General features: G+C 43.4%; 50 protein-coding genes (1 of these 50 cut by a window edge). 19 read left to right on the top strand and 31 right to left on the bottom strand.

Annotated features, from left to right (window positions below; all coding sequences use genetic code 11):
- Positions 1 to 56: 56 nt before the first annotated feature.
- The 8 genes from AAGA51_RS03955 to leuS all read right to left on the bottom strand — a co-directional run bounded on the left by AAGA51_RS03955 (position 57) and on the right by leuS (position 9,062).
- Entirely contained in the window at positions 57 to 845 is a 789-nt protein-coding gene (locus AAGA51_RS03955) for a septal ring lytic transglycosylase RlpA family protein (RefSeq protein ID WP_042486483.1), read from the bottom strand.
- Complete coding sequence (gene rodA / locus AAGA51_RS03960) at positions 845 to 1,966, bottom strand: rod shape-determining protein RodA (protein WP_042486480.1); 1,122 nt, start codon at positions 1,964 to 1,966, stop codon at positions 845 to 847. Before rodA ends, AAGA51_RS03955 begins: the two co-directional genes overlap by 1 nt.
- The gene (gene mrdA, locus AAGA51_RS03965; RefSeq protein WP_042486477.1) at positions 1,966 to 3,849 is read right to left on the bottom strand and encodes a penicillin-binding protein 2; all 1,884 of its coding nucleotides are present in this window, start codon (positions 3,847 to 3,849) and stop codon (positions 1,966 to 1,968) included. The genes rodA and mrdA overlap by 1 nt, the downstream gene beginning before the upstream one ends.
- A gap of 6 nt (positions 3,850 to 3,855) precedes the next feature.
- The gene (gene rlmH, locus AAGA51_RS03970; RefSeq protein WP_042486506.1) at positions 3,856 to 4,326 is read right to left on the bottom strand and encodes a 23S rRNA (pseudouridine(1915)-N(3))-methyltransferase RlmH; all 471 of its coding nucleotides are present in this window, start codon (positions 4,324 to 4,326) and stop codon (positions 3,856 to 3,858) included.
- Between the two features lie 2 nt (positions 4,327 to 4,328).
- Positions 4,329 to 4,646 (bottom strand): ribosome silencing factor, encoded by a 318-nt coding sequence (gene rsfS, locus AAGA51_RS03975; protein WP_042486474.1) that lies wholly within the window; start codon positions 4,644 to 4,646, stop codon positions 4,329 to 4,331.
- Positions 4,647 to 4,712: 66 nt separating this feature from the next.
- Positions 4,713 to 5,738: a DNA polymerase III subunit delta gene (gene holA, locus AAGA51_RS03980; protein ID WP_042486469.1), complete on the bottom strand. Its 1,026-nt coding sequence runs from the start codon at positions 5,736 to 5,738 to the stop codon at positions 4,713 to 4,715.
- 8 nt (positions 5,739 to 5,746) lie between these two features.
- Positions 5,747 to 6,379 carry an LPS assembly lipoprotein LptE gene (gene lptE / locus AAGA51_RS03985; protein WP_042486467.1) on the bottom strand — a complete coding sequence of 211 codons (633 nt, stop codon included), beginning with the start codon at positions 6,377 to 6,379 and terminating at the stop codon, positions 5,747 to 5,749.
- 106 nt (positions 6,380 to 6,485) lie between these two features.
- A complete protein-coding gene (gene leuS, locus AAGA51_RS03990) occupies positions 6,486 to 9,062 on the bottom strand; it encodes a leucine--tRNA ligase (RefSeq protein ID WP_042486465.1) in 2,577 nt (858 codons plus the stop codon).
- 122 nt (positions 9,063 to 9,184) lie between these two features.
- On the opposite strand from leuS, the gene AAGA51_RS03995 reads away from it, so the two are divergent.
- Positions 9,185 to 9,655, top strand: coding sequence for a zinc ribbon-containing protein (locus AAGA51_RS03995; RefSeq protein WP_042486463.1), 471 nt, complete (start codon positions 9,185 to 9,187; stop codon positions 9,653 to 9,655).
- A 59-nt stretch (positions 9,656 to 9,714) separates the two neighbouring features.
- Here the strand turns inward: AAGA51_RS03995 and lnt are convergent, their stop codons facing one another.
- The 5 genes from lnt to miaB form a co-directional block, all read right to left on the bottom strand.
- Positions 9,715 to 11,235 carry an apolipoprotein N-acyltransferase gene (lnt, locus tag AAGA51_RS04000; protein WP_042486461.1) on the bottom strand — a complete coding sequence of 507 codons (1,521 nt, stop codon included), beginning with the start codon at positions 11,233 to 11,235 and terminating at the stop codon, positions 9,715 to 9,717.
- Between the two features lie 44 nt (positions 11,236 to 11,279).
- A complete protein-coding gene (corC, locus tag AAGA51_RS04005) occupies positions 11,280 to 12,179 on the bottom strand; it encodes a CNNM family magnesium/cobalt transport protein CorC (RefSeq protein ID WP_042486459.1) in 900 nt (299 codons plus the stop codon).
- A 73-nt stretch (positions 12,180 to 12,252) separates the two neighbouring features.
- Positions 12,253 to 12,717 (bottom strand): rRNA maturation RNase YbeY, encoded by a 465-nt coding sequence (gene ybeY / locus AAGA51_RS04010; RefSeq protein WP_042486458.1) that lies wholly within the window; start codon positions 12,715 to 12,717, stop codon positions 12,253 to 12,255.
- Positions 12,714 to 13,820 (bottom strand): PhoH family protein, encoded by a 1,107-nt coding sequence (locus AAGA51_RS04015; RefSeq protein ID WP_042486456.1) that lies wholly within the window; start codon positions 13,818 to 13,820, stop codon positions 12,714 to 12,716. The genes ybeY and AAGA51_RS04015 overlap by 4 nt, the downstream gene beginning before the upstream one ends.
- Before the next feature lie 67 nt (positions 13,821 to 13,887).
- Entirely contained in the window at positions 13,888 to 15,312 is a 1,425-nt protein-coding gene (gene miaB, locus AAGA51_RS04020) for a tRNA (N6-isopentenyl adenosine(37)-C2)-methylthiotransferase MiaB (RefSeq protein WP_042486452.1), read from the bottom strand.
- 302 nt (positions 15,313 to 15,614) lie between these two features.
- Here miaB and AAGA51_RS04025 point away from each other — a divergent pair, with 302 nt between their 5' ends.
- Positions 15,615 to 16,766, top strand: a complete 1,152-nt coding sequence (locus tag AAGA51_RS04025) for a 2-octaprenyl-3-methyl-6-methoxy-1,4-benzoquinol hydroxylase (RefSeq protein ID WP_042486449.1) — start codon at positions 15,615 to 15,617, stop codon at positions 16,764 to 16,766.
- A 109-nt stretch (positions 16,767 to 16,875) separates the two neighbouring features.
- On the opposite strand, the gene crr is transcribed toward AAGA51_RS04025, so the two are convergent.
- From crr to cysZ, 5 genes are all read right to left on the bottom strand, one after another.
- Complete coding sequence (crr, locus tag AAGA51_RS04030) at positions 16,876 to 17,385, bottom strand: PTS glucose transporter subunit IIA (protein ID WP_042486447.1); 510 nt, start codon at positions 17,383 to 17,385, stop codon at positions 16,876 to 16,878.
- 105 nt (positions 17,386 to 17,490) lie between these two features.
- Entirely contained in the window at positions 17,491 to 19,215 is a 1,725-nt protein-coding gene (ptsI, locus tag AAGA51_RS04035) for a phosphoenolpyruvate-protein phosphotransferase PtsI (protein WP_042486444.1), read from the bottom strand.
- A gap of 140 nt (positions 19,216 to 19,355) precedes the next feature.
- The gene (locus AAGA51_RS04040; protein WP_042486442.1) at positions 19,356 to 19,613 is read right to left on the bottom strand and encodes an HPr family phosphocarrier protein; all 258 of its coding nucleotides are present in this window, start codon (positions 19,611 to 19,613) and stop codon (positions 19,356 to 19,358) included.
- A gap of 296 nt (positions 19,614 to 19,909) precedes the next feature.
- Positions 19,910 to 20,878: a cysteine synthase A gene (gene cysK / locus AAGA51_RS04045; protein ID WP_042486437.1), complete on the bottom strand. Its 969-nt coding sequence runs from the start codon at positions 20,876 to 20,878 to the stop codon at positions 19,910 to 19,912.
- Positions 20,879 to 21,048: 170 nt separating this feature from the next.
- Positions 21,049 to 21,792, bottom strand: a complete 744-nt coding sequence (cysZ, locus tag AAGA51_RS04050) for a sulfate transporter CysZ (RefSeq protein WP_042486434.1) — start codon at positions 21,790 to 21,792, stop codon at positions 21,049 to 21,051.
- A 238-nt stretch (positions 21,793 to 22,030) separates the two neighbouring features.
- On the opposite strand from cysZ, the gene zipA reads away from it, so the two are divergent.
- The 5 genes from zipA (at position 22,031) to cueR (ending at position 27,804) form a co-directional block, all read left to right on the top strand.
- The gene (gene zipA / locus AAGA51_RS04055) at positions 22,031 to 22,888 is read left to right on the top strand and encodes a cell division protein ZipA (RefSeq protein ID WP_042486431.1); all 858 of its coding nucleotides are present in this window, start codon (positions 22,031 to 22,033) and stop codon (positions 22,886 to 22,888) included.
- A 64-nt stretch (positions 22,889 to 22,952) separates the two neighbouring features.
- Positions 22,953 to 24,962 (top strand): NAD-dependent DNA ligase LigA, encoded by a 2,010-nt coding sequence (gene ligA, locus AAGA51_RS04060; RefSeq protein WP_042486428.1) that lies wholly within the window; start codon positions 22,953 to 22,955, stop codon positions 24,960 to 24,962.
- Between the two features lie 487 nt (positions 24,963 to 25,449).
- Positions 25,450 to 26,454: a chitoporin gene (gene chiP, locus AAGA51_RS04065; protein WP_042486426.1), complete on the top strand. Its 1,005-nt coding sequence runs from the start codon at positions 25,450 to 25,452 to the stop codon at positions 26,452 to 26,454.
- Between the two features lie 76 nt (positions 26,455 to 26,530).
- A complete protein-coding gene (locus AAGA51_RS04070) occupies positions 26,531 to 27,337 on the top strand; it encodes a lipoprotein (RefSeq protein WP_042486423.1) in 807 nt (268 codons plus the stop codon).
- Positions 27,338 to 27,399: 62 nt separating this feature from the next.
- Positions 27,400 to 27,804 (top strand): Cu(I)-responsive transcriptional regulator, encoded by a 405-nt coding sequence (cueR, locus tag AAGA51_RS04075; RefSeq protein WP_042486420.1) that lies wholly within the window; start codon positions 27,400 to 27,402, stop codon positions 27,802 to 27,804.
- A gap of 63 nt (positions 27,805 to 27,867) precedes the next feature.
- Here the strand turns inward: cueR and AAGA51_RS04080 are convergent, their stop codons facing one another.
- From AAGA51_RS04080 to AAGA51_RS04100, 5 genes are all read right to left on the bottom strand, one after another.
- Positions 27,868 to 28,317 carry an NfeD family protein gene (locus AAGA51_RS04080; protein WP_042486418.1) on the bottom strand — a complete coding sequence of 150 codons (450 nt, stop codon included), beginning with the start codon at positions 28,315 to 28,317 and terminating at the stop codon, positions 27,868 to 27,870.
- Positions 28,314 to 29,243, bottom strand: a complete 930-nt coding sequence (locus AAGA51_RS04085) for an SPFH domain-containing protein (protein WP_042486415.1) — start codon at positions 29,241 to 29,243, stop codon at positions 28,314 to 28,316. The genes AAGA51_RS04080 and AAGA51_RS04085 overlap by 4 nt, the downstream gene beginning before the upstream one ends.
- A gap of 159 nt (positions 29,244 to 29,402) precedes the next feature.
- Positions 29,403 to 30,257 (bottom strand): thioredoxin family protein, encoded by an 855-nt coding sequence (locus tag AAGA51_RS04090; protein ID WP_042486412.1) that lies wholly within the window; start codon positions 30,255 to 30,257, stop codon positions 29,403 to 29,405.
- A gap of 341 nt (positions 30,258 to 30,598) precedes the next feature.
- A complete protein-coding gene (locus AAGA51_RS04095) occupies positions 30,599 to 31,426 on the bottom strand; it encodes an SDR family oxidoreductase (RefSeq protein ID WP_042486410.1) in 828 nt (275 codons plus the stop codon).
- An 18-nt stretch (positions 31,427 to 31,444) separates the two neighbouring features.
- Positions 31,445 to 32,359 (bottom strand): TIGR01777 family oxidoreductase, encoded by a 915-nt coding sequence (locus AAGA51_RS04100; protein ID WP_042486406.1) that lies wholly within the window; start codon positions 32,357 to 32,359, stop codon positions 31,445 to 31,447.
- Between the two features lie 205 nt (positions 32,360 to 32,564).
- On the opposite strand from AAGA51_RS04100, the gene AAGA51_RS04105 reads away from it, so the two are divergent.
- The 5 genes from AAGA51_RS04105 to yfcE are packed head-to-tail and all read left to right on the top strand — an operon-like array spanning position 32,565 to position 35,467.
- On the top strand, positions 32,565 to 33,299 hold the full coding sequence (locus AAGA51_RS04105) for a DUF1538 domain-containing protein (protein ID WP_042486403.1): 735 nt from the start codon (positions 32,565 to 32,567) through the stop codon (positions 33,297 to 33,299).
- Entirely contained in the window at positions 33,296 to 34,105 is an 810-nt protein-coding gene (locus AAGA51_RS04110) for a DUF1538 domain-containing protein (RefSeq protein ID WP_042486399.1), read from the top strand. The genes AAGA51_RS04105 and AAGA51_RS04110 overlap by 4 nt, the downstream gene beginning before the upstream one ends.
- Complete coding sequence (locus AAGA51_RS04115; protein WP_042486396.1) at positions 34,095 to 34,445, top strand: P-II family nitrogen regulator; 351 nt, start codon at positions 34,095 to 34,097, stop codon at positions 34,443 to 34,445. Before AAGA51_RS04110 ends, AAGA51_RS04115 begins: the two co-directional genes overlap by 11 nt.
- Positions 34,442 to 34,849 (top strand): CBS domain-containing protein, encoded by a 408-nt coding sequence (locus tag AAGA51_RS04120; protein WP_042486393.1) that lies wholly within the window; start codon positions 34,442 to 34,444, stop codon positions 34,847 to 34,849. Before AAGA51_RS04115 ends, AAGA51_RS04120 begins: the two co-directional genes overlap by 4 nt.
- 45 nt (positions 34,850 to 34,894) lie before the next feature.
- Positions 34,895 to 35,467 (top strand): phosphodiesterase, encoded by a 573-nt coding sequence (gene yfcE / locus AAGA51_RS04125; protein WP_042486391.1) that lies wholly within the window; start codon positions 34,895 to 34,897, stop codon positions 35,465 to 35,467.
- A 41-nt stretch (positions 35,468 to 35,508) separates the two neighbouring features.
- On the opposite strand, the gene AAGA51_RS04130 is transcribed toward yfcE, so the two are convergent.
- The 3 genes from AAGA51_RS04130 to AAGA51_RS04140 are packed head-to-tail and all read right to left on the bottom strand — an operon-like array spanning position 35,509 to position 37,212.
- On the bottom strand, positions 35,509 to 35,787 hold the full coding sequence (locus tag AAGA51_RS04130; protein WP_042486389.1) for a SelT/SelW/SelH family protein: 279 nt from the start codon (positions 35,785 to 35,787) through the stop codon (positions 35,509 to 35,511).
- 7 nt (positions 35,788 to 35,794) lie between these two features.
- A complete protein-coding gene (locus AAGA51_RS04135; RefSeq protein ID WP_042486386.1) occupies positions 35,795 to 36,310 on the bottom strand; it encodes a regulatory protein ToxS in 516 nt (171 codons plus the stop codon).
- Positions 36,307 to 37,212 carry a transcriptional regulator gene (locus tag AAGA51_RS04140; RefSeq protein ID WP_042486383.1) on the bottom strand — a complete coding sequence of 302 codons (906 nt, stop codon included), beginning with the start codon at positions 37,210 to 37,212 and terminating at the stop codon, positions 36,307 to 36,309. Before AAGA51_RS04140 ends, AAGA51_RS04135 begins: the two co-directional genes overlap by 4 nt.
- Before the next feature lie 291 nt (positions 37,213 to 37,503).
- Here AAGA51_RS04140 and htpG point away from each other — a divergent pair, with 291 nt between their 5' ends.
- From htpG to hemH, 3 genes are all read left to right on the top strand, one after another.
- On the top strand, positions 37,504 to 39,408 hold the full coding sequence (gene htpG / locus AAGA51_RS04145) for a molecular chaperone HtpG (RefSeq protein WP_042486382.1): 1,905 nt from the start codon (positions 37,504 to 37,506) through the stop codon (positions 39,406 to 39,408).
- 345 nt (positions 39,409 to 39,753) lie between these two features.
- On the top strand, positions 39,754 to 40,398 hold the full coding sequence (gene adk, locus AAGA51_RS04150) for an adenylate kinase (RefSeq protein WP_042486378.1): 645 nt from the start codon (positions 39,754 to 39,756) through the stop codon (positions 40,396 to 40,398).
- Between the two features lie 203 nt (positions 40,399 to 40,601).
- The gene (gene hemH / locus AAGA51_RS04155) at positions 40,602 to 41,558 is read left to right on the top strand and encodes a ferrochelatase (RefSeq protein ID WP_042486375.1); all 957 of its coding nucleotides are present in this window, start codon (positions 40,602 to 40,604) and stop codon (positions 41,556 to 41,558) included.
- Between the two features lie 64 nt (positions 41,559 to 41,622).
- Here the strand turns inward: hemH and AAGA51_RS04160 are convergent, their stop codons facing one another.
- Entirely contained in the window at positions 41,623 to 43,011 is a 1,389-nt protein-coding gene (locus AAGA51_RS04160; protein WP_042486373.1) for a peptide MFS transporter, read from the bottom strand.
- A 310-nt stretch (positions 43,012 to 43,321) separates the two neighbouring features.
- On the opposite strand from AAGA51_RS04160, the gene rfaH reads away from it, so the two are divergent.
- Positions 43,322 to 43,819, top strand: a complete 498-nt coding sequence (gene rfaH, locus AAGA51_RS04165; RefSeq protein ID WP_042486358.1) for a transcription/translation regulatory transformer protein RfaH — start codon at positions 43,322 to 43,324, stop codon at positions 43,817 to 43,819.
- Positions 43,820 to 43,881: 62 nt separating this feature from the next.
- Here rfaH and asnB read toward each other — a convergent pair whose 3' ends face one another.
- The 4 genes from asnB to nagA all read right to left on the bottom strand — a co-directional run bounded on the left by asnB (position 43,882) and on the right by nagA (position 49,821).
- Positions 43,882 to 45,546, bottom strand: a complete 1,665-nt coding sequence (gene asnB / locus AAGA51_RS04170; protein WP_042486352.1) for an asparagine synthase B — start codon at positions 45,544 to 45,546, stop codon at positions 43,882 to 43,884.
- 233 nt (positions 45,547 to 45,779) lie between these two features.
- Entirely contained in the window at positions 45,780 to 47,366 is a 1,587-nt protein-coding gene (locus tag AAGA51_RS04175) for a cation:proton antiporter family protein (protein WP_042486349.1), read from the bottom strand.
- A 101-nt stretch (positions 47,367 to 47,467) separates the two neighbouring features.
- A complete protein-coding gene (gene nagC, locus AAGA51_RS04180; protein WP_042486345.1) occupies positions 47,468 to 48,682 on the bottom strand; it encodes a DNA-binding transcriptional regulator NagC in 1,215 nt (404 codons plus the stop codon).
- 2 nt (positions 48,683 to 48,684) lie between these two features.
- Positions 48,685 to 49,821: an N-acetylglucosamine-6-phosphate deacetylase gene (nagA, locus tag AAGA51_RS04185; protein WP_042486342.1), complete on the bottom strand. Its 1,137-nt coding sequence runs from the start codon at positions 49,819 to 49,821 to the stop codon at positions 48,685 to 48,687.
- A gap of 481 nt (positions 49,822 to 50,302) precedes the next feature.
- Here nagA and nagE point away from each other — a divergent pair, with 481 nt between their 5' ends.
- From nagE to AAGA51_RS04200, 3 genes are all read left to right on the top strand, one after another.
- The gene (nagE, locus tag AAGA51_RS04190) at positions 50,303 to 51,877 is read left to right on the top strand and encodes an N-acetylglucosamine-specific PTS transporter subunit IIBC (protein ID WP_042486339.1); all 1,575 of its coding nucleotides are present in this window, start codon (positions 50,303 to 50,305) and stop codon (positions 51,875 to 51,877) included.
- Positions 51,878 to 52,115: 238 nt separating this feature from the next.
- Positions 52,116 to 53,786 carry a glutamine--tRNA ligase gene (glnS, locus tag AAGA51_RS04195; protein ID WP_042486336.1) on the top strand — a complete coding sequence of 557 codons (1,671 nt, stop codon included), beginning with the start codon at positions 52,116 to 52,118 and terminating at the stop codon, positions 53,784 to 53,786.
- A 233-nt stretch (positions 53,787 to 54,019) separates the two neighbouring features.
- Positions 54,020 to 57,671 carry the 5' portion of a FimV/HubP family polar landmark protein gene (locus tag AAGA51_RS04200; RefSeq protein WP_042486334.1) on the top strand. The gene runs 755 nt beyond the window's last position, so only the first 3,652 of its 4,407 coding nucleotides appear in the window; its start codon is at positions 54,020 to 54,022; the stop codon falls past the right edge of the window.

Consider the following 57,671-nt stretch of genomic DNA (forward strand, 5'->3'; position numbering starts at 1 on the left):
ATCTTAACAGAAACGACTATTCAAACCAGAGCCGATATGCCTTGGCTCGTCAGTCATTACTGTGCAACTTGGTACTTTTTAATAAATGCGGTTTCGTAACCTAAGGACTTTACACGCTCTAATGTTTCTTGAGTCAGCGTATAGTCAGTAAAAGGGCCTAAAACAGCCCTATGGCTACCATTGCCACTATCGATAAAACTTTGCACCGATAAGCTTTGTCCCAAATTTTGCGATAAAGTTCGAACTCTTTCTTCACTTTGTGAAGAAGCGACTTGAATTATATATCGTGGATCTGATTTTTTAACTTGATTTGTCAGTGGTTTATCTACTTTGATGACTTCTATCGAGACGTTAGCAGTGCCTGTTTTAATTACATCTAACTTGTAAGCCGCCGCATAGCTTAAGTCAATAATTCGGCCAGAATGGAATGGCCCGCGGTCATTGACTCGAACTATGGCTGTTTTATTGTTATCAAGATTCGTCACCTTAACGTAGCTAGGTATTGGCAGTGTTTTATGTGCAGCACTCATTGAGTACATATCATAAATCTCGCCGTTGGACGTAAGGTGTCCATGAAATTTTTTTCCATACCAAGATGCTTGGCCTTGTTCTTTAAAGCCGTCGGTATTTTTAACTATCTGGTATTTTTGACCACGTAATGTGTAGTCCTTATTCCCGCCTCGGCTATATGGCTCATATTGTGGGTGTGCATCTTCAATATGTTCTACCGAAATTGGGGCATTGGGTGCTACATCATCTTTAATATCGTAGCGGCCGCCGGAGCTCGAACAGCCAGCTAAGATCATCAACACTAACAGCGGGAAAAAAAACGCTTTTAATTTCATCAAGTCGCCTTTGAAAATGCTTTTCTGTGAGTGTGAACCGACATTAAGATACCGAAGCCAGCCATTAGGGTAACCATAGATGTCCCGCCATAACTAATCAAAGGAAGAGGAACACCTACCACTGGTAGAATGCCACTTACCATGCCAATATTCACAAACACGTAAACAAAGAAGCTAAGAACAACACTGCCTGCCATCATGCGGCCAAAAGCAGTTTGAGCATTGCTCGCCAAATAGAGACCTCGTCCGATAATAAATAGATATACAGATAGAAGTCCTAAGATGCCAATCATGCCCCATTCTTCGGCGATAACTGCAAAGATAAAGTCAGTATGTCGCTCTGGGAGAAATTCTAGCTGAGATTGCGTGCCGTGCAGCCAACCTTTGCCTGAAATACCACCAGAACCGATAGCAATTTTACTTTGGATAATATGATAACCCGCGCCTAGTGGGTCGGACTCCGGGTTGAACAGTGTTCGTACGCGGACTTTTTGATACTCCCGCATCAGGAAAAACCACAATACAGGGATGAAAGCGCCTACACCCACTGCCGCTGCGATGATAATTTTCCAACTGATACCAGCAAGAAAGATAACGAAGATACCCGATGCTGCAATCAATATTGATGTGCCTAAGTCTGGTTGCTTGGCTATCAAGATGGTAGGGACTAGTACCATCACAATCGAAGCAACCAGTGTTCGAAAACTAGAAGGTAGTGGACGCTTACCTACATAGCGAGCAACCATTAGCGGTACCGCCAGTTTGAGCAGTTCCGATGGCTGGAAACGCACAAATCCCAAGTTTAACCAACGCTGTGCGCCCTTGGAGGACTCACCGAAAAAGAGCACGCCTAAAAGCAAAATAACGCCCGCAAAATAAAGCAGGGGCGCCAGGCTTTCATAAGTTCGTGGCGATATCTGCGCTAGAGCAATCATGACGGTTAATGCCAATACCATGCGCATTGCCTGACGATCCATCATCGCCATACTCTGTCCACTGGCGCTGTACATAACCATGAGCGCAAAAACAAAAACGACTAAAATACCAATCAACAAAGGTAGATCAATGTGGAGTCTTTCAAATAGAGCCCGACTTTGTCCGGTTGAAGGATCCAGTTTCATTATTCTTCGTCCTCTTGAGCACCCATTATGATGTGATCGAATATGTGTCTAACCACTGGTGCACCATTGGTTGAACCACCACCGGCGTTTTCTAAAACGATGGTAACAATTGCTTGGGGATCATCAACTGGAGCGAAACCAGTAAATAGTGCGTGGTCGCGTAAGTGTTCTGCCAGTTCGTCTGCGTTATATTCTTGTCCTTCCGCTAAACCAAATACCTGAGCAGTACCTGATTTACCTGCACTTTTGTATTTTAGATTCTGGAAAGCTCGTCTTGCTGTCCCTTTTTTACCGTGGTTTACCAGATACATACCTTCGATTGCCATTTCCCAGTATTTTTTAGGAACGTCGGTAATTGGCGGGTAGCTGACATATTCTGCCTCTTTCTGACGAGTGAATTCTTCACCGTTATTGATGGTTGAACGGAGTAAATGAGGCGCCCAAACTTCACCATGGTGAACCAATACAGAGGTCGCTTTGGCGATTTGCATTGGTGTCGCCGTCCAGTAGCCTTGGCCGATACCAACAGGGATTGTATCACCCTGATACCACGGCGTGCGATGACGAGACATTTTCCATTCTCTGGTTGGCATGTTCGCTTTACTTTCTTCGTAAATATCGATGCCTGTATAGTCACCAAAACCGAAGCGCATCATCCAGTCAGACAAACGGTCAATGCCCAAATCGTAAGCAATTTGATAGAAGAAGGTATCGACCGACTCTTCAAGTGCTTTGATGATATCGACTCTTCCGTGTCCCCAGCGCAACCAATCTCGGAATGGGCGTGTGGTTGAGTTAGGAATCTTCCAATAACCTGGGTCATTTCGGGTGGTATTGGGTGTAACTACGCCTTCTTTCAGGGCAGAAACCGCAATAAAAGGTTTAACAGTCGAACCTGGAGGATAAATACCTAGAGTTGTTCGGTTAACCAGTGGACGGTTCTTATCGTTCAACAGGCTACTGTATTCTTTACCGGAGATACCATGAACAAAGGCGTTAGGATCGTAGCTAGGGCTTGAGACCATCGCCAGAATGCCGTTGTCTTTTGGATCGAGAACAACCGCCGCTCCACGCCTTCCATCCAGCAGTTTGTGCACGTAAAGTTGTAAGTCGATATCTAGGTTAAGAACAATATCTTTGCCGGGAATTGGCGGAACATATTTGAGCGTGCGGATTATACGGCCACGACTGTTCACTTCAACTTCTTGATAGCCTGCGGTGCCGTGAAGTGTGCTTTCATAATAGCGCTCAATACCCAGTTTGCCGATATCGCGAGTGGCTTGGTAGTTGGCAACTTGTTCGTCTCTTTCAAGGCGCTCGATGTCTTTATCATTGATGCGTGAAACATAACCGATAACGTGAGTCAGCACTTCGCCATAAGGGTAGTAGCGTTTCAAGCTTGCAGTAACGGTAACGCCGGGAAATTTATGTTGTTGTACTGAGAATTTTGCAACCTCAGTTTCTGTTAACTGGGTCAGTAAAGGTACTGAGTTAAAACGACGAGAGTGGCGACGCTCTTTCTCAAACGTCGCTATTTTTTCCGGCGTTATTTCGAGGAATTCTTGCAAGCGAGCGATGGTGCCGTCGATATCTTTCACTTGCTCTGGCGTGATCTCCAAGTTAAACACAGGACGGTTTTCTGCCAATAGGCGTCCGTTTCTGTCGTAGATTAAACCTCGATTTGGTGCGATAGGAACAACTTTAATTCGGTTATCGTTAGAACGAGTTTTATAGTCTTGGTATTGGTTGACCTGAATGTTGTAAAGGTTCGCGATAAGAATACCCATCATGAACACTATGCCAACAAACGAGACCACAGCACGGCTTTTGAAAAGCCGAGCTTCAGCAATGTAATCTCGAAATGGGTTACTCTTACGTAACATTGATGCCTATTCTCGGTGATATGGATGGTTGGCAGTGATACTCCACGCCCGATACAAGCTTTCGGCCATGACGACGCGAACTAACGGATGTGGCAAAGTTAAAGGTGATAAAGACCAGCTTTGTTCAGCCGCCGCTTTACAAGCAGGTGATAACCCTTCTGGACCGCCAATCAAAATGGATACGTCTCGCGCGTCTAGCTTCCAACTTTCTAGCTGGCCAGCAAGTTGCTCTGTATCCCAGCGCTTACCGGGAATATCGAGGGTAACAATTCTGTTGCCTTTTGGCACGGCAGCCAACATTGCTTCGCCTTCTTTTTGCAGTATTCTTGCAATATCAGCGTTTTTACCGCGTTTGCCAGCTGGGATTTCAACTAACTCAAGTGGCATGTCGTGAGGGAAGCGACGGCGATATTCTTGAAAGCCTTCTTCAACCCATTTAGGCATTTTAGTGCCAACGGCAATAAGCTGAATTTTCACCATTAGCTCCAAAGTTTTTCTAGTTGGTACATTTCACGCTGTTCTTCCTGCATGACGTGCACCATGGTTGTCCCCATATCGACAACAACCCATTCACCTTCGTTTTCACCGTCCATACCGAGCGGGTCGAAACCGATTTTCTTCGCTTCACTTGCGACGTGATCAGCAATCGATGAAACGTGACGTTTTGAAGTGCCAGTGCAAATGATCATGTAATCCGTCACACTTGATTTGCCTTGTACGTCTAGGGTGATGATGTCAACGGCTTTCATGTCGTCAACTTTATCTGCAAGAAAGGTATTTAATTCTTCGCGTTGCAAGGGGTATTCCTCTGAAATGGTCTATTGGTACTATTTTTACTATTTAGGCGCGCAGTATAACACTGTTTAAACTGGCAAAGGGATGTTTGCCTGAGGTACGGCGAACTCTACGCTTAATTGATGAAGAAGTGGCCAGCATGGCTGCTCGTATTGAGTTTTAGCCAAGACTTCAATTTGAGCAAGTAATCTAATTAGGTGCTGCAACTTGCTGAGCGATAGTCTTTGCAGAGCCGCTGAATACAATGGGCGTTTATTCTGCCAGACGCGGTGTTTGTCAAAAACAGCACCTATCCCGATGGTGTTAAGTTGCTGTTTCATTTGCAGTAACAGAAACAGTTCCTTTTGCAAGGTACGCATCAAAATGATTGGTTCAATTGCTTCCGCTTCAAGTTGACGCAGAATTCTTTGTGCACGGTTGGCTTTACCTTCAAGCAACGCATCCATCCAATGAAATGGCGTGAAATGGTTATGTCGATCAAGTGACTCCTGAAGGCGAATAAGGGTTAACTGACCATCAGGATAATTGAGGGCCAGTTTTTGTAAGCTTTGCATCAACGCAAATAAATTGCCCTCATGCCATTGCGCCAGCATCTGAACCGCTTCGGCATCAGGGGTTAAACCCAATGTGCGGCAACGAGCCATAACAAACTGTGGTAAGCGAGATAATTCTGGTGTTAAGCAGTTAACCAAACAGCCGTTTGCCATCAGTGCTTTAAACCAAGCCGTGTTTTCTTGAGCTTTGGTCAGTTTATTGCCCATGACAATCAAAACGATATCTGGATTGAGGTAATCAGCAACAGTCGCTAGAGATTTAGACAAAGCGGCATTAAGTCCTGATTCTGCAATCTCCAATACGATAATTTGCCGGCTACTGAATAGGCTCAAGGATTGGCAGCAGTCATAAACTTGCGTCCAATCCAAATTGTTATCGACCGTAAAATGATGCTTTTCTTCAAAGCCTTCACTGAGAGCTTTGTTTTCTATCGCTTTGACCGATTCTTGAGTCAGCAGTGGCTCGCCACCAAAGATAAGATAAACGGGCAATAACGATCTTTGTAACGAATCGGCAAGTTTATCGGCGTAAACTCTCATTGCTTCAATTACTCAGCGGTTGTTTGAGCCGATGGCTCTTGGTGAGTTTCGATAGTGTCAATGAGATACGATTCGTTTGTCGCAGGTACTTTAGCTGGCTCTTCAGCTTCTGAAATTTCATCCATAGTACCAGCCTGAATCGTCGCTTTTAGTCGACCCATTTGGCGAACGATTTGTGTCGCGGCCAGTTTACGCATTTCGCCTTCAATCATGTCGCGCTCAACAGATTTCGCTAAAGCCGTAAGAGGGTTATCTAAGTAACTACGCGTAACACTAGTTGAAAATGTTTTAGTGCCAATATCAGGTACCGTCACTCGGTATGATGCTCTAAAGGTCAGCTCTTTTTCTGCTGCACGTGTGGTTTGATACAGAGAAAGCGTTCGTTCACTTATCCCTTCGCTGATCAAATGAATGTTAGGTACATCATCAGCTGGCTGTACGATTTCAATTTCGTTCATGCGTAATTGACGTGTCACTATGCGAGTAAAGTTACTGTACTGGTCGTAACTGGTAATAGACAGTTTGCTTAGTTCATCTGGCACATCGTAATCACCGCGCAAGTGAAAGCCGCACGCACTCAGTAAGGTCGCAGAGAGGAAAACCAGTGACAATTTCAAGAAAGATGAACATGTAAAACGCATGGGATTATTATTCTCGTTAGATTACTTATGTTAGAACACAAAAGTTTATGTTCTAACATAAGTAAACAGGGCACAAAGCCCTGTTTACAGACAACATAAGTACGAATTAGTTCGCTACGATATTCAGCAGCTTACCAGGAACGTAGATAACTTTACGTACGGTTAAACCTTCAGTAAATTTCACTACGTTTTCGTCATTTAGACCAAGCTCTTCGACTTGCTCTTTAGTCGCATCAGCAGCCACGGTGAGTTTACCGCGCAATTTGCCGTTTACCTGAACAACGATCAGTTTTTCATCTTCCACTAACGCTGCTTCATCGAACGTAGGCCATGATGCACTATCAATCTCTGATTCGCCAAGAGCTGTCCACATTTCAAAACAGATGTGTGGTGCGATAGGGTAAAGCATCAGCGTAATCGCTTTTACTGCTTCGTCCAAAATAGCACGATCTTGTTCTGATTCCTGTGGTGCTTTAGTCAGCTTGTTCATCAGTTCCATGATTGCTGCAATTGCCGTGTTGAACGTTTGGCGACGAGCGATATCGTCCGTTACTTTTGCAATTGTTTTGTGAACATCACGACGAAGTGCTTTTTGGTCTGCACTTAGTGCGCTGGCATTAACAGCTACAGCTGCACCTTTCGATGAGTGCTCGCGAGCCAGTTTCCAAACACGTTTTAGGAAGCGGTTAGCGCCTTCAACGCCAGATTCTTGCCATTCAAGAGTCATGTCTGCTGGAGAAGCAAACATCATGAACAGACGTACTGTATCTGCGCCGTATTTATCAACCATCTCTTGTGGGTCAATACCGTTGTTTTTCGACTTAGACATTTTGATCATGCCTGAGTGTTCAACGCTGCGACCTTGGGTATCTACTGCGGAAGTAATGTTACCTTTACCGTCACGTTCAACCTTCACTTCAGTTGGTGAGATCCACTCTTTTGTGCCTTTCTCATTTGTCAGGTAGAAAGCATCAGCCAGAACCATGCCTTGGCAAAGTAGCTGTTTGAATGGCTCGTCAGAGGTTACATAACCCGCATCACGTAGCAATTTGTGGAAGAAACGAGAGTACAACAGGTGCATACACGCGTGTTCAATACCACCAATGTATTGGTCTACTGGCAGCCAGTAGTTTGCTTTTTCTGGATCTAGGATGTCATCTGCTTGTGGAGAACAGTAACGAGCGTAGTACCAAGAAGACTCCATGAATGTATCGAATGTATCGGTTTCACGTAGTGCTGGCTCGCCGTTGAAAGTGGTTTTTGCCCACTCTTTGTCTGCTTTAATTGGGCTGGTAAGGCCATCCATTGTCACGTCTTCAGGCAGAATCACGGGTAGCTGATCTGCTGGTACTGGATGTACTTGACCATCTTCAGTCGTCACCATTGGAATTGGCGCACCCCAGTAACGCTGACGAGAGACACCCCAGTCACGTAGACGGAAGTTTACGGTTTTAACGCCTTTACCTTCTGCTTCAAGTTTCGCAGCAATAGCGTTAAATGCTTCTTGGAATTCAAGACCGTTAAACTCACCTGAATCGAACAATACACCTTTTTCTGTGTAAGCCGCTTCAGAGATATCTAGATCGCTACCATCAACAGGTTTGATTACAGGAACAATGTCTAGACCGTATTTAGTGGCAAATTCGTAGTCTCGTTGGTCGTGTGCAGGTACTGCCATTACAGCACCTGTGCCGTAATCCATCAGTACGAAGTTTGCTACGTAAATCGGTACTTCACGACCGTTCAATGGATGAATCGCAGTAAGGCCAGTTGCCATACCTTTCTTCTCCATTGTCGCAAGTTCTGCTTCTGCAACTTTGGTGTTTTTACACTCATCAATGAAAGTCGCTAGCGCTGGGTTGCTCGCTGCTGCTTTCGTTGCTAGAGGATGACCAGCTGCGATAGCTACATAAGTTACGCCCATCAGTGTGTCTGGACGAGTGGTGTACACTTCGAGATCTTGAGCTTCATCTTTTACTTCAAACTTAAGCTCAACACCTTCAGAGCGACCGATCCAGTTGCGTTGCATGGTTTTAACCATTTCTGGCCAGCCTTCAAGCTTGTCTAGATCGTCTAGTAGCTCTTGTGCGTACGCAGTGATTTTAATGAACCACTGTGGAATTTCTTTTTGTTCAACTGGAGTATCACAACGCCAGCAACAACCATCTTCTACTTGCTCGTTAGCCAAAACGGTCTGGTCGTTTGGACACCAGTTTACTGAAGATGTTTTTTTGTAAACTAAGCCTTTTTCGTAAAGCTTAGTGAAAAATTCTTGTTCCCAACGGTAGTACTCAGGACGACAAGTTGCGAATTCGCGATTCCAGTCATAGCCAAAACCCAGCAGTTTAAGCTGGTTTTTCATGTACTCGATGTTTTCGTATGTCCAAGGCGCTGGTGCTGTCTTGTTTTTTACTGCAGCATTTTCTGCTGGTAGGCCGAACGCATCCCAACCGATTGGTTGCATAACGTTCTTGCCTTGTAAGCGTTGGAAGCGAGAAACAACATCACCGATAGTGTAGTTACGAACATGACCCATGTGCAGTCGACCACTAGGGTATGGAAACATAGACAGACAGTAGAATTTTTCTTTGTTTGGGTCTTCACTTACAACGAAAGTCTTGTTGTTATCCCAGTGCTGTTGAACTTTTTGTTCAATATCTTGCGGGTTGTATTGCTCTTGCATCGATGATATCCGGTTCTCTTGGAATTTGTGAGTTCAGTTTGAACAGACTCTTATAGATCGACATAGAATACATAAAGGAGCACAGCACAACAATAGCCAATCCGATTTGAAAGAGAGGTCTTATGCCAAAACAAAAATCTGGTTATGAAGCATTACTGAAAGATGTCGTTGAAACTCTCAAGCATAGCCGTGAGGAAGTCAGCCATATTGTCGAAACTTCTGGCAAAATTGTCAGTGCGGCTAATGATCTAACTAAAGATGAATTATCCCTTATTTCTGAATATGTTAAGTCAGATTTAAAAGAGTTCGCTGAAAGTTATGAAGAGAGTAAAAGTGGCCCATTTTACCTGATGATTACCGATTCCATCTGGCAAGGGTTGCTTGATATCACCGACAGAACCAAAGTGGAGTGGGTGGAGCTGTTCCAAGATCTGGATCACCAAGGCTTGTATCATGCTGGAGAGATGATAGGGCTTGGTGTGCTGGTGTGTGAAAGTTGCGGTCACAAGGTGCAATATAACCACCCTTCAGAGATCGTTCCGTGCATTCGTTGTGGGAATAAAGTGTTTGGACGCTTACCACTGAAACCTTAGCGAACCTTGTATCTTGAGGTAATAAAACAAAAGAGCCTTAAGGCTCTTTTGACGTTTAATTAATGACGGTTCTTTCGTTGGAGAATCAAGCCTAAGGCTAATCCGAACAACGCCCACAAGTAAAGCGGCCAGCTACCAAACCTATGGTAAGGTGTTTGTCCTCGAGTTGGGATGACCTCCGCTTTAAGCACACCAGTTTCAAACTGAGGGATCTGCTTTATAATGTTGCCTCGGTAATCGGTCACTGCGGTTACACCATTGTTGGTGGAGCGCACGACAGGTTTGCCCATTTCTAACGCTCTCATTCGAGCGATTTCCATATGTTGCAATGGACCAATGGATTTACCAAACCAAGCGTCGTTAGACAGCGTCAGGATGAAGTCGGTATCTTCATTGACGTTTTCTCGCACTTGCTCGTTGAAAATAATTTCATAGCATAATGCGGAAGCGAACTTAAGACCGTTAACGTTGATGTTTGGTTGAATGTAACTGCCTCGGCTAAACGAAGACATAGGTAAGTTAAAGAAAGGCGCAATCGGTCTTAGAATCTCTTCAAATGGGACAAATTCACCAAACGGAAGCAGGTGGTGTTTGTTATAGCGTCTTGCTGTCTCATATTGATATGCGGTGTTACTGGTTCCGCCGAGAGCTAACACGCTGTTATAGAAGGATTTGTTTTCATCTTGATTAAGAATGCCAAGGATAATGCCGCTGTTATTAGCACGAGCAAGTTCATCAAGACTTTTCAAATAAGAAGGCAGTTCGTATTCAAAAGCGGGAACGGCGGCTTCTGGCCAGATGATAATGTCAGCGTCCCAATTCTCACGGCTAAGATCTGTGTATTTCATTATGGTCGGCCAGCGATGAGAAGGTACCCATTTCAGTGCTTGTTCAATATTGCCTTGAATTAAAGCAACCTTCGTTGAACGATCGGCTTGTGGTGTGACCCAATGCGCAGAGCGCAAACCGTATCCAGTGGCAAAGATAACGGCAGGAATTATCAACAAAGACCAAGACTTATTGATAAACGAATACGCCAAACAGCCAGAGCACACCAAAACAAGTAGTGTCAGAAGCTCTACGCCACCAAGGGGAGCAAAGTTAGCGAGTGGGCTTTCGATTTGACTATAGCCTAACCACAGCCATGGGAAGCCCGTCATAACCCAACCACGTAACCAGTCAAAGATGAGCCAAAGAATCGGTGCGGCAAGCAGTACTCGAGTTCGGCTATTTGTTTGGAAATATCGATTCAGTACCCATCCGAACAAAGCCGAATAGATTGCCAGATAAGCGACTAAGAGCACCATCAAGAAGATGCTGGCGATTTTAGGCATGCCACCAAAGGTATCAATACTGACATGAACCCAGCTAATCCCGGTGGCAAATTGTCCGATTCCCCACAAGTAGCCTATCCACGCGCCTTTCCTTGCAGACTGTTTATGTAGAAGAAGTAACAGCAGAGCCGGACTGATAAAGGCCAGCGGCCAAATTTGATATGGAGCGAAAGACAGGGTAGTGAGAGCGCCAACAAAAGCGGCCGCAAGCGGCCGCATCAGGCGATGAGTAAAGTTATTATTCATCTGCTACTTTTAATAGACTCTTAGTTGGTAAGAGACAAAAAGAATTATTCTTCAGTAATTTCAGGCATCGATTCCAAATCTGGAATGGTGACCTGAAGCTGGATAACCCGACGGCTATCAGCTGCGGTAACTTTAAAGCTGTAATTGCCAATTTCAACCACTTCGCCACGAGTCGGTAAATGACCAAATGCCGTCATCACCATACCGCCGACCGTATCTACTTCGTCATCACTGAATTGTGTTTTGAAAGTATCGTTGAAATCATCAATCGTCGTAAGCGCTTTAACGGCGTAAGTGTGTTTGCTTAGCTTACGAATTTCCAGCTGTTCTTCGTCATCTGTCTCGTCTTCGATTTCGCCGACAATCTCTTCAAGAATGTCTTCGATTGTGACAAGGCCAGAAACGCCGCCGAATTCATCAACAACAATTGCCATGTGGTAGCGTTCCTCACGGAACTCTTTTAGTAGACGGTCTACCCGTTTACTTTCAGGCACGACGACGGCTGGGCGTATCACCTCTTCGATATCGAAGGGAGTACTATTGGAACCTAAATACTTGAGTAAGTCCTTCGCTAGCAGAATACCTTCAACATGGTCTTTATCTTCACTGATCACCGGGTAACGAGAGTGCTGTGCATCGGTGATAAGTGCAATCAACGTATCGAGATCGTCGGTACGTGAAATTGTGACCATTTGAGAGCGAGGGATCATAATATCTCTGACTCGCATCTCTGAAATTTCCATAACACCTTCGAGCATGTCGCGGGTGTCGTGGTCAATTAAGTCATTTACTTCAGAGTCTCGAATCACATCAACCAATTCTTGGCGATCTTTAGGCTCTCCCTGAAACATTTGACCCAGGCGTTCAAAGAAGGACTTTCTACTCGGACCTTCAGACTTTTCTTTTTTGCCTTCGTTAGAAGGGGGCGAATTGTCTTCGTTCATTATTTCTCAAATTATTAACGCTACCAAAGTGTGGTAGCTCACAAATAAATATAAGGCCAATTTGACCTTATATTTACACTTTTTCTGCCAAATAGGGATCTTCAAAACCCAATTTTTGCATCAATTCTGTTTCGAGTGACTCCATCTCTTCGGCTTCGTCATCCTCGATATGGTCATAACCTAACAGATGCAGGCTTCCATGTACAACCATATGCGCCCAATGTGCTAGCAGTGGTTTGTTCTGCTCACTGGCTTCTTGTTCAACCACTTGGCGACATATGACCAAATCACCCAGCAGATCCAGCTCCATCCCCGGAGGTGCTTCGAAGGGGAAGGAGAGAACATTAGTCGGTTTATCTTTACCACGATAATCCATGTTGAGCTGGTGGCTCTCTTCGCTATCGACGATGCGAATAGTCACTTCAGCTTGCTCTTGAAATGGAGTGATAGCCGCTTCTAACCAAGTGGCAAAGTTCGCTTCACTAGGTAAGCCGTTTTCATCTTCAACGGCTAATTGTAAATCGAGTTCAATACTCATTGTTGGTCAGACTCTTTTATGGATGAACTAAGTTCTTCTTTCTGAAGTTCAAGCAGTTTAGACTCACGCTCTTCTCTACGACGTTTTTCGTACTCTTTACGCTCTTTCTGATCTTGTGCTTCCCATTTCTCATAGGCGTTAACAATACGAGCAACAACTGGGTGGCGAACCACATCGTCAGCAATAAAGAAGTTAAAGCTAATTTCTTCTACTTCACTTAATACTTCTACCGCATGACGAAGGCCGGATTTGGCTCCGCGAGGTAAGTCGATCTGGGTAACGTCACCCGTGATCACTGCGCGAGAGTTGAAACCTATACGAGTCAGGAACATTTTCATCTGTTCAACTGTCGTGTTCTGGCTTTCATCAAGAATGATAAATGCATCATTCAGAGTACGGCCGCGCATGTATGCCAGAGGAGCAACTTCAATAACGTTACGTTCGATAAGCTTTTCTACTCGCTCAAAACCAAGCATTTCAAACAGCGCATCGTAAAGAGGGCGTAAATAAGGATCGACTTTCTGGCTTAGATCGCCTGGTAAGAACCCCAATTTTTCGCCAGCTTCAACCGCTGGACGAGTCAGCAGGATACGACGAATCTCTTGACGCTCTAACGCATCAACGGCCGCGGCTACCGCAAGGTAAGTTTTACCAGTACCTGCTGGTCCAATACCAAATGTGATGTCATGAGTGGCCATGTTCATCAGGTACTGCGCTTGGTTTGGTGTGCGAGGTTTGATAACGCCTTTCTTGGTTTTCACAAACACTTCTTTGCCGTGAGTAAACTCTTCAGCGACGTCTGTGTTTTGCTCTAACACGCCGGATTCTTTAATCGCGAGGTGAATTTGTTCCGGTTCAATATCTGGAATTTCACCACGAACAGGCGCGGTATCAACATAAAGAGATTTGATGATATCAAGTGCTGCTGCCGTCGTATGAGGTTTACCCACAATGGTAAAGAACTGGCTGCGATGATTAATTTCAACGCCTAAACGACGTTCTAAATGCTTGATGTTGTCATCGAAAGGACCGCATAAACTGGCAAGTCGGCGGTTATCAGAAGGTTCGAGATTGATCTCTAGGGTAACAATTTTATTGCTCAAATTAGCCTCTCAGTATGGTCATATCAAGGTGTCCGATTTCGACCGGACACCTTATGACTGTTAAAGCTTATGGAGTAAACGTCGCTACTCCTAGCTCATCTTCACGTTTTGTTTTAGCCATCATTTCTGATGGAGAAGTGACAACGCGAAGGTTCATTTCTTTTTCTGTACGAATCAGTTCACCACGAAGTGAGTTCGGGAATACATCAACGATTTTCACGTCAACGAATTGACCGATTAAATCTGGCGAACCTTCAAAGTTTACAACACGGTTGTTTTCTGTACGACCACGAAGTTCCATCAGATTCTTCTTAGAAGTACCTTCAACCAGAATGCGCTGTTCTGTATCCATCATTAAACGAGAATAGCGCATTGCTTGCGAATTGATCTGCTGTTGTAGCTCATATAAGCGATCTTTTTTCTCTTGCTCAGTCAGATCACATGGGTAATCCGCTGCTGGCGTACCCGGACGAGGAGAGAAAATGAAGCTAAAGCTCATATCAAAATCCACTTCGCGAATCAGTTTCATTGTGTCTTGGAAATCTTTATCTGTTTCGCCTGGGAAAGCAACAATGAAGTCAGAACTGATCTGAATATCAGGGCGTGCTTTGCGTAGCTTACGGATAATAGATTTATACTCGATTGCCGTGTGCGGACGCTTCATCATCGTCAGAATGCGGTCACTACCGCTTTGAACTGGCAGGTGAAGGAAGCTCACTAGCTCTGGCGTATCTTCATACACAGCAATGATGTCGTCAGTAAACTCAAGCGGGTGACTTGTTGTAAAGCGAATACGGTCAATACCATCAATGGTAGCCACTAGACGCAGCAGTTCAGCGAAAGAACAGATAGTACCGTCATGCATTGGGCCACGATATGCGTTTACGTTCTGACCTAACAGGTTTACTTCACGTACGCCTTGCTCTGCAAGCTGTGCGATTTCAAATAGCACGTCGTCCATAGGACGGCTAACTTCTTCACCACGAGTGTATGGTACAACGCAGTAAGTACAGTATTTTGAACAGCCTTCCATGATTGATACGAAAGCGGTTGGCCCTTCAGCGCGAGGCTCAGGAAGACGGTCGAATTTTTCGATCTCTGGGAAGGAAATATCCATGACCGGTGCTTTGTCAGTGCGAGACTGTTTAATCATCTCTGGCAAACGATGTAGCGTTTGTGGGCCAAAAATAACGTCTACGAAAGGAGCACGTTCGCGAATGTGGTCACCTTCTTGAGTTGCCACACAACCACCGACGCCGATCACAACGCCTTCTTTTTTGTCTTTCAGCGTTTTCCAACGACCAAGCTGGTGGAAAACTTTCTCTTGTGCTTTTTCACGAATCGAACAGGTATTAAGTAAAAGTACGTCTGCTTCTTCTGGATCTTCAGTCAGCTCATAGCCGTTGGCAGCGTTAAGCAGGTCGGCCATTTTAGATGAATCGTATTCGTTCATCTGGCAACCCCAGGTTTTAATTAGCAGTTTCTTACTCATTTTCACTTTCGCTCGTGTTAATTCTTAAATAAATCTTGAACGTTTTAGAGAGTGTAAACCCTTTGTGTATTCAAAGGTAAACAGGTCTCAGCTCAAATTATAGCCGCCATCTCGGCGGTAAGCCGCGTATTGTACTGCTTTAAAAAGTCACTGACTAGTGATTGGGTGAAATCTCTTAAATCCATTGCTACATCAGGCTTTTTACCCTGTTAACTCTAAGGTTTTGTGACAAAAACGTTCGCAAAAAAAGTGCTGTTCCGTACAATAAGCCACGTTAACGAATAGAGATAATAGTTGGAAAGATGAACGATTTTGACATTGTTGTGATTGGTGGTGGCATGGTGGGGGCAGCAGCAGCGATTGGCTTTGCGAAACAAGGCCGGAAAGTCGCGGTTGTAGAAGGCGCAAAACCGCATGCGTTTGAGCCTTCTCAAGCGATGGACGTTCGTATTTCTGCTATCTCGCAGACTTCCGTTTATTTACTGGATTCACTGGGAGCATGGGAAAGCATTGAGGCCATGCGTGTTTGTCCTTACCGCCGTCTGGAAACTTGGGAACATCCTGAATGTCGAACTCGTTTCTCAGCTCAATCACTAGGCTTAGAACAGCTAGGCTATATGGTTGAAAACCGAGTCATTCAGTTGGGCTTATGGAGCAGTATGGAAGCGTATTCGAACATAACCCTGTTCTGTCCGGATAAGTTATACAATATTCAGTTCGGCGATAGACAATCCATAGAGCTGGATTCGGGAGCTCAATTGGTTTGCGATTGGGTGATTGGTGCGGATGGTGCCAATTCGCAAGTACGTGCCAGTGCCAATATTGGTGTAACGGCTTGGGATTATCGTCAACACTGCATGTTGATTAATGTTGAAACTGAAAAGCCACAACAAGATATTACTTGGCAACAGTTTTCCCCATCAGGCCCTCGCTCATTTCTACCATTGATTGGCAATCAGGGTTCTTTGGTCTGGTATGACTCTCCAAGTCGCATAAAACAGTTAGGCATGATGACAAATGAACAACTGAGACTGGAAATTCTTAACCATTTCCCGCAAGAGTTAGGGGATATTAAGGTTCTACAGAAAGGTTCTTTTCCATTGACGCGTCGTCATGCTCAGACTTACATAAAGAATCATTGTGTCTTGGTGGGCGATTCAGCGCATACCATTAATCCGCTAGCGGGGCAGGGTGTTAACTTGGGTTTCAAGGATGTCGCCACATTACTGGATTGCACTAATACTTTAGAAGAGCTAACGACAGGTGCGTTTCGCAGTTACGAACGCAAAAGAAGACCTGACAATTTATTGATGCAGACGGGAATGGATTTCTTTTATAAGACGTTTAGCAATGACATTCCACCGCTCAAATTTGCTCGCAATGCTGCATTAAAACTGGCGGAACAGGCAGGCCCTGCGAAAGAACAGGTATTACGTTACGCGTTGGGTTTGTAGATGGATCTCAATTCACATTGGTAGGTATTTCAATACCAAACGCAAGATACAAAAAACGCTGCACTAGGCAGCGTTTTATATTCAACGAACTAACTATTTCTCTTTCGAGTTATTTAGTTACGCGAAGAACGGCAGTTTCACCAACAGAAACAGTACCAGAAAGCTTGTTCAGCTCTTTGATTTCGTCCATGTTAGAGATAACAACTGGAGTTAGAGTAGATTTTGCTTTTTCTTCTAGTAGAGCTAGATCGAATTCAATGATAGTGTCGCCCACTTTCACTGATTGACCTTCTTCAGCAATACGTTTGAAGCCTTCGCCTTTAAGTTCTACTGTATCGATACCGAAGTGAACGAATAGTTCAACACCATCATCAGACTCGATAGAGAATGCGTGGTTAGTTTCGAAAATCTTACCAATAGTACCATTTACTGGAGCAACCATTTTGTTGCCAGATGGCTTGATAGCGATACCGTCACCAACGATTTTCTCAGCAAACACGACATCTGGCACATCTTCGATGTTTACGATTTCACCAGAAAGTGGTGCGATGATTTCAATTGCACCAGCGTCAGCGCTGTCATCAGAGACTAGCTTTTTCAGTTTGTCAAACAGACCCATTGTGTCATGCTCCTAACGTTTTAAAATATTCTGTCGAAGTATAGTATACCAATCAAAAACAATAGACGACTACTTTTAGTCGTCTAAATCATTGGTATTCACAGATTATTGTGTTTTTTCAGCGATGAATTTTTCAACGCATGCTTCGATTTCTGCAGCAGTTGGTAGAGAAAGCGCTTCCTCAGCCATTGCTTTAACTTCTGCGAAGTTAGAGTTACGAACAACTTTCTTCACTTTAGGGATAGAAATGCCGCTCATTGAGAACTCATCTAAGCCCATACCTAGTAGAAGAAGTGTTGCGCGTTCATCACCTGCTAGCTCACCACACATACCAGTCCATTTACCTTCTGCATGTGATGCGTCGATAACTTGTTTGATAACAGTTAGTACTGCTGGAGACAGTGGGTTGTATAGGTGAGAAATCATCTCGTTACCACGGTCTACTGCTAGTGTGTACTGAGTCAAATCGTTAGTACCGATAGAGAAGAACGACACTTCTTTCGCTAAGTGGTGCGCAATTGCAGCCGCTGCTGGCGTTTCAACCATTACACCGATTTCGATGCTTTCATCAAATGCGTGACCTTCTTCGCGAAGTTCTGCTTTGTATTCTTCGATGGCTTCTTTAAGAGCACGGATCTCTTCAACAGAGATAATCATCGGGAACATGATACGAAGTTTGCCGTGTGCAGAAGCACGTAGGATGCCGCGTAACTGGTCACGTAGAATTTCACGACGATCCAAGCTGATACGTACTGCACGCCAGCCTAGGAACGGGTTCATCTCTTTTGGTAGATCCATATATGGTAGATCTTTATCACCACCGATATCCATAGTACGGATAATGACAGCTTGACCTTCCATTGCTTCTGCAACTTCTTTGTAAGCTTGGTACTGCTCTTCTTCTGTAGGAAGAGACGTACGATCCATAAATAGGAATTCTGTGCGGTACAGACCAACACCTTCACCACCGTTGCGTAGAATACCGTCACAGTCTTTCACTGTACCGATATTGCCGCATACTTCTACTCGGTGTCCGTCTAGAGTCTCAGCGTGAAGATCTTTAAGTTTCGCTAGCTCTTCTTTTTCATCGATGAAAGCTTGCTGTACCTTTTCTGCTTCAGCTAATTCAGCAGCAGTTGGATTAACAAAAATCTTGTTGTTAATTGCGTCAAGAACCAGCATGTCACCGTTCTTAACTTGTTTAGTAATATCGTTGGTACCTACAATCGCTGGAAGTTCTAGAGAACGAGCCATGATTGAAGTATGAGAAGTACGACCGCCGATATCACATGCGAAACCAAGCACGTAATCAAGGTTGATTTGCGCAGTTTCAGAAGGTGTTAGGTCATTAGCAACTAGGATAACTCGCTCATTGATGTTAGCGAGTGAAACTACATTGATGCCTAGTGCGTTCTTAACAAAACGAGAACCGATATCACGGATATCTGTTGCACGCTCTTTTAGGTATTCGTCGTCTAGAGACTCAAGCGCAGAAGCTTGCTCTTCGATAACAGTGTAAATAGCGTTATCTGCTGACAGCTTATCGTTTTTGATGAGTGCTAAAATTTCTTCTTCTAGCTCTTCATCTTCAAGCAACATGATGTGGCCTTCAAAGATGGCTTCTTTTTCTTCACCAAACGTTTCAAGCGCTTTTTGCTTGATTACTTCTAACTGTGCAGAAGCTTTGTTGCGAGCGTCGTAAAAACGAGCAACTTCAGATTCTACTTGATCGTCAGAAATGGTGTTTGTATTTAGGACAATTTCATCTTCTTGAAGTAGTAGTGCTTTACCGATAGCAATACCTGGAGATGCTAGGATACCTGAAATCATAGCTTTACCTTAAATTGGTCAACTGTAAACGGGAGATAAATGGACGCAGGCGCTAAAGATATTTTTAGCTTATTCTTTGAATAATATCCAACAAAGCCACTTTGGTTGTCCAAAATGGCTTTGAATTGGAATAGACCTGATTAGTGAAGTTGGTCCATTAGTGCTACTAGGTGGTCAACAGCTTTTTGAGCTTGAGGACCTTCTGCAGAGATAGTTACTACAGTGCCTTTAACTAGACCTAGTGTTTGAAGCTTGAATAGGCTCTTAGCACTAGCACTTTTGCCGTTAGAAGTAACAGTGATATCCGCATCGAAAGCTTTAGCTTCTTTAACGAATTGTGCCGCAGGACGAGTGTGAAGACCGTTTTCTGCAGTAATTTCTACTTTCTTCTCGTACATGTGATATACCCCAATAATTTATTTTTTGTAAGTTTATTAACCAGTTTTAGCTTAACCTTAGAAGCGCGTTTCTGCTAGCAGAGTAACGTGCTTTTCGTGTTAGAACTGATACTGATCTAAAATTCGTCAATCGTATTGCCTGTGAGTTGGCGATTACCATTGAACTGGAATTTTTATTGCTTCTTTATTTTGAAGCTAAAAATAAAACAGGGTGATATTACCAAAGGTAGAAATAGGATCAACAAAAAAGCCCCATCAAGGGGCTTTTTTAAATGAAAAATTGATTTAACCACATATTACTGTTGGTTTTCTTTTTCCGTGAAAATGCCAGCAAATAGGGCTGTACTTAGGTAACGTTCACCTGAACTTGGCAGTACGGTTACAATTGTTTTTCCTTCAAATTCAGGAAGTTCAGCCAAACGGTTAGCTGCAACAACTGCTGCACCTGAAGAGATACCTGCAAGGATACCTTCCTCTTCCATTAGGCGGCGAGCCATATCAATTGCTTCGTCAGAAGTTACTGTTTCAACGCGGTCAATTAGGTCTAAATCTAGGTTACCTGGGATAAAACCTGCGCCGATACCTTGAATTTTGTGTGGAGCAGGTTGAATTTCATCACCCGCAAGCGCTTGAGTGATGACTGGAGATTCCGCTGGCTCAACAGCAACAGAGATAATTGCTTTACCTTTTTCACCTTTAATGAAACGGCTTGTACCTGTTAGCGTACCACCAGTACCTACACCTGCAACGAACACATCAACTTGGCCGTCAGTCGCGTCCCAAATTTCAGGGCCTGTGGTTTTTTCATGGATTTGAGGGTTTGCTGGGTTGTTGAATTGTTGTAGAAGCAGATACTTTTCTGGGTTGCTTGCAACAATTTCTTCCGCTTTAGCAATAGCACCTTTCATGCCTTTTGCTGCTTCAGTCAGCTCTAGATTAGCACCTAGTGCTTTAAGTAGTTTACGGCGCTCCAAGCTCATTGACTCAGGCATAGTCAGTGTCAATTTGTAACCGCGAGCAGCAGCAACAAACGCAAGAGCAATACCAGTGTTACCACTTGTTGGTTCTACTAATTCAACGCCAGGCTTAAGTGTACCTTGTTTTTCTGCTTCCCAAATCATGTTTGCACCGATACGGCATTTAACGCTAAAGCTTGGGTTGCGAGATTCAATTTTCGCTAATACTTTTCCTTTGCTGACTTTATTTAGTCGTACTAGAGGAGTGTTGCCAATAGTAAGAGAGTTGTCTTCGTAGATTTTGCTCATTGTTATATTCCTTCATTACGCATGTTTGGGTATCGGTATAACGATACGTTAGCGGATACAAAAAGAGCATATGTGCTCACTTAAAAAGGTAAAAGGATTAAATCGTTATATCTTATAGATAGAAGAGATCTTTCAGCAGTTTACCTAACTTAAGTTATGACATTGCCTTATTAACTTTTGTAATCTTGTTTAAACTCGTTCACCCACATCGCGGTGGCGCCGCAAACAGCGACAGGCATTACGATTAGATTAATAATAGGTATTGTTGTCAGAAAGGCGACCAGAATACCGAAGCCATAAGCTTTGCTTTGTTTTTGTTTCAAACTGTTTCTCATGTCCTGAAAGGACACTTTGTGGTTATCAAACGGGTAGTCGCAGTATTGAATCGCAAGCATCCATGCAGTGAAGATAAACCATGCAAAAGGGCCTATGGTTTGCCCAACAGCAGGAATCAACAGCAGGATGAATAGCCCAAGCGCTTTAGGTAATACATAAAGCAGCTTTCGCCATTCTCGAGCCATAATTCGCGGAACGTCTTTGACGAAATCTAATACTCCATCATCATTCACTTTGTCTCCAATCATTTTCTGTTCTACTTTTTCAGCCAGTAACCCGTTGAACGGTGCGGCAATAAAGTTAGCTAATGTGCTGAAGAAGTATGAAAACGTTGCAAGAATCGTAAGTACTAGCAGTGGCCACAGAATGTAACTTAGCCAAGATAGGAAGCTAGGAATGTGTCCCATCCAACTGTTAATCCATTCATCTAAATGGATGAAAAGATAATATAAGGCTCCGCCTACTAATAATATGTTGGCCAGCAGTGGTAGAATCACGAAACGTCGAATGCCGGGTGATACCGCCAGTTCGAATCCGTAGAAAAAATAACCCAAGCCTGAGCGCTGTTTCAAATGCATAGCTTATTCCATGTCTTATTAAAGTGTCATAAGGATGAGCATTCTATTGTAACCAAGCAAAATCAGAATGAAAGAATGCTAAAAATCTCATTGTTATCTCAACTTATAACATTAAGTTGTTCTAAATCGGGGTAGAGTTTTGGTAGAGTATCTGGATATAAGAAATTTTGCCTCTGGTTGACGTTCTTAGAAAGCGTGAAATTCAGGACATCAAAAATCGAGAAACCGAGAGTTTAAGATGCAGGAATTGCGATTCGTACTCATTATTGTTGGCGCGCTAGCGATAGCCGCTTTGCTATTTCATGGTCTGTGGACCAGTAAGAAAGAAGGGAAATCCAAGTTCGGCGATAAGCCGCTTGGCAAATTAGAGGTTGATCAAGAAGATACAGTACCATCGCGTGCATTTGCTCCGGAAGATGATTACGAGATTATTCGTAAGGATCGTAAAGAGCCTGATTTTGGTTTGTCCGATACTGCGCCTGAAGCTGATCCTTTAATTTCTGATTACGAACCAACCGTTGATGCTACAACTGCTATTAATACTGTTGAAGAAGAGATAGAACTTGAAGTGCCTTCGATGGTTGTTGAGAAATACAACGATGAGGCAGTGACTGATTCAGTAACTGAAGTTAAGCCTGAGGCAACGGATAACAAAGAGCCAAAATCGGATGAAATGGAAGTCATCGTTCTAAATGTCCATTGTGCAGGTAATGACCCCTTTGTGGGTACTAAGCTGTTCGATAGCATGCAACAAAACGGTCTACTCTACGGTGAAATGGATATCTTCCATCGTCATGCCGATATGTCTGGAACGGGCAAAGTGCTGTTTAGCGTCGCAAACATGATGCAACCTGGAACACTAAAGCACGATGACCCAGCGGAGTTTACGACTAAAGGTATTTCATTCTTTATGACTTTGCCTTGTTTCGGAGACCCTGCTCAGAACTTCAAGTTGATGTTGAAAACAGCACAGCAAATAGCAGATGATCTGAGCGGTAACGTACTGGACGATTCTCGTAACATGATGACTCCAGATCGATTAGATGCTTATAGAAAACAAATTCAAGATTTCAAGATCAAAGCTGCTCAGCAGTAAGTGAACAGTTATTATTAAAAGGCTCCAAGTCGGAGCCTTTTTTCATGATTCGAGAGAATAAGAAATGCAAAACGTAGAGCAAAGACTAAAAGAACTAAGAGAAACGCTACATATTCACGCGATTCGCTATTACGTTGAAGATGATCCGACCATTCCTGATGCCGAATATGACCGTTTAATGCGTGAGTTACTCGATTTGGAGGAAGCTCATCCAGAGTTAGTTACTGCTGATTCGCCAAGCCAACGAGTCGGTGGCATGCCATTAAGTGGGTTTGAACCTGTGACCCATGAAATTCCGATGTTGTCTTTGGACAATGCATTTGATGACGATGAGTTAAACGCATTTAATCGTCGAATGGGCGACCGTGTTGCTGCTGCCAAACAAGCTGAATTTTGTTGCGAACCTAAGCTCGATGGTCTTGCGGTTAGCCTGCTTTATGAAAATGGCGTTTTAGTCAGAGCAGCAACCCGAGGTGATGGCGCTACGGGCGAAAATATCACTGAAAACGTGCGCACTATAAAGTCTATTCCTTTAAAACTGCAAGGTGATTCATGGCCGTTACGCATAGAAGTGCGTGGCGAAGTGTTTATGCCAAAAGCGGGTTTTGAACGCATGAATGAGCTTGCGGTGAAAAAAGGTGAAAAGGTATTTGTTAACCCTCGAAATGCAGCTGCAGGGAGCCTACGTCAGCTTGATTCACGTATTACGGCAAAACGTCCTTTAGCTTTTTATGCGTACAGCGTAGGTGTGATTGAAGGTGGAGAGCTTTCATCGAGTCACTACGATCGCTTTATTCAGTTGAAAGGCTGGGGGCTACCAATGTGCCCAGAAACCAGAAGAGTTAAGTCTCTTGATGACGTAAAAGCTTATTATCAAGATATTCTGCAGCGTCGAGCTGAGCTACCTTATGAAATTGACGGTGTTGTGATCAAGCTGGATGATATTGCGCTTCAGGAACAGCTTGGTTTTGTTGCTCGAGCACCACGCTGGGCAATTGCGTACAAATTCCCTGCTCAAGAAGAAATGACGATCTTGAACGATGTTGAGTTTCAAGTTGGCCGAACTGGGGCGATTACCCCTGTGGCTAAACTGGACCCAGTATTTGTCGGTGGGGTGACAGTCAGTAATGCAACCTTACACAATGCCGATGAAATTGAGCGTCTGGGCGTGAAAATTGGTGATACCGTTATTATTCGCCGCGCCGGGGATGTGATTCCTCAAATCGTTTCAGTTGTGCGGGAGCTACGCCCTGAAACGGCTCGAGATATTATGTTCCCGGTCACTTGCCCAGTATGCCAATCCTCAGTTGAACGTGTGGAAGGCGAAGCCGTTGCGCGTTGTACTGGCGGATTAGTCTGTCAAGCGCAGCGCAAAGAAGCGCTCAAGCACTTTGTATCCCGCAAAGCTTTGGATGTTGATGGGTTAGGTGACAAAGTTATCGAACAACTGGTAGATAAAGAAATGGTGGTGACCCCTGCTGATTTATTTAAATTACGAGCAGGTGAGCTAACCATTTTGGAACGCATGGGGCCAAAATCGGCGCAAAACATCGTCAATGCGCTTGAGAAATCCAAGCAAACTACACTACCACGCTTCCTCTATTCGCTGGGTATAAGAGAAGTTGGTGAAGCGACAGCGTTGAACTTAGCTCAATACTTCTCAAATCTAGGGGCGATTAGCCAAGCTTCAGTGGAGCAGTTAATCGCAGTACCTGATGTTGGCAATGTGGTTGCTAATCATATTCACAGTTTCTTTGCCCAAGAGAACAACAATAAAGTGATTCAGGAATTGATTGAGCTTGGTGTTGAGTGGAGTGATATAGAACCTCAAAGCGAAGACGCCCCTCAGCCATTGGCAGGAAAAGTGGTTGTCCTAACAGGCTCTCTGTCGCAACTTTCTCGCAATGATGCCAAAGCCGCTCTTCAGGCTTTAGGTGCGAAAGTGACAGGAAGTGTTTCCAAAAATACAGATATACTTTTTGCGGGCGAAGCGGCTGGCTCGAAATTAGCAAAGGCGCAAGAGCTTGGTATTGAGATTCGCAACGAACAAGATTTGTTAGACTTAATGAAGTAACAACAGTTATTTATCAAAAAGCCTCTGTAATTTATTACTGAGGCTTTATTTTTATGCGTAAAATAACTTTAAACATATCCGTTACAACCGCAACTCTCTCCCCCAGTCTTTCAAATGTAACAGTTTGCATCTTTATGAAATCTTCTTGGAAAATATGCGATGTAATTCAACTAATATAAAATTGAATTTATTTAAATGTTTGTTTTTTAATTAAATTTGTATTTGTTTCATATTGTGTATTTGAGATTGAGATCTCGATCACTTACTCGATTAAAGTTTGCTCAAGTTCATATTTTTTTAGTCGAAAATTAAGTTCTCATTGATGTTTTACTCCATAAAGTTAGTCTAGTTGCATGAATGTACTCGTGCATTCAGAGTTTTTAGAGCGAAGTTAATCGCATTAAAGCTCGAAATATAAGTCTTCTCTTCGGCGGCCAACTTAAGAGAGACGAAACAAACAGCTATGTCTATTTTTAGGAGTTTTTCCATGGAAAAAGTATTTAAACGCACGCTTATCGGTGCGGCAGTCGCTATCGCTTCAACTTCTGCATTCGCAGAAGGCGAAACAGGTCAAATCGGCGTACTTTCAGATTTTAATGTTCAAGCATACGGTGTTGCGGCTATCTCTGCATTCTATCAAGAAGATGGAAATGGCTATGACTATGAGAACGAATCACGCATTGGTTTCCGTGCGAGCAAAGACATGTTCGATAACGTTAACGTATTCATGCAAATCGAATCAGGTTATGTAGGCGAAGATGGTAAAGGTTCTACCCTTGGTGCTCGTGATACTTTCTTAGGTTTGCAAGGTGACTGGGGTAAAGTTCGCTTTGGTCGTATGTTAACACCTCTATACGAAATCGTTGACTGGCCATACTCAAACCCTGGTTTAGGCCGTGTGTTTGACTGGGGCGGCGACGTTAAAGCTCACTATGACCGTAAAGGCGATATTGCACGCTATGATTCACCAGCATTTGGTGGTTTGACTTTTAATGCGTCTGTTGGTCGTGGTGATAAAGATGTAGATGGCTCGAACCACGTAGGTTTCGGTGTTCACTATAATGTTGCTGATATAGTGACATTACATGGTGGCTATGAGTCGAATTCAAAATACAATGGCACAGCCTTTGATTCAACAGCATACATTGTTGGTTTTGAACTGCCTCTACCTGCTGGTTTTGGTTTAGCTGGTGCTTACAAGTTTAGTGAAGGTGAGTCTAAAACTGTTGCTGGTCAGGAAGGTGAGCAGGGTCAATACTCTATCATCGGTCAATACTGGAACGGCCCATGGGGCGTGAAAGTAGGTTACGCAGCTAACCTAGATTCGGAAGTGGCTAGCACCAAGCAAAACGATGACGATGAAGTTTTGTCTGCTCAGTTAATGTATGTGAAGAACGGTTTTGTTCCTTACCTACGTGTGGGCCAACATGACGCTTACAACTCTGACGACAAGAAAGCATTTGTACGTATCGGTATGGAATACGGCTTCTAATCGTAGCTAATTACCTTTCTTAATAAAAACGCCGGCCTAGTGCCGGTGTTTTACCTAGCTCCCAAGGATAATAAGTATGAAGAAAAATATAACATCATTGATAATTTCAACAGTGTTGATTCTAAGTGGCTGCAGCACTTTAGATAGTTCTAGTACATTTGATGATGTCGCGAGCTCGGTCAAAGAGAGACATAACTATGTTCAGGTTGTCGCAAAAGAAATTATGCCGGATACCAAAGCGGTTACCGGTGCTGATGTTGTAAAATCTTCACTCTTCTATGTTGGCAATTATGCAAAAGAAGCCAATGCAGATGTAAAAGGGTCGTATGTTGATATGAGTGTTACAACATTTAAAAGCTACGACCGTTTCGATAACGTTACTGTGAGTAATGAAAGCAATTCTATTGTTGATTATCGCCCTGTAGCGGAAACTTGTACTGAACATTGTACTGTTACTCAGTGGTTCCAATTCCCTTTGAGTGAAGAAAAAATATCCCAGTTCACAGGCGATGAAGTTGAGTTCACCTTAGCTTCTAAGACTGACAAGAATGTTGTGCAGTTCTCTGTGCCTAAAGCCTATTTTGAAGCGGTAAAACATGAAGCGGCTTATGCAATGAGTAAACAACCTCAGCAAGTCGTTCCGGTCACTACGCTACCAGCCGAGATTAAGAGTCAATCTCAAAACATGGTTCAATACTGGTTCAATGAAGGTACCGCTGAAGAGCAAAAACAATTTGCAGACTGGGCGTTCAGCCAAAGAACGTCTGTCACGAACATGATTAAGACCGATAGTAAGCCCGTGGAAATGATGGCTTATTGGTATGACAAAGCAAGCAAGGCTGAGAAGTCAGAAATCTTAGCTTGGTTAATTCGTCAGGAGTAATTGCTATTTCGACTAATTAGAGGCATGGTTTAACCATGTCTTTTATTAGTAATAGTTGAACAATGAACATCAGTGAAGTCTCAAAAAAGACTGGTCTGACAGCTAAATCGATCAGGCTGTATGAAGAAAAAGGGTTAATTAAACCGCCACATCGCTTAGACAATGGCTACCGAGATTACCATGAGCAACATGTCGCCGATCTCAATCTGATTGCACGATGCAAAGGCGTTGGGTTCAGTCTTGATGAGTGTAAAGCGATGCTCAACTTGGCCAATGATCCTGAAAGAAGTAGTTTCGCTGTGAAAGAGAAAGCACAGCAGAAGCTAAAAAGTGTTGAGCAGAAGTTGAAAGAATTGACCGTTATAAAACAGCAGTTAGAACTATGGATTCAGGAATGCCCCGGTGATGAGGGGAGTGAATGTCCGATCATCGACGATTTGAAAGGACAATGCTGTAAAACGAAATAATGCAAGCCAACACATAAGTTGTAGGCTTGCATTTTCTGTATTTAGACAGCGGTTTACTTTTGCTTAGATAGGTTCAACTTTCACGACAATACCATCTACATGGATAACTTTGACTCGCGTTCCTGCTTTTAGCGGCACATCGCATTCTGCTGTCCATGTGGTGTCACCCAGAATCAAGCGAAACTGACCGGCTTCAACATCCTGTTCAACAACCGAAGTTTTGCCGATGAGTTGCTTGTCTTTCTGATTAAGTTCTCTGTGCGCATCGTCTTCCTTGTCTGTAGAGAGTTGCTTCCTCCACCATAACCAGGTGGTGATTAATGAGAAACTCGCGAATGACATCCATTGCAGTTGCCAACCAATCGGTAGGAAAACGACAACAACTCCCACAATAAGCGCCGAGATCCCCAACCAAAGAAAATACCCTGCGGTTCCAATCAGTTCGACGGCTAACAGACATAAGCCAAGAGCTAACCAATGCCAATGGTTTAGCTGAGTTAAAAATTCAATCAAGAATCAGCCTCTTTTTTGTTGGTTTGTTTAAACATTTCGGCAATACCAGCCACGGAACCCATCAAGCCAGTTGCTTCTAGCGGAAGCATAATGATTTTGCCATTCTCTGCCTGACCGATAGCTTTTAGAGCGTCAGTATATCCTTGTGCAATGAAGTAGTTCACCGCTTGCATATCACCTTGTGCGATGGCTTGAGAGACCATTTCTGTCGCTCTTGCTTCTGCCTCAGCTGCACGCTCACGGGCCTCTGCCTGTAAGATGGCTGCCTGCTTTTCACCTTCCGCTTTTAGAATTTCAGATTGTTTTTGACCTTCTGCTTTCAATATTTCAGCTTGGCGAACACCTTCAGCTTCTAATATGGAGGCTCGTTTCATCCGTTCTGCCTTCATTTGCGCATTCATGGCTTCTGTCAAATCGGTTGGTGGCTGAACATCTTTGATTTCTATACGTGTGACTTTAACGCCCCAAGGGTTAGTTGCTTGGTCAACAATTGACAGCAGTTTAGTGTTGATCATATCTCGCTGACTGAGCATCTCATCAAGTTCCAAAGAACCCAGTACAGTACGCATGTTAGTCAAAGTCAGGTTACGAATCGCGTTTTCTAAATCGTTGACTTCATAAGCAGCTTTAGCGGCATCGATGACTTGAACAAAGCAGACCGCATCGATTACAACATTTGCGTTGTCTTTACTGATGACTTCCTGGGCTGGAATATCAAGCACTCGTTCCATCATATTGATTTTACGACCAACGTGATCGATGAACGGAATAATGATGTTGAGCCCCGGCTTTAGGCTATGAGTGTAACGGCCAAAGCGTTCTACCGTCCAGTTGTTGCCTTGAGGTACGGTTTTAACTGCTGAAAAAATAAAAACAATTGCTAGAAAAACAAACACACCGATAGCAATGAGTGAATCAAAAGCCATAACACATGTCCTTAATAAGTTAATTATGTAAGAAGAGATGGAAACTCCCTAAATGCAGTGTGTGGTATAGAGAAGAATTGAACAATATTTAGGCATGGGTTTTGTAGTAAAGTTCAGAAAAAAGGCAGGTATTATTAACCTGCCTATCTATAGTGCTGACTAGTAAAGAAGTGAGTATAACTGACGGCGATACTTGCTTGCGATGCTATTGCTTTGGCCTATAGCACTGAGTATGTCCATAAACGTCTTTTTCATCTCTCCATCTAAGGTATTCAGATCCGATTTTAGGAATCGCCATAATAGTTCTAGGGCATCTTCATCTCGTTTAACTTGATGATACTGAGTGGCCAGTTCAACTGCGATTTTTGCATCTTGAGGGTTTTCTGATAATGCAGCTTCTAATGCTTGAATTTCTGGGCTGTTAGACGCTTGATCATGCAGCTCTAGTTTCGCCATTAAGCTTTTGTAGTAACCGTCTTGATATTCCAATGGGATGAATTCCAGCTCAGCTTTTGCCGCTTCTATCTGACCTGATTCAATAAAACAATCAGCAAGAGCAAGTTTTACATCGCCTTTACTTTTTAGTTCTTCTGGCAGTGAAAGAAGCAGAGGAAGAGCTTGTTGGTGTTGTTGTGCTTGCACTAGCTCTAATGCTTGGTTCAGCGTCATTTCGTCTTGGCTAGGTAAATGACGGTTAAGCATTTTTTTCACGGCTTCAATTGGCTGAGGTCCACCGATACCATCAACAGGCTGACCATTGATAAATAAAGCGATAGTCGGTAAAGATTGAACACCAAATTGGGCAGCAATCTCTTGTTCATCCTGACAGTTCAGCATTGCTAGTGTAAATACACCATTGTATTGCTGAGTGAGTTGTTGCAGCGCCGGAATCATCTGCGCGCTTTCTTGGCTTATCGGCGCCCAAAAGTAAAATAGAATTGGAGTAGATGCTGAACTTTCGAGTACCTGACGAAAGTTTTGTTGATTAACGTCAACGATAAATGGTGACTGCATGGACATTCCTTTTCGCTCCTGAATTTTGAGCACTGTAGTATGTACTTTACATTGGGGCACTATGAAGAATTTCAAGCCACTAATTACAAGATGAAGGCTAGAATAGAGAAACAAAAACGCCACCAATTGGTGGCGTTTTTGTTGATATAGCAGGGTATTAGAGCGTCACAATTAAAATGAGTGCAATACAAATACCAAGCCAATTACACTGGTTTAATGTCATAGATGAACTCAACACACCTTACTCAATACAAATAATTTGCTTAATATCTGCGCAGTATCAATGGTAAATGTTGCGAATAAATGACAATTCTATTTTTAACAAAAAATTTTGATTAATTTCACGCCGCTTTGTAGAGCAATTTGTCCAACATCGCGCTGGGTAACACTCGCTTTAAAATTGCCGCAACTTTGGTTGGTGTTGTTACCCTATAACGTAATTTTGGCTTGGCAGACTCTAAAGCATGGATCAAAGGTTCTAAGCAGGCCTCTGGGGGAAGTACGAAACGATTATTGGAAGTCTCTTTAGCTAAACGAGCCAATTGAGCTTCATATTCAGAGTGATGAACACTCTCTTGTATGTTTATCCATTGTTTAAACGCTTGTAATGCATTTGCTCTAAACTCAGTTTCTATTGGTCCTGGTTCAATAATGCTAATTCTTATGTTGGTATGTCTTAACTCAAGACGGAGAGTATCTGTCCAACCTTCTAGAGCAAACTTCGAGGTATTGTAAGCGCCTCTGTATTTCATGGCGGCAAAACCTAAGATCGAGCTGTTTTGTACAATGCGCCCATGTCCTTGTTGGCGAAAGTGAGGCAGTAGCGCTGTGGTTAGTGTATGCCAACCAAATAGGTTGGTTTCCAGCTGCTGGCGTAATGCTTGGGTTGGTAAATCTTCTAATGCACCTGGTTGACCATAGGCGCCGTTGTTAAATAAAGCGGAAAGCTTGTGGTTTGAAAGCTCAAGAGCTTGCTCTACTGCTCGTTTAATACTCGCTTCATCAGCCAGATCGAGTTGGATGCAGGTTAGTCCTTCGTTGTTGAGCCTTTGTACATCTTGTTGTTTTCTGCAAGACGCAATCACTTGATACCCTCGGTTATGCAAGGCGTGAGCCGCCATATAACCTATGCCCGAAGAGCAACCTGTGATTAATATTGAATGCGTCATGAATATTCCTATATAAAACTAATTGGCGTACTGAAGTAGGTTTTTTAGTGCGGGTTCAATGTGAGAAAACTGAAACTGGAACTCTAGCTCAGTCAGTTTTTTGGGCTTTGCACGCATGCTATCAAGCAACAGTTCAGAAGCTTCACCCATGAGTAATTTTATCGCCCATTTAGGCGTGAATAAAAAGTGCGGGCGTTTAATTGCAGAGGCTAAACATTGGCTAAACAGTGCATTGGTTGCAGGGTGTGGAGCGCATAAGTTAAATGCACCTTGAGCATGCTCTGTCCTCAACAAGAACACAATAGCCTGCACCATGTCTGTCATATGTATCCAAGGGACATATTGTTGTCCAGAGCCAATAGGACCGCCTAATCCCAACTTATATGGTGGGAGCATTTTCTGTAGTGCGCCACCAGCGGGGGAAAGCACGACACCCGTTCTCAATAAGCATACTCTTGTCCTGTCTGATTGCGCTCTCAGAGCAATTTGTTCCCATTTGTCACACACTTGATGGGAAAAGCTTTGATGGTGAACATGCAGACTTTCGTCAAAAGGATGAGACTGTTGGTCTCCGTAATAGCCGACGGCAGAGCCACTGATCAATACTGCTGGTGGTTTAGTGCTGGCATGAATCAGCGACACCAGCTGCTCGGTAATGTCCCACCGACTGCGGCATATGCGTAATTTTTGTTTTCGGCTCCAGCGTTTATTGGCAATGGGCTCGCCAGCCAAGTTGATCACCGCATCGAAATGATTGAGGTCTTGTAAATCAAACAAAGAGTTAATGAAGTTGAGATTGCCACTCCGAATATGGCTTAACTGACGCTTTGCATTTTCTGTGTTGCGCGTTAATACGGTTACTTGTTCGGTCATCAGTAGCTTTAACAATTCACGCCCGATAAAACCAGTTCCGCCAGTGATAAGTATATTCATAGCCTCTCCTTTGCTACCTAAGTATAGGCAGTATCTACAAGCTCATTCGCAGCACAGCTGTTGTTACCAGAGTACGAGATTCAGTGAGAACTTCCAATACACTGTTTTTACTTGTGATAATTTTTTACTCAGCCCTGTACCTAGGTCACACCAACTTTAGGGTTCTTTTGCCATGATGAGTCATAACAATTGTTATGGGGGAAATATGTCAGGATTGACAGCACTATTTAAAGCGATGTTAGCGAGTATGCGAGACCTGATGCCAATCGTGATGGTTATAGCCTTTTTTCAATTGTTTGTTTTACAAGATGTTCTACCTAATTTCTTAAGCGTTTTATTTGGACTGGTCCTTGTCGTTTTGGGGCTTACTTTTTTTATATTTGGTTTAGAAATGGGGCTGTTTCCGATAGGGGAATCGATGGCTCAAGCGTTTGCTCGCAAGGGGAGCGCATTCTGGCTGCTGGCATTTGCGTTTTGTCTTGGCTTCGGAACGACGATTGCTGAACCAGCACTTACCTCCATTGCAACAGAAGCCGCCAAAGTGGCCGCCGAAGGAGGGATGATTACACATTCAGAGCAAGAAATGGAAAGATACGCTAACGGACTTAGGCTAACCGTTGCTTTATCTGTGGGTATTGCCATTGTGATAGGAGTCATTCGCATCGTTAAAGGCTGGCCGATTCATTACATGATAGCGATAGGTTACATTGGAGTTGTGGTAATGACAGCTTTTGCTCCACCAAGCATCATCGGTATTGCCTACGATTCCGGCGGTGTAACCACTTCAACCATTACAGTCCCCTTAGTCACAGCTCTTGGTATTGGCCTTGCTTCTGCTATTAAAGGCAGAAATCCGATGCTTGATGGATTTGGTCTTATCGCGTTTGCCTCTCTATTGCCGATGATTTTTGTCATGGTATTCGGCATGGTGATGACATGATTTCACTTGGCACTTTTTATTCCACACTCATATCCACTCTTCAGGATGTCTTTCCGATAGCCGTGATCATTGCAGGTTTTCAATTTGTTGTTTTGCGTAAACCACTCGCGAACCCAATGAGAGTGTTAATCGGATTCGCCTATGTGATTTTTGGTCTTACTCTGTTCCTGCTAGGGCTTGAGTTTGCGTTATTTCCTTTAGGAAAAACAATGGCGATGCAATTAACCTCGCCCGACTTACTGACCGAATACCGGTTGAGTATTGGCGACAAATTGCAATGGGTTGATTACTACTGGGTATATTTGTTTGCTTTCAGCATTGGTTTTAGTACCACCATTGCTGAACCTTCGTTGATAGCCGTTGCTATCAAAGCAAATCAGGTATCCGGTGGTGCAATATCGGTCAATGGTTTGAGAATGGCTGTGGCGCTGGGTGTTGCGGTAGGTATTACCCTTGGCTGTTATCGGATTGTGGTCGGAGACCCCATTCATTACTACATTATCGCCGGGTACATTGTGGTGGTTATTCAGACATTTTTCGCACCTCAACTGATTACCCCTTTAGCTTATGACTCTGGAGGTGTAACGACTTCCACTGTAACCGTCCCGATTGTTGCAGCATTGGGACTTGGGCTGGCTTCGACAGTTCCAGGACGAAATCCGATGATTGATGGTTTTGGTCTTATCGCATTTGCCAGCTTATTTCCTATTATTTCGGTAATGGGATATGCACAAATTACTCAGTGGCTTAATCGAAAATCTGAGTGCACAGATGCAACTAGAAAGGAGAAAGACAATGCGGTTTAAGTTAATTCTGGCATTTGTCGAAGATGCAAAAACGGACTTAGTGCTTGATGCCGCAAGAGAAGCGGGGGCAACTGGCGCTACGGTTATTAATAACGCGCGAGGTGAAGGTTTAAATAAGAAGCGAACGTTTTTTGGTTTGACTTTAGAAGTTCAAAAAGACGTTATCTTGTTAGTTGTTGAAGAGCATTTAGCTCGGCATATCCTCGAAACAATCAATGAAGTGGGCGAATTTGATGCGACTTCAGGGCAGGGTATAGCTATTCAAATTGATATTGAAGATGCCGTAGGTGTAGCGCATCAGGTTGAACGCTTAACGAAAGTGGTGGAGGAAAATCTATGAATCGAGAAGACAAAGTTCGCGTCAGAGATGTTATGGCGGGCACCTATGTAATGGTTGATGGATTGACCACGGTATTTGAAGGTATATGCCTTGCTAAAAAGCATCAGGTGAAAGCCCTTATCGTCGACAAACGCCATGAAGATGATGAGTATGGAATTGTGTTGATGAATGACATCGCCAAAAAAGTTCTTGCGAAGAATCGCTCGCCTAAGCGAACCAATATTTATGAAATTATGACCAAACCAGCGTTATCTGTTTCGCCAGATATGAATGTGAAATATTGCGCGCGCCTGTTTGAACGCTTTGGTATAAGCAGAGCGCCAGTCATTGACGGAGGGAGAATCATTGGCATGGTGAGTTATAACAATATTGTGGTGAATGGCATGGTAAGAGATGACGACTAGTTGCTAAACCATTAAACTTATGTGGTTTTTGCTATGAGGTCTACGATGAAACTGTTTTTTGCTTCCGATTTGCACGGTTCTCTTCCCGCAACTGAAAAAGTCTTGTCTTTGTTTGAGCAATCAGAGGCGACAACGCTCGTCTTGCTAGGAGACCTTTTAAATCATGGACCTCGTAACCCGATACCTGAAGGCTACAACCCAGCAGCTGTAGCGGAGCGACTTAATCACTATGCTGACAAAATAGTAGCCGTACGAGGTAACTGTGATAGTGAAGTTGACCAGATGTTGCTGTCATTTCCGATGATGTCTGACTACGCATGGGTGATACTTGAATCTGGACAAAGAATCTTCCTCACTCACGGCCATCTTTACAACCAAGAAAACTGTCCAGCGATGGGGCAACGTGACATTCTGGTTCACGGACATACCCATATCCCATCTGCTCACGAGTGGGAAAAAGGCTTTTTCTTCAATCCGGGATCAGTGACATTCCCAAGAAATGACTTTGCACCCAGTTATGGCTTATTGGAAGACAACCAGCTTGTGGTTAAGTCTCTTGATGGTGGTGAAGTGATTGCTCAAGCAGACATTTCAAAAGAAACTGTTGACCCGTCCTGATATGGGTTGAAATAAAAGAAGAGCTCAAATGAGCTCTTCTTTTATTTTCTGTCTGAGTGGCCTAAGTCACGTTCAGGATCAATAAGATCTCTCACGCGCTGTTTTAACTCTTTTGCTTCTGGGAATCCGCCATCTTTCTTGCGTTCCCAGATCTGTACGTCGTTACAGAAAATCTCATATCTGCCGCCTGTATCTGGGTGGAGCGATACAGTTTCAATTTCTTCACTGAATGTGTGCAAAAGCTCCTGGCTTATCCAAGTTGCTCTTAGCATCCAGTTACATTGGCGACAGTAAAAAATGTCTATTTTTGCTTTGTCCATATGTTCCTTAGTTGCTGAACAGTACGGTTGAACCGTGGTTCAAGCTTGTTAGCAGCAAAGTCTTGTTATTGACAATATCAACACGTCGGCTTTGCTGAGCTTCCATTTTGAAAAACTGCGTTGCCAATTCAAGTTCTTCTTTGGTGAATTCTTGGTTCTGGCTTTGTGAAACATTCCTAAACTTAGTTGGCGAAACCAATAAATAGTTATCGCTGACATCCCACTTACCTGTTTCCGAGATATTCATGATGTTCTGCGGGTCATCATTGTTTGCATATAAAATTACATTAGACACACGCACATAGGTACCGTTAGGTAAATATTTCACATTTGAAGAAATATCGACGCGACGTAATGGGCCTATAGGCTGATGAGTGGTTGTGTTCTCAATCAAAGTGACCGTTTCTGATTGCCACTCTCTTGAAGATAATTCCTGTTCAATTTTTAAATCACTTCCCCAATAGAGCCAACTGCTGAATGCTACTGAAACAATGCTCATCACTACCGCAATTCTTCTAATCATGATGACTTACCTCGCTGGCAAACTTTGTTTATTTCATCTTGATTCGCCACAATTTTTAACGTGATGTTGGCTGATGAATACTCAGGTTTATGGATGTAATTCAAAGTCAGCACATCATTGTATCCGCCAGTTGCAATAACTTTATCGAGAGCAAATTCGCCTTGGTACAGGGTTATGTATTGATTGATACACAGTTCGATAGAAGGTAACCATTCCGTTATGTCAGGGTGGTTTTGGGGCGTGTCTACCACGACACCTTGATAGCTCGCGAGCCTTCTGAATTCGGACTGAGTAGGATTAGTAAACATCACTGCAAATATTGGTAGCAGCACTGAGAATAAGAACAACAGCTTAGTCACTAGATCAATCGATTGCTTAGGCGTAACAGGTTGCTGTGCAGCTGTAGTTACTTCGTCATCATGAGACACACTGTTGTCTGTCTCCATGTGTGTTGCAACTTCAAGCTGAGCAGCTTGATCTGAAACATCACTACGGTTTTCTTGTCCATCCCACTCAAGATTTTCTGGTTCGTTGACATCAGTACTTACGTCGAACTCGGAAATATCTGTGACTGTTGAAATTAATTGATACCCACGCTTAGGCACAGTTTTCACAAACTGTGGCGACTTAGTGGAATCCTTAAGCTGTTTACGCAGGGTAGAGATAGCTTGAGTTAAGCTGGAATCATCTACTTCAAAGCCTTGTTCTCTCCAGACGAAATCATACAGTTCGTTACGAGAAACGACTTCATTTGGGCGCTGGCAGAATAGAAGTAGTATTCGACTTTCATTGCTGCCCAAACGAACAAGTTCATCGTCAAAAATATTATCAATCAGAGTGTTGCTGATTGAATCGAAAGTAAATCTGTCTCCGAGAAGAAATTTATTGCCTATGCCCGTCATCGATATCTTCTTCATTTATTTTTAGAGTCTTAAATCACGGCTAACTGGAGGATAGTTTCCATGCTAACGAGTTAAGGAGGAGTTAAGACTGCAATGAATATTTATCTTCCTTGATATAAAACTGTGCCAAGCATAATCAATAAAAATAAAAAAAACAGTGTTTTTTTGCCATGCTGACCTTGAATTTACATTCGCCGACCCTACTTATTTAGCAAATTGGTTATCTTTCTGGTCTGGCTAATTTTTGTGCAATGTGACTGGAAATCTCTAATGTGATGTTATGGAGCTAAAATGAGCGAAACAACGACAGCAAATAAAGAAACACGTGGTTTTCAATCGGAAGTGAAGCAACTACTTCATCTTATGATTCACTCTTTGTATTCAAACAAAGAGATCTTCCTACGTGAGTTGATTTCTAATGCTTCAGATGCTGCAGATAAGTTGCGTTTTCAAGCATTATCAAATCCAGATCTTTACCAAGGAGATGCAGATCTTGGCGTTAAACTGTCATTCGATAAAGAGACAAAAACGATAACGATCTCTGATAACGGTATCGGTATGACTCGCGAGAACGTGATTGAGCATTTAGGTACTATCGCGAAATCCGGTACGGCGGAGTTTTTCTCTAAGCTTTCTGAAGAGCAAACCAAAGATTCTCAGTTGATCGGTCAATTCGGTGTTGGTTTTTACTCTGCATTTATTGTTGCTGATGCGGTAACGGTTCGCACTCGTGCTGCTGGAGTAGCAAGTAGTGAAGCGGTTCAATGGCATTCGAAAGGTGAAGGTGAGTACACGGTAGAGTCGATTGAAAAGGCAAGTCGTGGTACGGATATCATTCTTCATCTTCGCGAAGAAGGTGAAGAGTTCCTTTCTGAATGGCGTCTTCGCGATGTGATTTCAAAATACTCTGATCATATCGGTATTCCCGTCTTTATTCAGACTGAAGAGCGTGATGACGAAGGTAAAGAGACAGGCAACAAGAAGTGGGAACAAATCAACAAGGCGCAAGCACTTTGGACTCGCAGCAAATCTGATATCACAGATGAAGAGTATCAAGAGTTCTACAGACATGTATCTCATGATTTCGCTGAACCACTCGTTTGGAGCCACAATAAGGTTGAAGGTAAGAACGATTACACCAGCTTGTTGTATATTCCTTCTAAAGCGCCTTGGGACATGATGAACCGAGACCATAAGTCCGGTCTGAAACTGTACGTCCAACGTGTGTTTATCATGGATGACGCAGAGCAATTTATGCCGTCTTACCTACGTTTTGTTCGTGGTTTGATAGATTCAAATGATCTGCCGCTAAACGTTTCACGCGAAATCCTGCAAGATAACAAGGTTACTCAATCTTTACGTAATGCATGTACTAAGCGTGTACTTACTATGCTTGAACGTATGGCAAGTAATGATGCCGATAAATATCAGTCTTTCTGGAAGCAGTTTGGTCTTGTGATGAAAGAAGGCCCTGCTGAGGACATGGCAAATAAAGAGAAAATTGCCGGCCTACTGCGTTTTGCTTCGACAGAAGTGGATTCTTCAGAGCAAACTATTGGCCTTGCTTCTTATGTTGAACGCATGAAAGAAGGTCAAGACAAAATCTACTACTTGACGGCGGACAGCTATGCGGCAGCTAAGAATAGCCCACACTTAGAACAGTTTAAGTCTAAGGGTATCGAAGTTATTCTGATGTACGATCGCATTGATGAGTGGTTGATGAACTACCTAACAGAGTTTGATGGTAAGCAGTTCCAGTCAATCACTAAAGCGGGTCTAGACCTAAGTAAGTTCGAAGACGAAGCAGAAAAAGAGAAGCATAAAGAGACGGAACAAGAGTTCAAGTCAGTTGTGGAGCGTATTAAAGGCTACTTGGGTGACCGAGTGAAAGATGTGCGCACAACATTCAAACTTGCGACTACTCCTGCGGTTGTTGTAACAGATGATTTCGAAATGGGTACGCAAATGGCGAAGCTTTTGGAAGCGGCCGGTCAGGCTGTGCCAGAAGTTAAGTACATCTTCGAGATCAATCCTGACCACGCTTTGGTTAAGATGATGTCTGACGAGCCAGATGAAGAAGCATTTGGACGCTGGGTGGAAGTGTTACTGGGTCAAGCAATGTTGGCTGAGCGCGGCTCTATGGCTGATCCTTCTCAGTTCTTGACGGCTATGAACAAACTTCTGACTAAGGTTTAATAATCTTAATGAACAAAAAGCTCGCGAAATGCGGGCTTTTTTATTGAAAAGTGAGCTAACGTCGTTTATTTGTGTCGATTTGTGTTAAACAAGCTCGAGGTTTGAGTGCCTAGTTGCATTCTTTAGTCTTAGATTCGCCTGAGAGACAAATTTATGTGATAGAATGCGAAGCTTGAATATGGTTATCAACGCGTGTATTTTGCACGCCAGCTTGCATTCGCTAGCTGTATCAACTGTTATACCGAAACTTACCGTTCCCCTATCAAGGATGTTCCTAAAGAGGATCTTGCCCTAAAGGATATAGTGAGCTTCGGTATAAATATTATTTTCTAAAGAGGATTAAACATGCGCATCATTCTTCTAGGTGCTCCAGGTGCTGGTAAAGGTACACAGGCTCAATTCATCATGGAGAAGTTCGGTATTCCACAAATCTCTACTGGTGACATGCTACGTGCCGCTATCAAAGCAGGTACAGAACTTGGTAAACAAGCTAAATCTGTTATCGATGCTGGTCAGCTAGTTTCTGATGAAATCATTCTTGGTCTAATCAAAGAGCGTATTGCGCAAGATGATTGCGAGAAAGGCTTCTTGTTGGACGGTTTTCCACGCACTATCCCTCAGGCTGATGGCCTAAAAGAAATGGGTATCGATGTTGACTACGTGATTGAATTTGACGTAGCTGACGATGTAATCGTTGAGCGTATGGCTGGTCGTCGTGCTCACCTTGCTTCTGGCCGTACTTACCACGTAGTGTACAACCCGCCAAAAGTTGAAGGTAAAGATGACGTAACTGGTGAAGATCTTGTTGTTCGTGATGACGATAAAGAAGAAACAGTACGTGCACGTCTAGGTGTATACCACAACCAAACAGCGCCACTTATCGAGTACTACGGTAAAGAAGCTGCAGCGGGTAACACTAAATACCTGAAATTTGACGGTACTAAGCAAGTTGCTGAAGTTAGTGCTGATATCGAAAAAGCATTAGCTTAATAGATAATACCTATTATCAAAATTTTTAATAATTTTGTTATAGTTAAGCGGCCGAAAGGTCGCTTTTTTTATACCCAAACGACTTGAAGCTACAGCTGTGTTAGCTACGTACATTCGAGTAAATGCATCTCAAGTTAATTGGGGTATACACCCATTTTCTTTAAGTCTTAAGCCGGAATACTAGAAATAGACAAAAGGACGCTATGAAAACTATAAAAAAACAAGGTGTCTTGTTAGCCAACTTAGGTACACCTCAAGCTCCCACAGCCGTTGAAGTTAAGCGCTTTTTGGCTGAATTTCTTCATGACAAACGTGTTGTCGATATGAGTCGCTGGTTGTGGTGTCCGCTTCTGCACGGAATCATTCTTCCGATTCGCTCTCCTAAAGTAGCAAAGCTGTATCAGTCGATATGGTTTGATGGTGGCTCACCTTTGATGGTGTACTCACAGCAACAACGTGACAAGCTGCAATCATTGCTGGATATTCCTGTTGAGTTAGGAATGACTTACGGCGAACCAAGCCTAAGTAGTGGCTTAGATAAACTTCTGCAACAAGGCGTTGAAGAGGTTACTGTTCTTCCGTTATATCCTCAGTATTCATCGTCAACGACAGCTGCTGTGTTTGATGCGCTGGCAAAAGCGATAAAAGGTATCCCAACTATGCCTCAGCTTACGTTTGTCCGTGATTACTACAGTCATCCTCTCTACATACAAGCGCTTGCGAGCAGCGTTCGCGCATCATGGGAACAAAATGGTCAAGGAGACTTATTGGTTTGTTCCTACCACGGTATTCCTAAGCGATACGCCGATAATGGTGATGTTTATCCTCTGCATTGTGAAGAAACAACTCGCCTTCTTGCAAAAGAGCTGGGGTTAGCTGAAGAAAAAGTACTGATGACCTACCAATCTCAGTTTGGTAAGGAAGAGTGGTTACAGCCATACACCGACAAAACGATGGAATCACTGCCTGAAAAGGGCGTTAAGAAGCTTGATATCATCTGTCCGGCATTTTCTGTCGATTGTTTGGAAACTCTTGAGGAAATAGCAGGAGAAAACAAAGCGCTGTTTATAGAAGCTGGTGGCGAGACGTTTAATTACATTCCATGTCTGAATGCAGATGATGCTCACATTGAGATGATGAAAGCACTTGTAACGAACTAAGTTCGAATGTTTCGAGAAACAAAAAGGACCACATTAAGTGGTCCTTTTTACTATTCAAACAGTATTAAGCCGGTTGTACTTCAGCTTGCTTCTCGTCAGCTTTAGTCTCAACGTAGCCTTCTGCTCCGTGCATCCAAAATACTAGCTTGTTTGCAAACAGCAGTAGAATGACACCAGAGACAGTTGCAGTAACCGCAATACCACTGAAGATGGCCATTGCGCCTAACTCACCTACATGAGAGCCAACGTAGCCAGCAACGTAGTTTGCAATCGCGTTACAACCAAACCATGCTCCCATCATTAATGATGCAAGACGTAGTGGAGCCAGCTTAGTTACTAGTGATAAACCGATTGGAGATAAACACAGTTCGCCCAAGGTATGGAAGAAAAATGCACCGACTAACCAAAGCATCGATGTTTTAACTGTGGTGTCTCCGCCTTGTTGCAGTACCGCACCAACCATACATAGGAACCCAAGCGCTAAGAAGAACATCGCAAGAGCAAATTTAACGGGAGAGTTAGGTTCACGTTTGCCCAGTTTTACCCAGAAAACAGCCAGTACGGGCGCTAGAGTAATAATAAAGAATGGGTTAAGTGATTGGAACCAAGCCGCAGGTATTTCAAAGCTACCAATCATACGATCGGTGTATTGCTGGGTGTAGATGTTCATCAGACCACCGGCTTGTTCAAAGCCAGCCCAGAACACAATGGTAAACAGACTCATGATTAAGATGACTTTAATACGGTCAAATTCTTCTTTCGTAAGCGGCTGCTTAGTCTGAGACTTGTTTTTTTCCATTGCGCGTTTAGCAGCTGGCACTCTACCGATATCACCAAGCCAAGATTGAGCAAGAGAGATTTGCATTACTAAACTGATAAGCATGCCGATACCCGCCGCGACAAAACCTGCTTTCCAACCGAAAGAGTTTGTTACTGAGCCTGCGACAACACCAGCAAGTAGAGCACCAATGTTGATACCCATATAGAAAATGGTAAAAGCACCATCACGACGATGGTCGCCTTCTTGGTATAAGTCACCAACCATTGTCGAAATATTTGGCTTAAACAGGCCGTTACCAGCAATCAGTAGTGCAAGACCAAGGTAAAAAGAGTGCATTGGTGAAATACCAATCGCCTCAGCTGGTATTGCTAGGGTGAACTGACCAATCGCCATCAATGCACCACCGATCAGAATTGAACGGCGTTGACCAAGATAGTTATCCGCTAGGTAGCCGCCGATAAGTGGAGTGATGTATACCAAGCCAGTATAGATACCGTAAAGATCGAGAGCGTCTTTTGTTGACCAACCCATACCTCCGTTAAGAGTCGCGTCAGTCAAGTAAAGAACTAGAATCGCTCTCATTGCATAGTAGGAGAAACGTTCCCAAAGCTCTGTGCTAAATAAAAGGAATAAGCCACGTGGGTGACCAAAAATTTGTTGTTGGTTTTGCATATTAGATACTAAAGTCATCATTATATTTTTAGTGGCCGATAGATATACATTGGTCATTAAGATATTTCAAATGATTTAATTTTGTAAATTAGTGTGTTTGTTGGGCTTTCGCTCTGGTTGGTGTTATTAATTCAGGATATTTGAAAAAGCTATCATTTGTGAAAACTAATTTTACGCTGGGGTCTATTTAGTCAGGAGTAGTGCTTGTTATCTCGTCAACTGAGAGAGGAGATGTGATTGTTTGCGTCTTTAATCATGACTATACATAGTCATAGTGATAGCATTGCCAAAAAAATTATTGGTTAAGAATATGAAACGTTGGTATCTACTTTATTGTAAACGAGGTGAGCAGCTTAGAGCGAAAGCTCATCTGGAAAATCAAGGCGTTGAGTGTTATTACCCGGAAGTCACGATAGAAAAAATCATGCGAGGAAAGCGTCAATCAGTGAAAGAACCGCTTTTTCCTTGTTATATGTTCGTCCGTTTTGATTTTGAAGCAGGCCCCACTTTTACCACGGTTCGATCAACTCGAGGAGTGGCTGATTTTGTCCGCTTTGGTAGTCAACCTAAAGAGTTACAGGGTGATCTGATTTATGAACTTAAACAGATGGATACCAGTGAGCAAAGTTTGACTGCGTCTAAAGTACCTACGCAAGGACAAGTTATGAAAGTGACAGGCGGTCAATTTTCCGGAATAGAAGCCATTTATCAAGAATCGGATGGGGAAACTCGATCATTAATGCTGATTAAACTCATCAACCAACCAGTAGTGATGAGTATTGATAACAAAGATTTAGATCTTAAGTAAAGTTACTCAGCATGTTCATACAACAAAAAGGCGCTCTAGGCGCCTTTTGTCTTTCTTGAAGCTTAGTAAGCTTCGTTGTGAACCGCTTTGACTGCACGGCCTGATGGGTCGATACAGTTTTTGAATGATTCGTCCCATTCAACTGCTTTTGCAGAAGAACATGCCACTGAAGGACCACCCGGAACACATTGAGCCGCTGACTCTAGAGGGAACAACTCCTCAAAAATTTCACGATACACATAGCCTTCTTTGGTTGTTGGCGTGTTGTATGGGAAACGGTATTGCGCGGTTTCCATTTGTTGATCGGTTACTTTCGCTTCGGCAGTTGCTTTTAGCGTGTCAATCCAACTGTAGCCTACACCATCAGAGAATTGCTCTTTCTGACGCCATGCGATGGATTCAGGCAGATAGTGTTCAAAACACTCGCGTAGAATGTGTTTTTCCATCTTGCCGTTGCCACACATTTTATCGGCAGGGTTTAAGCGCATAGCTACATCGATAAATTCTTTGTCTAGAAATGGTACTCGACCTTCTACACCCCATGCAGCAAGCGATTTGTTTGCACGAGCACAGTCAAACATGTTTAGTGCAAGCAGCTTACGAACGGTTTCTTCATGGAACTCTTGAGCGTTTGGTGCTTTGTGGAAATATAAATAGCCACCAAAGATTTCATCTGCACCTTCACCAGAAAGAACCATTTTAATACCCATTGCTTTGATCTTACGGCCCATGAGATACATTGGGGTAGAAGCACGGATGGTTGTGACATCGTAGGTTTCAATGTGGTAAATCACATCACGAATTGCATCAAGACCTTCTTGAATGGTGTAAGTCATCTCGTGGTGAACTGTACCGATTTTCTCAGCCACTTCTCGTGCTGCTTTAAGATCCGGTGCACCTTCAAGACCTACTGCGAATGAGTGAAGTTGTGGCCACCAAGCTTCAGATTTTTCATCATCTTCGATACGCATCGCAGCATAACGTTTCGCTACGGCTGAAGTGATGGATGAATCCAAGCCACCAGACAGAAGAACACCATATGGTACGTCTGTCATTAATTGACGCTTAACAGCAGCTTCTAGTGCAGCTGTCAGTTCTTCTTTGCTCGTAGTGTTACCACTTACCGCTGCATATTCGTTCCAGTCTCGCACGTAGTAACGCGTTGGCTCTTTGTCTTGAGAACTGTAGTAGCTACCTGGAGGGAACTCGCTCAGGGTCTTACATACAGGAACCAGCGCTTTCATTTCAGAAGCAACGTAGTAGTTGCCGTGCTCATCTTGACCTTGGTATAGCGGGATAATACCGATGTGGTCACGACCTACCAAGTACTCGTCTTTCTCTTCATCGTAAAGAACGAAAGCAAAGATACCGTTGAGTTCTTCAAGAAGATCCGCGCCTTTGTCTTGGTATAGTGCCAAGATTACCTCGCAATCTGAGTCTGTTTGGAACTCGTATTTACCTTCGTAACGAGCACGAATTTCTTTGTGGTTATAAATCTCACCGTTTACTGCAAGGATAAGTTTCTTATCAGGGCTGTATAGAGGTTGTGCTCCACTATTTAGACCAACAATAGCCAAACGCTCGTGTGCCAGAATAGCTTTGTCAGATGCATAGATACCGGACCAATCAGGACCACGGTGGCGGAGTTTTTTCGACATTTCCAATGCTACTGGGCGTAGCGCAGCCGCATCACTTTTGATGTCCAAGATGCCAAAGATAGAACACATACAACTTCCCTTAGTAAACGAGTTTTAATCAGATGACTCCAATTTGCCATTTTGATTAAAAAAAACAACCCATGATTGGTAAATAGTTTAAATAAACTTGCTATGAGTGAATTTAATTTATCAAAAGGTTTGTTTTGGTGGATGGGGTTTAAATAATGATGAAAAAAACACCGCTTGGAATAAAAAAAGAGCACTTGGTGCTCTTTTTCTTTAAGTGGATGAATGGATTAAGGCTAGTGTTTTACAAATTCAGGCTTCAGTTGTTCACAGACATGGCGAGCAAAACCAGAGCCGGCTTCTCGATAGATGTTAAATGCTGCGTGCGCGCCTTTTTCGAGAAGGTTATCTAACTGATCTGGATATTCTGCAATAGCTGCAATTTGTCCGTTGAATGAGCGCTTTTTCAACTGCTCTAGAGCGATCTGGTTCGCCTGATGGTGTGGCATTGCTAACAGCACCATTTTAACGTTACCAGTATCTAGTATCCTTTCCCAAAAGTCGGGGTCGGTGGCATCTCCAGAGATCACGTTTCGACCTTCGTTTCTGTGCTCCTGAGCCGTATCTTCTCTTAGCTCAACGCCTAAACAGATATTGCCATAGCGTGAATGGAACTCATCGTAAGCACCAGTGCCGATACGTCCCATTCCAAGAATGATCAGTTGAGAGCTGCCCGGATTGATAAACCTATCTCTGATATTTATTCGTTCGGCGGTTTGCTCTTTTAACCAATGAGCTGAGTAATGGTAGATCTCGTGTCCTTTACGCACAATTGGAGCAGTGACTATAAAGGATAGGGGAACCGAAATGGCTAAGGCGACAAGTATGTCCCCTGATAACCAGCCCATTTTAAATGCCAGTCCTCCAACGATCAGGCCAAACTCACTGAAGTTGAACAGAGAAATGGTTGCGAGCAATGACGTACGGACACGGAAGCGGAACTTGTTTAACACTAAGAAGTACAACACGCCTTTGAGAGGAAGCAACAGGAGTAATAATAGTGAGAGTAAGAAGCCTGTGACAGTCGGTTGTTCTGATAAACCAATGTTCAAGAAGAAGCAGACCAAGAACAACTCTTTCATATTAAACAGTGATTTTGAGAGCTCTGAAGCCTTATTGTGTCCTGCTAACATCATGCCTAAAATGAGGGCGCCTAAATCCGGCTTCATGCCAACGAACTCAAATAAGCCTGCCCCCACAACTAAAGCAAAGAAAATCCCCGCCAAAACGAGCATTTCACCATGTCCAACCCAATCAAGTACTTTGAAAAACAAAGGACGTATCAATGGGAGCAGGAAAAGAGCAAGTGCATACCACTCTGGAATTTTACCTGTTGAAACCGTTAAGAAAATGACGGCAAAGATATCTTGCATAACAAGAATACCGATGGCGATGGTGCCATAGGTAGCATTCATTTCTCCCTTTTCTTGAAGAGATTTTACGGCAAAAACGGTACTTGAAAAGGAGAGTGCAAAACCAAGTAAAATAATGCTTGAGATTGAAACGAGTGCGAGACTGTCTAATCCTAGGTATTTGAAACCAATAAGAACAATACTAAATACTGCTGTTGATAATAGATTATGTATCGTTGCCCCTGCCCAGATTTCTTTTGCCAGCAGTGTTTTGATATCCAGCTTCAAACCGATAGTAAACAACAGTAGCGTAACCCCGAGGTCGGCCAAAACGGAGATAGTCTCGTTTGATTCAAAGCCAAAAGCGTGTAACGCAAAGCCGGCGATAAGAAAGCCCACAAGGGGAGGGAGATTGCACTTTAGCGCAATAAAACCAGCGATAAATGCTGTTGTAATTAGAATAATTTCCATTGGTAATATTTGCTTCCCAGAAATAAAAAGGCTGTGTCTAATTAATAGACGCAGCCTCGTATTATAGGGTAATCAGTTGCTTATACCAATGTGGATAAGTCTTAATCTTCCAGAAGTTTTTGTAACAATACACCATTCAGCATTGCTCGCTTGATCATTGCAAAGGCGCTTAATGTTGGTTGTTTATCTAACAGTGAAGCTTCAATGGGTAAGTTAGTATGGAACGATTTGAGAGACTGATTCTCTACATTTCGTTGAATTGCTGGGAACAGAGTGTCTTTTGCTTCTGTAATCGCGCCAGCAATAATGATTTTTTGCGGGTTAAACAAGTTAATGGTAATCGCAATCGCTTTACCTAATTGATTCCCGACACGCACTAAAGCTTGTTGCGAAAGTTCATCGCCGTTATTGGCGTGCTCACATATGTCATGAATCGTAATACCATCGACTTTCGATAGGCTTGATTCATAACCTTGAGATATGAGTTTATTCACGCGATTGACGATCGCAGGGTTTGCTGCAACGGTTTCTAAGCAACCAAAATTGCCACATTGACATTGGTCACCCAATGGATCGATTTGTATATGGCCAATTTCACCCACGTTGCGATTGAAGCCTAAGAATACTTGTCCATTGACTATGATGCCCGCACCTGTACCTCGGTGAACACTGACCAATATTGAATCCTGACAATCCTGACTGACACCAAAATAGTGTTCAGCCAATGCCATTCCTCTAACATCGTTACCAACAAAACATTCTACGTGGAAATTGTCTTTGATGATTTCACCGAGCGGTAAAGCATCAATTTTGACATTTGGCATATATTCAACAACACCAGTTTCTGGGTTAACCAAACCTGGTAAAGCGATACCAATCGCGATGAGCTGGTTAATAGAAGAGGTATGTTGATTAGTGAAATCTTTAAGATATTTGAGAAGGCCATCCACCAACTCAGTCTGACTGGTATAGAGAAACTCTTGAAAATCCGAAGCGATCTCTTTCGCTCCCAAGTCAAATAGACTGAACTGAATGTAGTCGCGTCCTAGGCGTACTGCAATAGAGTGAAACGGAGCCACTTCAGTGGTCAAAGATATTGCTCTTCGACCTCCTGTGGAAGCTTGTTGGGCGACCTCTTTGATAAGGCCGCGCTCTAGAAGTTGGCGGGTTATTTTTGTCACACTTGCTGGAGCAAGCTGACTCACATCGGCAACCTGGATTCGAGAAATAGGACCTTGCTGGTCTATTAAACGATATACTGCAGCGCTGTTCAGCTGCTTGACTAAATCTACGTTACCTATTTGTCCGCCATTCATTATTACTTATGCTCGTATTGTCCGTTAACCACAGTCGCTTTTACATTGAAGTCACGGTCAAAAACAGTCAGGTTGGCAATCATGCCGTTCTTAATACGACCCAATTTATGGTCAACCCCAATTGCTTTTGCTGGATACAAAGTAGCCATTCTCAGTGCTTCATCTAAAGCGATGCCGACATGCTCAACCGTATTTTGAACTGCTTCAATCATTGTAAGGGCTGAGCCACCAAGTGTGCCGTTTTCATCGATACACTTGCCATCTCGGTAATATACTTTCTTACCGACAAAAATAAAGTAATCCATCTCCGCGCCTGCAGGAGCTGTGGCATCTGTCACTAATACGAGCTTTTCGCCCTTGATTTTATGCGCGATACGGATGTTTGCGTAATCCACGTGGAAACCATCAGCAATAATACCGGCATAGACTTCTGGTGTGTCAAAGATAGCACCAACAACACCAGGCTCACGGCCTTGCATTGGTGTCATTGCATTAAACAAATGCGTTGCGAAAGTAATACCTGCTTCAAAACCTTTACGAGCTTCTTGATAGGTGGCGTTTGTGTGACCAATTGATACCACAATGCCTGCTTGCGCCAGTTTTTCAATATGTTGAGGATTATTGTTTTCTGGCGCCAACGTTACTTTAGTAATGACATCACTGTTCTGACACATGAAATCGATCATTGCTTCATCCGATTCACGAATAAAGTCAACGCTATGAATACCTTTTCTTTCGATATTCAAATAAGGTCCTTCTAGGTGAAGACCTAAAGAATGGTGGCTGTACTTTTGGCGGTAGTCACGCTCTGCCGCGATAGCTTGACGCATGTTTTCATCAGAGGATGTGATGAGAGTGGGTAAGAAGCTTGTACAGCCTGATTTAAGGTTAGCTTGGTGCATCGTATGGATTGTATCTGCCGTTATTTCATCGTTGAACATAACGCCACCACAGCCATTGAGTTGTAAGTCAATAAAACCCGGGCTTAGGTTTGCACCATTGAGATCTTTGCGCTCTATGTCACTCGGAAGATTTTCTTCAGGGATAATAGCGTGAATTGTATCAGCATTAATGACAACAGCATGGCCAGTTAGTACATCGCTGCCTGTGTATACTTTACAGTTAGTTAGTGCGTACATAATTAACGAATCCTCGTCGATAGACATTCTATAATTTTAGGAGCGATAAGCTGATATGGTCTCTAAAGAGTATGGTACGAACGGGACTCTTTGCTAACTTTTATCAAATCGCGAAATATCTTTGTGCTCAGCGGTCACTCAAATGGTGCTTCAAGCTGATTATTCGGTACTATTTTTGTTCTGGTTTTGTCACCGGAAAATAGGTTTATTAGCAGCTACAATCTCTTTTGCTATAAGACATTACATCACTTATTTATTAGCCGAATAGTACCGTTAAATTCATGTTTTTTTATATTGTAAAATAAGTTTTATGATCTCGCTAGCAAAAACCTCGAATTATGCTGCTCTGAGGTGATTACGGTCACAATTGATGAGCTTTTAATTTGCGGAGCAAAATTATTGTCATACACTGATTATGACTAAATTGGGCGACTAAAATAAGTTTGCCGATATTTATAAAATCCTATAGGGGGAACTTACGGTGAATATTCTTGGATATGCGCAAAAGTTAGGTAAAGCATTGATGCTACCTATCGCAACGCTACCTGTTGCAGCGATCTTATTACGTCTAGGTCAGGGCGACCTACTAGACATTCCATTTATGGCAGAAGCTGGTGGTGCGATTTTTGGGCAACTACCTCTTCTATTCGGCCTTGGTATCGCAATCGGTCTTTCTAAAGACGGTTCTGGTGCTGCTGGTCTAGCTGGTGCAGTTGCATACTTCGTACTGACAGCAACAGCAAAAACAATTGATCCTTCAATTAACATGTCGTTCTTCGGCGGTATTTTTGCAGGTATCATCGCGGGTCACGCTTATAACGCTTTTCACGCTACTCGTCTTCCAGAATGGTTAGCGTTCTTCTCTGGTAAGCGTCTTGTACCTATTATGGCAGGTCTGTTTGCACTGGTTGCAGGTGCAATCTCTGGTGTTGTATGGCCAAGCATCCAAGGTGGTCTTGATACTCTAGCTCACGCAGTATCAACTTCTGGTTCAGTAGGTCAGTTTGTTTACGGTACTCTTAACCGTGCTCTAATTCCTGTTGGTTTGCACCACGTGCTTAACTCATACTTCTGGTTCGGTATGGGTACGTGTCAAGAAATCGTTGTAACGGGTGCGCAAGCGGCTGGTCAAGCACTACCTGCATTACAAAAATTATGTGTAGATCCATCTATTGCTAAAGCTCTAGTGGTTGGTCAAGAGCACACATTTAACTTCCAAAATGCAGTGAATCCTGAGATCACAGCTGTTGTTAAAGAAGTGACTGAAACAATGAAATCTGGCGACCTACACCGTTTCTTCGGTGGCGATAAGAGCGCTGGTGTATTCATGAATGGCTTCTTCCCAATCATGATGTTCGGTCTACCTGGTGCAGCTTTAGCTATGTACTTTGCAGCACCTGTAGAGAAACGTCATCAAGTTGGTGGTGCATTGTTCTCTGTAGCATTCTGTTCATTCCTAACAGGTATCACAGAACCTCTAGAGTTCATGTTTGTGTTCCTAGCACCAGCACTATATGCAATGCACGCAGTGTTTACTGGTCTAGCTCTAGTTGTTGCTAACATGTTTGGTACGCTACACGGCTTTGGTTTCTCTGCTGGTCTAATCGACTTCGCACTAAACTGGGGTCTAGCAACTAAACCTGTAACTCTACTTATCATTGGTCTAGCGTTCTTCGCTCTATACTTCTTCACATTCACATTCGCAATCCGTACTTTCAACTTGAAGTCACCAGGTCGTGAAGATGATGATGAAGCTGTTGCAGCACCTTCTAGCTCAAGTGGAGACAAGAGTGATCTAGCGCGCCAATACCTAAAAGCTCTAGGTGGTCACGAAAACCTAACCACTATCGATGCTTGTATTACACGTCTACGTCTAACACTGAAAGATCGTTCAGTAGCTGACGAAGCTGTATTGAAGAAACTAGGTGCTAAAGGTGTGGTTAAGCTTGGCGAAAACAACCTTCAAGTTATCCTAGGTCCACTAGCGGAAATCGTTGCGGGCGAAATGAAAGCAATCAGCGCGACTGAAGATCTATCTGGCGTGAAACTGCCATAATAGATAAAATTCTTTAGCTGAAATGAAAGCCTTCGCTATATGCGGAGGCTTTTTGCTTTGTAAGACGTTGGCTACAGAACAAGCGAAGTAAATATTATTTCCTAATAAATCCGCAGTTTTTATTGTGAAAATGCCCAGAATTGTGGATCATTGAACGCAATATTTCTGTGGATTGCGGCTAATTTGGCCCAGACAGGAAAACTTTCTGCCAGTATTAAATTATTTTGAGGTGCTATAGATGAGTGAAGCTGAGGCTCGTCCATCGAACTTCATTCGCCAAATCATAGATAAAGATTTAGCGGATGGTAAACACACTAGCGTGCATACTCGTTTCCCGCCAGAGCCTAATGGTTATCTGCATATCGGTCACGCGAAGTCGATTTGTTTGAACTTTGGTATCGCTCAAGACTATCAGGGCCAGTGTAACTTACGTTTTGATGACACAAACCCAGAGAAAGAAAACATCGAATACGTAGAATCAATTAAGAAAGATGTAAGTTGGCTGGGCTTTGAGTGGTCTGGTGATATCTGCTATTCATCTGACTATTTTGACAAGCTGTACGAATATGCGCTGGAGCTTATCAATAAAGGTTTGGCTTATGTTGAAGAGCTGACTCCAGAGCAGATCCGCGAATACCGAGGAACTTTAACCACTCCAGGTAAACACAGCCCTTATCGTGATCGCAGTGTTGAAGAAAACTTGGCTCTATTTGAAAAAATGAGAACAGGTGGCTTCAAAGAAGGTGAAGCATGTCTGCGTGCTAAAATCGATATGGCTTCGTCATTCATCGTAATGCGCGATCCAGTTATCTATCGTGTTCGTTTTGCTGAGCATCATCAGACGGGTGACAAGTGGTGTATTTACCCAATGTACGACTTTACACACTGTATCTCGGATGCATTGGAAGGTATTACGCACTCTATCTGTACTTTGGAATTCCAAGATAACCGCCGTCTGTACGACTGGGTGCTGGATAACATCACTATTGATTGCCATCCTCGTCAGTATGAGTTCAGCCGCCTGAATCTAGAATACACAGTAATGTCTAAGCGTAAGCTAAACCAACTTGTGACTGAGAAATTGGTTGATGGTTGGGATGATCCTCGTATGCCTACCATTTCTGGTTTACGTCGTCGTGGCTTTACGGCTGCTTCTATCCGTGAATTCTGTAAGCGTATCGGCGTTACTAAGCAAGACAACATGATTGAGTTCAGTTCACTTGAATCATGTATTCGTGACGATCTAAACACTAATGCACCACGAGCAATGGCTGTATTGGACCCAGTGAAGGTTGTTATCGAAAACTTCGATGCAGAGAGTGTTGAAGTTCTGAATCTTGCTAACCATCCAAACAATCCTGATATGGGGTCTCGTGATGTACCATTTACCCGCGAAATCTGGATTGAGCGTGAAGACTTCCGCGAAGAAGGTAACAAGAAATACAAGCGTTTGGTGTTAGGTAAAGAAGTTCGTCTACGCGGTGCGTATGTCATTAAGGCAGAGCGTGTAGAGAAAGACCAAGATGGCAACATCACAACGATATACTGTACTTACGATCCAGCGACTCTGGGTAAAAACCCAGAAGATGGTCGTAAAGTGAAGGGGGTTATCCATTGGGTGTCTGCAGATAAAGGTTTACCTGCTGAATTCCGCCTTTACGATCGCCTATTTACTGTGCCTAACCCAGCTGCAGCTGATGATTTCGCTGCAACGATTAACCCAGAGTCACTGGTTAAGGTGAATGGTTTCGTTGAACCTAGCCTTGCGACAGCAGAAGCTGAAGTGGGTTACCAGTTTGAGCGTATGGGTTATTTCTGTGCAGACAACAAAGATTCAACGCCTGAATCTCTAGTGTTCAACCGTACAGTTGGCCTACGTGATACTTGGGCTAAAATTGAGTCTGAGTAATATCTGACGAAGTAAAACGATGCAAAAGCCAGCTTAAAGCTGGCTTTTATTTTTTGAATCGTCATTATGGTATCGGACGTGAGTAGCAAAAATGGATTTTTAGTGTGAGATTGCTGCGATTATTACGGTACGAACACATTTTTTGCGTTATCTCCTATAGTTTTGCTCCTCTTATCCGATATATTTAACAGATTGTTATCTTTATTAATTCATAGCACCTAGCTGAGCCTTATATGCGTCAATTTTTTAAACGCCTGTTACTGCCAATCGCTGTAGCGGCCGTGACTCAGACTTCTTTCGTTAGTGCAGAGAGTATTCGCCTTATTGGTCCGACTGGCGAAGTTCAGTCAGCGCCGCAATATAGTAGTGATATTGTCCGTAATCGAACAACAGCAACGGCAGAGCCTTCACAGGTTATTGGCCCTACTTCTGAAAAAGACACTTTATGGTCGATTGCGTCACGTATACGTCCCTCTAACCAAGTTTCTGTACAGCAGACTCTACTGGCAATTTATCGTTTAAATCCTCAAGCGTTTGAAAACCAAAATATCCATAGCTTAATTCCGGGTAGCACATTACGCATTCCTTCGCTCGCTCAAGTGAGCAGTGTTTCAACGGAAGAAGCAGTCAAAGTGATGGCTGCGCATAAAGCTCGTCTCGTGCAACAGCCTGCTAAGCCAGCAACACCCGTCGTAAACACTCCGAAAGCAGAACCGAAACCGACAGTAGATGTGAAACCAGCCTCTGTTGCTCCTGCTGAAACACAGACACCAGAAGCCCAAGTAACACCAACAGAGCCTGTCGTTGCAGAAAAGCCTGTTGTGGAAGCGAAAAATGATGGCAGCATGAAAGCGTCATCAGCCGACCAAAATGAAATTCAGGCACTGGAAGAAAAGAATCACAGACTGCGTTTGATGCTCGCCGAAGTACAATCTGAAGTGAGTGGCTTAAAACAAGAGTTGGGCGATGAAAACCGCATTCGTTCTGAAGTTGAAAAACTGCTGGCTGAAGAGAGAATTAAACGCGAAGAAATGCAACGTCTCGCACCGTCTAAGTTGGATGAATTATTAGCGAACAACTGGATGGTAGCAGGGTTAGCTCTTATTCCGGGCTTATTAATCGCCTTACTCGTAGTGCTATTTTTAGGACGTCGTTCGGGTTCAAATCAAGCGTCAAATTCACCTACTCAAGAAACAGTACTTAATGCGAATTCTAGTGCTGAAGCCGCTGCTCCACTAGCGGTTGGTGATCAGTCGCTTGAAGATTTAGATGATGAGTTGCTTCTGGACGATGACCTGTTTGGCAGCATGGATGACAACGACTCACTCTTTGGTGAAGAGAAGAAAGAAGAAACATCAGAAGAAGATGACGGTGATATTTTTGCTGGCCTAGACGAGAGCGATTTAGACTTCGACTTAGAGGGTGAAGACGGCGAAGATTTATTTGCTGCTATTGATGACTCAGGCGACCTTGATACTGACTTTGGTGATTTGTCTTCTGGTAATAACGACATCACTGTCAATGGGGATGAGAAAGCTCTTGGTTTGGAGGAAATGGAACGCGCTCTAGACCAGGCATCACAAAACTATGATGAAGACGACGAGATCGGCTTTGACCTATCTGATGATGGTGAAATGTCGCAAGCCGATATCGAATCTTTGTTGGCTGCGGATGATTCTGAAGAGCTGGATTCACCTTCTCTTGACCAATCTATGTTGGATGAACTTTTTGCTGCACAAGAAGATGATGAAACAAGCTCAGAGTTGTTAGATTTCGACAGCTTGCTAGATGAAGAAAAGTCCCAAAGTAATCCGGAGCCAGAGGCGGCTAAGTTCACTTCAGATGAAGAGTTAGACGACTTATTTGCAAACATAGAAGCTCAGGCTGACTTGGAGTCTTTAGAGGCGAATGCAAAAGATGAGACGGCATTACTAGACGAGTTGCTATTAGAAGATGAAGAAGACGAGCCTGAAATTGAAGCTAATAGCACGGCGCTGCTAGACGAGCTTTTAAATGAAAACGGTTTTGACGAAGCTGATTCTGAACAAAATGTCGCCGATGAGATGATGGTGGAACTGGATGAACTGCTGGGAGATAGCGGTGATTCAGATATTCCTGAGATTGATGAAAACAGTACTGATCTGCTCGATGATTTTGTCGGTGAGCTTAGTGAAGAACCGACAGGTTACGAAGACTTCTTGGCTGATGAAGTCACTTCAGAATCGGAAGACACAGAAGAGAAAGATGAAAGTTTAGAGCTTTTTGATGAGCTGCTGACCATCGAACAAAACGCGGAATCTGAAGAACTGGTTGAAGATTTCAATAGTGCAAACTTCATTGACGACCTTATTACCAATGCACCTAAGTCTGATCCGTTACTGGATGAAGAGTTTGAATCTATTTCAGCACTGAATGAAGACGATTTTGATCTGGATGACTTCGAGTTCAATCCGGAAATTGAAGGTGGAGAGAAGTCGGAAGAAGAGCAAGCGGAAACAGAGCAAGAGCAAGTTGTTGCGAATGAATTCGGTGTTCCACAAGATGACGATTGGGTTTTTGATGGCCTAGAAACAGAAACAGAAACAGAAACAGAAACAGCGGATATTGAATCTAAAACAGCAGAAACGGATGCTCTGGAAACGCAAGACGAAGCGGAACCTGCTGAGGTTTTGGCAGAAGAGTCTGAGTCTGAACAGCCAGAGCAAAATATTGCCGCTCAATTCGATGAGGTAGATCTTCCAGAGTACACCGAAGAAGACGCGCTGGCGGATGTTGAATCTGAAGTAGCAGAAACGGATGCTCTGGAAACGCAAGACGAAGCGGAACTTGCTGAGGTTTTAGCAGAAGAGTCTGAGCCTAAACAGACAGAGCAAAATATTGCCACTCAATTCGATGAGGTAGATCTTCCAGAGTACACCGAAGAAGACGCGCTGGCAGATGTTGAATCTGAAGCAGTAGAAACGGAAGCTTTGGAAACGCAAGACGAAGCGGAACCTGCTGAGGTTTTAGACGAAGAGTCTGAGTCTGAACAGCCAGAGCAAAATATTGCGGCTGAATTCGACGAATTAGACCTTCCAGAATACACCGAAGAAGATGCGCTGGCAGATGTTGAATCTGAAGCAGCAGAAACCGAAGCTCCAGTAACGCAAGACGAAGCAGAACCTGCTGAGGTTTTAGCCGAAGAGTTTGATTCTGAATTGCCAGAGCAAGACATTGCAGAGGCATTCGACGAATTAGAGCTTCCAGAATACACCGAAGAAGACACGCTGGCAGATGTTGAATCTGAAGCAGTAGAAACCGAAGCTCCAGAAGCGCAAGACGAAGTGGCACCTGCTGAGCTTTTAGCAGAAGAATCTGAGCCTGAATTGCCAGAGCAAGATATTGCGGCTGAACTCGACGAGTTAGATCTTCCAGAATACACAGAAGAAGATGCACTGGCAGAAGTTGAATCTGAAGCATTAGATACGGAAGCTCTGGAGACACAAGATGAAGCGGAACCTGCTGAACTTTTGGCAGAAGAGTCTGAGCCTGAATTGCCAGAGAAAGATATTGCGGCTGAAATCGACGAGTTAGATCTTCCAGAGTACGCAGAAGAAAATGTGCTGGCAGATTTTGAATCTGAAGCAGTAGAAACTGAAACTCCTGAAGCGCAAGACGAAGTGATACCTGCTGAGGTTTTGGCAGAAGAGTCTGATTCTGAATTGCCAGAGCAAGACATTGCAGAGGAATTCGACGAATTAGAGCTTCCAGAATACACAGAAGAAGACGCGCTTGCGGATTCTGAGTTCGCCGAAGAGTCAGACTTACCAGAAGCCGATGCAGAGCTTGCGGATGTAGAAATTAATGATTCTGATCTGCCTGAATATACGGAAGAAGATGCTTTAG

Source organism: Vibrio diazotrophicus, assembly GCF_038452265.1.
GTDB classification, from domain to species: Bacteria; Pseudomonadota; Gammaproteobacteria; order Enterobacterales; family Vibrionaceae; genus Vibrio; species Vibrio diazotrophicus.

Coding starts and splice junctions, on each gene's coding strand:
- AAGA51_RS03955 (WP_042486483.1), bottom strand. CDS start 845: ATGAAATTAAAAGCGTTTTTTTTCCCGCTGTTAGTGTTGATGATCTTA.
- rodA (WP_042486480.1), bottom strand. CDS start 1,966: ATGAAACTGGATCCTTCAACCGGACAAAGTCGGGCTCTATTTGAAAGA.
- mrdA (WP_042486477.1), bottom strand. CDS start 3,849: ATGTTACGTAAGAGTAACCCATTTCGAGATTACATTGCTGAAGCTCGG.
- holA (WP_042486469.1), bottom strand. CDS start 5,738: ATGAGAGTTTACGCCGATAAACTTGCCGATTCGTTACAAAGATCGTTA.
- lptE (WP_042486467.1), bottom strand. CDS start 6,379: ATGCGTTTTACATGTTCATCTTTCTTGAAATTGTCACTGGTTTTCCTC.
- leuS (WP_042486465.1), bottom strand. CDS start 9,062: ATGCAAGAGCAATACAACCCGCAAGATATTGAACAAAAAGTTCAACAG.
- AAGA51_RS03995 (WP_042486463.1), top strand. CDS start 9,185: ATGCCAAAACAAAAATCTGGTTATGAAGCATTACTGAAAGATGTCGTT.
- lnt (WP_042486461.1), bottom strand. CDS start 11,235: ATGAATAATAACTTTACTCATCGCCTGATGCGGCCGCTTGCGGCCGCT.
- corC (WP_042486459.1), bottom strand. CDS start 12,179: ATGAACGAAGACAATTCGCCCCCTTCTAACGAAGGCAAAAAAGAAAAG.
- ybeY (WP_042486458.1), bottom strand. CDS start 12,717: ATGAGTATTGAACTCGATTTACAATTAGCCGTTGAAGATGAAAACGGC.
- miaB (WP_042486452.1), bottom strand. CDS start 15,312: ATGAGTAAGAAACTGCTAATTAAAACCTGGGGTTGCCAGATGAACGAA.
- AAGA51_RS04025 (WP_042486449.1), top strand. CDS start 15,615: ATGAACGATTTTGACATTGTTGTGATTGGTGGTGGCATGGTGGGGGCA.
- crr (WP_042486447.1), bottom strand. CDS start 17,385: ATGGGTCTGTTTGACAAACTGAAAAAGCTAGTCTCTGATGACAGCGCT.
- ptsI (WP_042486444.1), bottom strand. CDS start 19,215: ATGATTTCAGGTATCCTAGCATCTCCAGGTATTGCTATCGGTAAAGCA.
- AAGA51_RS04040 (WP_042486442.1), bottom strand. CDS start 19,613: ATGTACGAGAAGAAAGTAGAAATTACTGCAGAAAACGGTCTTCACACT.
- cysK (WP_042486437.1), bottom strand. CDS start 20,878: ATGAGCAAAATCTACGAAGACAACTCTCTTACTATTGGCAACACTCCT.
- cysZ (WP_042486434.1), bottom strand. CDS start 21,792: ATGCATTTGAAACAGCGCTCAGGCTTGGGTTATTTTTTCTACGGATTC.
- zipA (WP_042486431.1), top strand. CDS start 22,031: ATGCAGGAATTGCGATTCGTACTCATTATTGTTGGCGCGCTAGCGATA.
- ligA (WP_042486428.1), top strand. CDS start 22,953: ATGCAAAACGTAGAGCAAAGACTAAAAGAACTAAGAGAAACGCTACAT.
- chiP (WP_042486426.1), top strand. CDS start 25,450: ATGGAAAAAGTATTTAAACGCACGCTTATCGGTGCGGCAGTCGCTATC.
- AAGA51_RS04070 (WP_042486423.1), top strand. CDS start 26,531: ATGAAGAAAAATATAACATCATTGATAATTTCAACAGTGTTGATTCTA.
- cueR (WP_042486420.1), top strand. CDS start 27,400: ATGAACATCAGTGAAGTCTCAAAAAAGACTGGTCTGACAGCTAAATCG.
- AAGA51_RS04085 (WP_042486415.1), bottom strand. CDS start 29,243: ATGGCTTTTGATTCACTCATTGCTATCGGTGTGTTTGTTTTTCTAGCA.
- AAGA51_RS04090 (WP_042486412.1), bottom strand. CDS start 30,257: ATGCAGTCACCATTTATCGTTGACGTTAATCAACAAAACTTTCGTCAG.
- AAGA51_RS04095 (WP_042486410.1), bottom strand. CDS start 31,426: ATGACGCATTCAATATTAATCACAGGTTGCTCTTCGGGCATAGGTTAT.
- AAGA51_RS04100 (WP_042486406.1), bottom strand. CDS start 32,359: ATGAATATACTTATCACTGGCGGAACTGGTTTTATCGGGCGTGAATTG.
- AAGA51_RS04105 (WP_042486403.1), top strand. CDS start 32,565: ATGTCAGGATTGACAGCACTATTTAAAGCGATGTTAGCGAGTATGCGA.
- AAGA51_RS04110 (WP_042486399.1), top strand. CDS start 33,296: ATGATTTCACTTGGCACTTTTTATTCCACACTCATATCCACTCTTCAG.
- AAGA51_RS04115 (WP_042486396.1), top strand. CDS start 34,095: ATGCGGTTTAAGTTAATTCTGGCATTTGTCGAAGATGCAAAAACGGAC.
- AAGA51_RS04120 (WP_042486393.1), top strand. CDS start 34,442: ATGAATCGAGAAGACAAAGTTCGCGTCAGAGATGTTATGGCGGGCACC.
- yfcE (WP_042486391.1), top strand. CDS start 34,895: ATGAAACTGTTTTTTGCTTCCGATTTGCACGGTTCTCTTCCCGCAACT.
- AAGA51_RS04130 (WP_042486389.1), bottom strand. CDS start 35,787: ATGGACAAAGCAAAAATAGACATTTTTTACTGTCGCCAATGTAACTGG.
- AAGA51_RS04135 (WP_042486386.1), bottom strand. CDS start 36,310: ATGATTAGAAGAATTGCGGTAGTGATGAGCATTGTTTCAGTAGCATTC.
- AAGA51_RS04140 (WP_042486383.1), bottom strand. CDS start 37,212: ATGACGGGCATAGGCAATAAATTTCTTCTCGGAGACAGATTTACTTTC.
- htpG (WP_042486382.1), top strand. CDS start 37,504: ATGAGCGAAACAACGACAGCAAATAAAGAAACACGTGGTTTTCAATCG.
- adk (WP_042486378.1), top strand. CDS start 39,754: ATGCGCATCATTCTTCTAGGTGCTCCAGGTGCTGGTAAAGGTACACAG.
- hemH (WP_042486375.1), top strand. CDS start 40,602: ATGAAAACTATAAAAAAACAAGGTGTCTTGTTAGCCAACTTAGGTACA.
- AAGA51_RS04160 (WP_042486373.1), bottom strand. CDS start 43,011: ATGCAAAACCAACAACAAATTTTTGGTCACCCACGTGGCTTATTCCTT.
- rfaH (WP_042486358.1), top strand. CDS start 43,322: ATGAAACGTTGGTATCTACTTTATTGTAAACGAGGTGAGCAGCTTAGA.
- asnB (WP_042486352.1), bottom strand. CDS start 45,546: ATGTGTTCTATCTTTGGCATCTTGGACATCAAAAGTGATGCGGCTGCG.
- AAGA51_RS04175 (WP_042486349.1), bottom strand. CDS start 47,366: ATGGAAATTATTCTAATTACAACAGCATTTATCGCTGGTTTTATTGCG.
- nagC (WP_042486345.1), bottom strand. CDS start 48,682: ATGAATGGCGGACAAATAGGTAACGTAGATTTAGTCAAGCAGCTGAAC.
- nagA (WP_042486342.1), bottom strand. CDS start 49,821: ATGTACGCACTAACTAACTGTAAAGTATACACAGGCAGCGATGTACTA.
- glnS (WP_042486336.1), top strand. CDS start 52,116: ATGAGTGAAGCTGAGGCTCGTCCATCGAACTTCATTCGCCAAATCATA.